Here is a 57,357-nt window from a genome sequence, read left to right as displayed (position 1 = left end):
CGTGTCCGAGGAAGACGTTCTCCGCCACGGACAGCCCTTCGATCAGGTCGAGTTCCTGATAGATGGTGGCGATGCCCAGACGCATGGCGGCGATCGGAGACCCCAGGGTCACGGGCTCGTCCCGCCAGGTGATGTCACCGCTGTCCGGCTGGTGAGCCCCGGCCAGCACTTTGATCAGGGTGGACTTTCCGGCCCCGTTCTGGCCGAGCAGACAGTGGACCTCGCCGGCCTGGACCTCGAGATCCACGCCGTCCAGGGCGCGAACGCCCGGGAACGACTTGGTGATGCCGGACATGGTGAGCAGGGGTGCTTGTGGTGCCATGAGGAATCCCCTCGGCGGATACGGGCCGTGAGTGGGCGGGACCGGGTCTGACGTGTCGGTGTTAGGGGCGGGGTGTGGGGCCCTGACTCCGCGTCGGGTGGGTGTCGTCGTACAGGCTGAGAGGGGCGGGCAGGGCAGGCTTGCTCGTCCGGCAACCCTGCGCAGAGGGACGGCCGATGGCCATGCCGGCGAGTAACGGCCGCTGACGCTTCATGTGCGGTTACGGCGGTGATGTGGCTGGTGCGGAGGCGCTACGAGTGCGACGGTGGTTCTGTTGAGGTGTCCCGGGCATCGCGGGGTTGCCGCAGTGCGCCGGGGTGCCGGACCGCGTGCCGAGTTGTGCTGCTGTGTGGAGGTGGCGCCAGGTCACAGGCGCCAGGGGTTGCGCCCGCGCACGTGTCGATCCCTGCCGACGCGATCGGCCGGCGGTCAGGCTGGTTGTCGGATCGGATGTCAGGCCAGATGTCAGGCCGGTGTTCGGCCGGTGTCAGGCCGGCGAGAAGAGGTGGTCGCTGATGAGTCGGGCCGCACCGATGGCTCCGGCGACCGGCCCCAACTCCCCCAAGACGATAGGAAGGTTGCCCGTGGCCAGCGGCAACGACTGCCGGTACACCTGAGTCCGGACACTGGCCAGCAAGGTGTGCCCGAGCCCGGTCACACCACCACCGATCACCACCAGCCCAGGGTTGAAGAAACTGACGAGCCCCGCGATGACCTGACCGAGCCGTTTCCCGCCCTCGCGGATGAGCTCGAGGGCCACGGCGTCACCGGCCGTCGCGGCGGCCGACACGTCCTCGGCGGTCAGACGTCCGGCTGCCTCCAACCGGGCGGCGAAATGCGCCGAGCGCCCCTCACGAGCAGCCTGCTCCGCGTCAGCGGCCAGCGCGGCACCGCTGAAGTGGGCTTCGAGGCAGCCCAGGTTGCCGCACACGCAAGCGCGGCCTTCCGGTTCCACCTGGATGTGCCCGATGTCGCCGGCACTGCCCGTCACCCCGCGGTGGACCTCGCCACCCGCGACGATGCCGCAGCCGATACCGGTGCCGATCTTGACGCAGAGGAAGTCGCCCACGGAGCGCGCGACGCCCGCATGCTGCTCCCCCATCGCCATCAGGTTCACGTCGTTGTCGACCATGACCGGACAGCCGAGCTCCTGACTGAGCGCCTCCCGCACGGGGAAACCGTCCCAGCCCGGCATGATCGGCGGCGCCACCGGGACACCCTCGGGAAAGCGGACCGGTCCCGGGACACCGACTCCGGCGCCGTCGAATCCCTCGGCCAGCCCGGAGGCCCTCAACTTCGCTGCCATGGACAGGACTTGCTCGAACACCGCGACCGGTCCCTCACGGACGTCCATGGGCTGGTTCACATGCCCCAGGACCTCCAACTCGGCGTTGGTCACGGCGACATCGATCGAAGTGGCTCCGATGTCCACACCGAGGAAACGCAGGCTCGGCGCGAGCCGGATGTTGTGCGAGCGGCGGCCGCCCCGGGACGGTGCGAGCCCGTCCGCGACAACCAGCCCCGTCTCCAGCAGCCGGTCGACCTCGACCGCCAGCTTCGAACGGGACAGGTCCACCAGATCCCCCAGTTGGGCGCGGGAGTTGGACCCGTTGTCACGCAGCAGACGAAGCAGGCGCGCCTGATGGGTGTTCTCAGGTCGAGCGGTCATCCGTCTCACGATCCCTCCCCTCGCCCACGGCTGGGCCCAGGACACCCGCCTCTGCCTACTGCGTCGTCGGGCTGTCGGAGAGGAACGTAACAACGATTTTCCAGAGGGGGAAGTACTTACGCACGGGTAGGGGGCTTCTTTTTCCACACTCAGGACAAAGTCGCGGCGATGATCGAGGACATCCCTCGGAGAACTCACTGAGGCATAGGCGCTGACCTGCGGCGTCGGTGCACTCGTCACCGTCCGGGAGCCCCCGGTCAGGCCATCGTCGAACTCGACGATCATCTCCGGCTCGGTTACGTCCCGTCCTCGCCATGTGTGCGGCACCCCGCAGGTGGCGTCGGTGATGATGAGCGCGCACACATGCAACCGCTGACGGCAGGGCCTCGAATGCGCGGGTCGGCAACACTGTGCACGGCGCGGCGTAGAACCTGACCGGGACCGCGGGCAAGAGCACTGCGGATCCGCCAACCTGCTTGCTGCAGGGGCGGCTTGGCCGACCGTGCGCCACCGTTGGCCCCGGCGCGCGGTGGCGGTCGCTAGTACTCCATCTGTAGATCGTGATCTTCATGCCTGGGATGCGGCTTGTCGCAGGTAATGGCTGGTCTGTGATTCTGCCTGGTGGCGGCCTCACCAGTCGGACCAGCCGAGCCGGTGTGCGGGGTCGTTGCGTGGCCGGGCGGCAAGTGCGAGGAACAGGCGCTGGATCTCGTTGCAGGTCAGCGGGATAAGGTCGTGGGGTCCTGGCCGATGTGCGGGTTCGTCTGCGCGAACGACGATGAGGAAGGCGTGGGCGAGCATCGCGAGGTTGCCCCAGCGGATCCAGGACGGGTAGAGCGGCGGACCTGGTGCTCGTCGAGCCCGGACAGCCCCTTATCTGCCTGGAAGCTCTCCTCCACCCGCGACCTGAAGCCAGCCGTCCCGCCAGGGTGCTGAGCGGCACCGGTCGCCCGGAACGGCGGCGGCAGTAGGCGAGTTCGGGCCGGTGGTGCGGTTGCGCCGGATCAGCATCTGACGGTGCCCCGACACCGCCGCGGCAAGGTCGATGACGGCCCAGTCGTAGAAGCGGTGGCCCTTCGCACCGCGCCCGGCCGACAGCTTCTGCCAGGCTCGCTTGAGCAGCTTGGCTGCCAGCGTATCGGCGCGGAACATGCCCGCCTTGGTGGCACTTCGGCCGCGCAGGCCACCGCGAGCACGTAGCCCAGGCCGCGTTCCTCCAAGGCGGATCGCAGTTTCGGGCTGCCGCCGTAGACCTCGTCGCCGGTCACCCAACCGACCGGGTGCCCGGCATCCAAGAGACCGTTCGACCATTACGCGGGCCAGCTCCGGCTTGGTGGCAAAGACGGTGTCCTCGCTGAGCCTGGCCGCCCGGCAAGGTTGGGATCGGACGTCCACGAACGCGGGACGTACAACTCCCGGTCCACCTCCGCGTGTCCGCGTTCACCCGCATAGACGAGATAGACGGCGACCTGCGAGTTCTCGATCCGGCCCGCGGCACCGGTGTTCTGGCACTGGACGCCGACGGTGTGGGTGCCTTTCTCCACGTCGCCCGTCTCGTCCACGATCAGCACCGCAGCCTCGTCATGGAGGTGCTCGACGACGTACTCACGGACATCTTCCCGCACCGCATCGGCGTCCCATGAGGCCCGGCACAGCAGATGCTGCATGCCGTACGGGGCCTTCTCCCCGGCCCACTCCGCGATCAGGCAGCAGTTCTTGCGCGGCAGGCCCGACAGCAGTCCCAGCACAACCGTCCTGCTCGCGGCCGGGGTTCAACCCTGGCGAACCGGCCCGCAATCCGGCCCATGGCCACCTCGAACGCCGCCCGCCAACGGCCGGGATCTATGCTGTGGCCCACGGCCATCGTCTCTTCGTAAGTCCACACAGGACGATGATCAACGGTGATCGTGAGTCTGCGCACTCCTGAGGCCAGTCGCCCGACCAAGAAGGCAAATGATGATCGCCACCGTCCTTGCCGTCGTCGGGACGCTCCTCGGATCCGTTGTCACCGGTACCTTCCAACACCTGGCGGCTGGCCGCGCCGAGCGTGCGGCCGCCGCCGAGCAGTTGCGCCGCGACCGGCTCGAAGCGGTGACAACCCTCGCCTCCGCCGGCTCCGACCACCGTCGAGCCTTGTGGATGCGTGGGGAAGCTCGGCTGCGCGGCGCCAGCGACGTTGAGCTGGAAGAACTGCGAGCCAGGTCTCACGTCACACGCTCCGCCATCACCCGCCCCCTGGTTGCGCTGCGGCTCCTCGTGCCCGATCTGGCTGTCCACACCACCGCACAGGCGATGGTCGTCGCCACATACGACATGGTCGACGCCGCCACAAGTCTTGAGGAGCTGACCGCAGCGCAGGACACCGCACGAGCCGCACACGACCGCTTCATTGACGCTGCCGCTGCATACTTCAGCGCCAACACCTGACAGCGCCCACGCCCCGCCGTATGGAATGACCTGCTCCACGCCGACGGACATGAAGATCACGATCCGCATCTGGCGTACTAGGTGAACCTACGGAACGCTCTTCGACTCTCGCTACCATCGACACCCGACCGAGAGATCGCACCTTGTTCTCTCACGCCTCGTCAAAGGCCTCGAGCAAGCGCTCGTACGCCGGCTTCGGCCGCAAGTCCGCGTCCCACGGCAGGGAATCGGCCGTGCGCGGAGGATAGATCTTGGTGTCGGCGGTGGAACCGTACCGGTCGGTGAATCCCCAGGTGGAGAACGACGTACAGTTCGGCTCCTCCAGGCAGACCCGCAGCTTGCCCGCCATCTCATCGGCCTGGGTCTGCCGCCCGTCCTCCTCGTCTGCACCTATGGGGACGTCCATCTCCGACACCCGCGCCTGAACCTCGAGCTCCGCCAGATCCCGCACATGGCTGCGAAAGGTCTCCGGGTCAACGCGGTCGCCGGGTGCGTACTCATGGTTCTGGAAACCCACGCCGTCGATCGGTACGCCGCGTTCTTTGAGCCGCTTGACCAGATCGTAAAGGGCGTCCCAGCGCTCTCCTTCCTCCTCGACCCCGTACTCGTTGAGGAACAGCCGTGCCTTCGGGTCGGCCCGGTGGGCGGCCCTGAACGCCTCGTCGATGTACTCCTCGCCCATGGCCTCGAACCACGGGCTCTGCTCGGAGCGCAGACCGAGGTCCCCGTTGGTGTAGCTCTTCTCGTCGTCGGACATGGGCTCGTTGACCACGTCCCATTCCGCGACCTTTCCCTTGAAGTGCCCGGCGACCCTGGCGATGTGCTGGAGCATGGTCCGGCGCACCTCCTCGGGGTCGTCGTTCTCCCGCATCCAGTGGGGCAGAGCCTCGTGCCAGACGAGCGTGTGCGCGTGCACCTTCATGTCGTTCGCGCGGGCGAAGCGTACGAGTAGGTCCGCGTCACGGAAGTCGTAGACGCCCCGGCGTGGGTGGAGGAACTGCGGCTTGAACGCGTTCTCCGGAGTGAGCATGGAGAACTGGCTTCCCGCGAGCGCCCGGTAGCGTGAGTCGGTGAGCAGCGGGTTCTCAGCGAGGGCGGCGCCGACGTCGAACGGCCGCCCCACGTCTGCGGCCCGCGCACGCAGCGAGTCGTCGGACTGCTCCTGGTGTAGCTGGGGCGCCTTGATCACGCGGAGCGAATCACCGCTCTCTGCCCGCGCGGTCAGCCGCGTCAGACGCCATCCCTCGCGGCGCTCGTTTTCGCCCGCGTCCGCTTCCAGCCCGAACCAGACAGTGCCCTCGGCGAACACCCCCGGGTCCTGCACGGTTCCCAGCCGCCGCCCGTCGGCTTTCACGCGGAAGGTGTCACCGATGCTCGACACGGCGAGCGTCACCGTCCCGGAGCAGCCGCAGTCGAAAGCCTTGGAGGTGGCCGGCTCATCACCCTCGCCGTCCCATATCTGTACCTTCACGTGTCCGTCAGCGGTCACGCCGACGCGGAGTGAGGGCCGCTCCTGCCGCCACTCGTCATATATGACCGGTACACGTCCGTACAGCCGCAGCCATGAGTCGCCGTCGTCGTCACCCACACCGGACATGCGCGTGGTGACGGTGAAGTCGCCATCAGACCTGAGATGCGGGCCGGCCAGGTTCAGCGGGGGGTTGGGCTGGCCGCCGGAGGAGTCCTGCTCCACGATGCGCCGATCCAATGCGCTGACCCGCAGGATGCCGTTCCGCGAGGTGGTACCCGGCATCTGCGACCAGTCGTGGTTCCGCAGCAGGTCTTCGTCGTTTCCGCCGCCCGCGCCTTCGCCCTGCCCCGTACACCCGGCCGCCACCGCCATGACGAGCACCACGGCGGTCAGTCGCTGCCACGTCCCCCCACCGAGGCCCACGGTCCCTCCCATTCTCTTGTTCGGGACGAGATCAACATCTCGAAACCGGGCCACAGTTCATCACACGTGAGGTACGACGGCCTTGTGTGGCACGTCCCAGCTCGTGTGGCGGAGCGGGCCCGGATCGTTGCGGCCTGCGCGGAAGGCGCATCGAACTCAGCTCCGGAAGCACGAAGCCACAGGCGCGCCCTTGGTGACCTCAGAGGCCGTCTGAAGACGGCAGTCTTCCGCACCCGATTCGCGCTGGAAAAACGAGACGGGCTCCGACTCAACTGTTGTCGGCCGACGAGTACCGACCCCACCTCAAAAAACTGAGCATGTGCGCAGGCTGTATCTGAGTACGCGCACTCAGGAGGCGACAACCGCCCGGCGACGAGAGTGAAGGCACACCGAACGACGAGAGGAACACCATGACCACGCCTCGCAGCGGAAGTCTCGCCAACCCCAGCGTGCGGTCCCAAGGGGCCCGCGTCGCCGCGGTGTTGGCAAGCGCGGCCGCGATTCTGTCGCTTACAGGCTGCGCGGGCTGGGAGTACCAGGAGAGCATCTGCAGCAGCGGTGAGTACCCCGTGCTCACCGTCGGCGGGACCGGCTCCGCATGCGTCTCGGACGAAGAGGAGCCCACCGCCGGGTACGCGAGATACCCCGAGGGCAAGGTGCCGCAGGAAGTCGGTGACAAGTGGGACGTGTACTGGGAGACCCACACGCTCGACAAGGACGGCAAAATCATCAATGTGCCGCATGCCGGTTGATGGCCGCTAATGCTTGACCGGGAAGGATCGCGACTAACGGAACCGGCTCGGCCCCGTGCGGACGGCCGGCAGATCACGGCAGGTTGGTCCTCCTGGCGGACATCTGACTCGACCGCGGATACCGGCGCTGCGGACTGCGCGCGACTGACTCCCAACGGCGACGACGTGTGCCACCTACAGAGAGCGGTCGATCCAATCTCCACGTCGATGGTCAGGCTGCCGTCGTGAGCGGCCCACGCCCTAGCGGGTCCGACCAAGGGATGCCGTGAGCCGCTCCCATCGTCGCCGGACGATCCCGGTTCGACCATCTCTCGATAGGCGGCGGCTTCGGCCCTGTCGGGCAGCGCCTTGTTGGCCAGTTCCTGCGCTTTGGTCTTGGCGGAGCCGGCTACGACCTTGTTCTTGGCAGCGAAGAAGGCCTCCAGTCCTCGCCGGGTGACCTGCGCCGGGTCGCCCTTGTCCTGTTGGCCGATCTTGCCCCGCGTCATGCCGTCACCCGAAAGTGCGTAACAGATACACGTACCGGTGGGCGGCTGGTCACGCCCGGCCGACTGCAGTCGTGCTGATCGAAGAAGACGATGAGCCGCCGATGACGCCGTCAGCGTGACATCGCCCGGCAACCGCAACCGCACACGGCGCTCCAAGGCTCTCCCCCTGCACATCCACCCGCTGCTGAAGGAGACCGACGTGAGCATCGCCCTTGACCACCACACGCCGCAGACCTTCGTCGCCCCCTACGCCGCCGACCCGACGGAGAGCGCCTGGCCTCCCGCCGCCAGCCAGGACACGGACTGCCTGCTGCCGCCCAACCCCGCCGAACGCCTCAACATCCACATCACCCCCCGCGACCAGCGCCGCCTGGCCCTGCACGCCGCACTGACCGCCGCCGGCATCCCGCCCCGGCCCGAGGACCGAGACGCCATCGACCAGCTCAGCACCCTGCCCCCCAGCACCCACACCGCCGTGCAGCGCTGGCTGCTCCACACCACATGAAGCGGGCAGACACCCCGGGGCCTTACGCATTGCAACACGTGCCGCACGATGTATGAAGCCGGCAACCTTTCTGCCTTCGCACCGCGCCTGCTCGTAGGTGTCGGCCTGGGTATCCGGCCGTCCTCCGAAACGGGCACCGTCCGAACGGCAGCCGCAGGTGGCCGCGTCCCGGGTGGCTGTGGCGGAAGTCGTCTGCGGCGGCCCGCACCTCCCGCGCGCCCTCCCGCTCCTCCAGGTACTCGGCATCTTGGCGAGTCAGCGCAGTAGGGGGCCGTGAACGGATCGCGCTCGGGTGTCAGCCATGTCTGACGCGGTCTCCCAGCGGTGCGCTTCACGACCCACTCCCCTGCCCCGATAGGGGCTGCTTCAGTGGGAATATCCCTAAAAGGATGCACTTCGGCCATGTCGGTGGCCCTGGAGGCGCAGAGATCGGCAGAGTCTGTGGAGCAACCACACCCGTCCCACTGCCTCCTGACCCAGTGAAGGAAAACCGGACATGAAGTACCGCAAGCGTCTCGCCGTCAGTCTCATCGCGGCATCGGCTGTTTTCGGCGCCGGCCTCGTGACAGCTTCCCCGGCATCGGCAGCAGCCGCCCCGGCAGCTACGGTTTCCGCGCGGGGCACGGCCCCAGCCTGCGTCACGCGGGACGTCATCAAGCACCGAAAGTACGTAAAGGTCACCAACACCTGCAACGTGGCCATGCACTTGAAGGTCGTCATCGACTGGGGCAACGACTCGCCATGCCTCACCTACCAGCCCGGTGAGCAGTGGGAGTGGAACTGGGGCCGCGGCTCCTACGGCAAGGTCGTCACCTGCTGAACCGATCAGCGCCCCGTGACCAGTCCTCGGTGATTGCGCGCCGGGCCGCAAGCACTCTCCGGACCGCCCAGTCCTTCCGTAGGACCTGCCGACCCGACCGACAGGTCCTACGGAGGGACGGTGGATGACCTCTTACAACCCGCAACTCACGAACTCGGATGGTGTCGACGGCACGATCAACTGGGCGAGTACGTCGATGCGAACGGCGTGGTCGTGGCCGCTTTCACCGCTCACATCAACGCGAAGAAGGAGGCCGACACAGCGTCCAGCGCCGGCTTCGACTTGAGTCTCCCGGTACTGGCAGAGACCGGGCAGCGAGTCACTCGCGTTCATCGACGGACTCTGCGGCGAGGTCGCTGCCGTTCGGGCTGGTCCCCCACGTTCCCATGCATGGCTTCTGACACGGCTGTCCTGAAAACGAAGGCAGGGTTCCAGGAGCCACTGACATCGGTCACGGGGCGAGGAGAACCCGCTTGCGGAGCAGTGTGAAGCCGGCGCGTCCGAACATCCGGTGCTTGAGCATCTTGATCCTGTTGCCGTGTCCTTCGACGACGCCGGAGCTCCAGGGCAGCGTCAGGCCGGCGACGACCGCGTCGCGGTCTCGGTCGATGCCGGTGGCGAGCGCTGGAATCGATCATGCCCGTCGGGCATATCAATGCGGCGCCGCTTTCGGCCGTCGAGTGTGAGTAGCCGTCCCCCGCGTCCCAGCCCGGGCTCCGGTGACGCCGCCCCAACATCAGTGCCGCAGTCTCTGTTGACAATGTTTTCCTTGGGAACCCGGGGGCCATGAGCAAGACCGCACTGATCGTCATCGACATGATCAACACGTACGACCACCAGGACGCGGACCAGCTTCTTTCCTCAGCCCGGAAGGTCGTTCCGGTCCTCTCCGGCCTGCTGGAGACGGCACGGTCGAGGGACGTGACGGTGATCTACGTCAACGACAACTTCGGCGAGTGGCGCTCTCATCACGGTGAGCTGCTCGAGCAGGCACTCGCGGGACCGCACGCCGATCTGGTGGAACCGGTGAAACCGGATCGCTCCTCACTCTTCGTGCTCAAGGCACGCCACTCGGTGTTCTTCGAGACCCCGCTGTCCTACTTGCTGGGCCAGCAGGGCATCGAGCGGTTGGTGCTGTGCGGCCAGGTGACGGAGCAGTGTGTGCTCTACTCCGCCCTCGATGCCCACATCCGCCATTTCGAGGTCATCGTCCCGCGCGACGCGGTTGCCCACATCCACTCCGATCTCGCGGATGCCGCACTGCGCATGATGGAGCGCAACATGGGGGCGCGGGTGTGTGACAGCAGTGAGCTGTGGGACTGAGCAGCGTACCGACGGCTGCCGGCGGACCGTCCGGCCTACCGTGAGCTGCGTCCGCGTTCACCTGCCTGAACGGCAGGTCCTCGGGGGCCAGGCCGCCCGTACTGTTTCGGACCTCGCCCCGGTCCGTCAGTTCTGCAGGGGCAGTGCTGGTTAGCACCGCCCGAGCAACTCCACAACTGCACTTTTCGTCCCGTTGGCGGTTCCCTGGCCGCTGGCCAGGCGCGGCACGGAGGTCGCGCCACCGTCCACCACCTGCTCCTACAGTGCCACGGTGCCGGGGAGTCTTGGGACACGTTTTACGCGATCAACGCAACTGCAACCCGCGCCGTCCTTGTCTGACAGGAAGACGGGCCCGTCAGGGCCGAAGATCGAGAAGACGGGGCAGTTCGTGGGACGGCGCAAGGGCAGCATATGGGTCGCATTCGTCACGGGTGTGATGCTGGTGGGCGCGAGCGCCTGCGGTGGGGGCGGCAGTGACAAGGCGAGCGGCGACGACGCGCAGGCATCGGAAAAGCCGAGTGCGAGCGCCTCTCCGTCGCCCACGAAGCCGGCGGGCCCGCCGATGCTGCTGGAGACCATCACCCCACAGACGGGAACCACGGTCGGCGTGGCCATGCCGATCTCGGTGATCTTCACGAACCCTGTCGCGGCCAAGGCGCGGGCCACCGTGGAAAAGCACATGAAGGTGAGCGCGTCACAGCCGGTGGCCGGCGCCTGGCACTGGATGGGCGACAAGCGCGCCGACTGGCGCCCGAAGACGTACTGGCCCTCCGGGACGACGGTGAAGATCGACGCCGACATGACGGGCGTCAGCAACGGCAACGGACGCTACGGCGTACACGGCTACACGCACACCTTCAAGATCGGTGACGACGTGCGCGCCGACGTCTCGGTGACCGGCCACACCATGAAGGTCACCCGCAACGGCGCTCCGGTACGCACCCTGTCCATCAACGCGGGCAGCGCCGAGTACCCGACATGGGACGGCACAATGGCCGTCATCGACAAGCAGGAGAAGGTCCACATGACCTCCTGCAGCGTCGGCATTAGCTGTGACAAGGGCAGCCCCAACTACTACGACCTGACACTGCCCTGGGACATCCACCTCACCCAGTCCGGCACCTACGTCCACTACTCCACCGGCGACCCCAACCCGGGCAGCGGCAGCGCCCGCGGCTCACACGGCTGCGTCCACCTGTCCCTGTCGGACGCCAAATGGTTCTACGGCCAGGTCAAGCAGGGCGACCCCATCACCATCACCGGCTCGCCCCGCGGCAAGGCCCCGGCCGACAACGGCTACGCCGACTTCAATCTGGGATGGGACCAGTGGCTCGCAGGCAGCGCCTCCGGCGAGCAGACGACGACCAGTCTTTAACGCGGTCGGTGGTCCTGGCCGGGGTGAGAGCCGGGGCATGTCACCGGCTGGGCCTGAAGGTGGACCGTGGGCGGCCGCAGCCCCAAGAGATGACGGCCCAGCCGGGCACAGGCGGATACGCTCGGTGACATTACGTCACCGAGGGGATCCGGAACTCGAATGTCGGACGGTCCCACGGCACGGCGGGCGGGTTCGCGGGCTCGGTCCCGGTCCGCACCGCACCCACTCGGTGGTAGAAGTCCTCGGCGGGAAGGTGCGAGATGACCTTGACACGGTCGAGACCCACGGCTTCGGCCTCGGCCCGCATGTGCGCGACGAGCAACCGTCCGATCCCACGTCCTTGTGCCTCGTCGGCGACGAACAACAGGTCAAGCTCCGGTGGAGCGAGGACGAGCGCGTAGAACCCCAGGACCCGACCGCCGTCTTCGTCGCCGCCCACGGCTACGAAGGTGTGGTGGGCCTCGATGTAATCGGGACCGACCCGGTAGCCCGCGACGGCGGCCGCGTACTTGCCCGCGTAGGCCCCTGAGCCACGCACGAGCCGCGTGAGCCGTTTGGCGTCCTGCGCGACCGCCCGCCGTATCGTGACCGGGGGGCTGCTCGGAAAAGTACGTGAACCCATCGGGAGAGTAAATCGCACCGAGGGATGCCTTGCCGCGGCGGGGCGTCTGTCCCCCGGCCCCGGAGCCGCTCGAAGACCGCGGTCGTGGTCACCGGTCTCGGGGAAAAGGACGTCCGCATCCGGAACGTGGCGACGGGTGCACTGACGGCACCGTCGCTGACGGGCGACACGAGCGAGGTACGTGCGGAGGGCGGCCTGCACGCCGGACTCACCCGGGTCAGGCGCCTTCCGCAGGGCGGTCTCCGGACCGGTCTCTCCCGGACAGGTCGTCCGCCGGAAGGCCTTCGGTCGTCCGGGTGACCACGAGACTGCGCACCTCGTACGACATCTCGGCGGTCTCGGGTTCGGGGGCGGGATGGTAGAGGCCCGCGCACACCGACAGGTTGACGATGAGGTAGGCACTCCAGCCGGAGCCCACGCCCCGTCTGTCGGCGAAGATCCGCTCGCCGCCGAGCGTCCACACCACACTGCGCCGGCCGAAGGTCACGCCCAGATCGAGGACGGCCCCTGGACGCACCGCGTCGTGACGGACGTAACTCTGTCCCTGCCGGACATGGTTGGTGAGCTCCAGAAGGTCGGGGTTGTCGGGGTGGTACTCGAAGACGTCGACTTCATTGCCACCGTCCCGCCAGGTCCAGACAGCGGGCCAGGCACCGAGTCCGGTGGGCAGGCGCACCGTGACCTCCAGGTGGTCCCCGGTGCGCACCATGAACCCTTCGGAGCTCCCCTCAGTGGTCAGCAGCCCGGTGTCCCACAAGCCGTCCGCCCTGCGCCGGGCCTTGAACGTCCCCCGTCGGGAGTAATCAGGGTCCGCGGTGAGGTGATCGAGTTTGTTGTCGCCCGGATTGGTCGGCCCTCCGTCCGGATAGGCCCAGGACCGGCCCGCCACCCACTGGCGTTCCGAGGAGAAATCGGCGCTGAACACGACGGCTCTCACCTGCGCCCTCCTTACTATGAGCAACCACTCCGCCCCCGTTGCTTCTCCCGACCGGACCGCCCTTATGCGCCATCCGCCGCACCCGACACGCAATTCAGCCTCCCGGGTGACGAGCCACAGGAGTTGCGACCGGTGAGGGCCGGTGTGTGCGCGTACGTGGCGGTGGAACCGCGTCCACCCCTGGTTCCGCCGGCCGACAGCGACAGCCAGTCACCCCTGAAGCCATCCGCGCCGCCGGAATCGGTCGCACCGGACGAATCCGGTGCCGGAATCAGTGCACGGCGACGCGGGGAGGCCAGGCTCAGCGCGTGTCGTGGCGCACAGCAGCGCTTTCGCCATGGAGAACAAGTCCTGGTCGGGGTGGGTGGGGGGGGAAATGCCCTGCGCTTCTCGGCTGCCTGCCACCGCGAGGTCCTGGCCGCCGAACGCGATCATCGGTACGCCATGGGCGCCGATGGCGGTCTGTGGCCAGGACCGGCCCGCAATCCCCCGGACGGAGCGACCTGTACTCACGGATGCCCGCCTGCCGACCAGGACGGCGCCGATGCGCCACAGGTGGGATGAGGCCTCCATCGAGGGGACGAGGGCGTGGCGGCAGGCTACTCGCCAGTGACGCCGTCGATGGCCTCCCGAAGGAGATCCGCATGGCCGACGTGGCGGGCGTACTCCTCGATCACGTGCTCAAGGACGAACCGCACATCGGTGTCTCCGAACTCCGGGTTCGGCGCGATCCGTGCGACATCGACGGTCACCTTCGAAAATGCCTGCCGCGACTCCTCGCACGCCTTGAGGTAGTCCTCGTAGACATTGCTGGCCGGCGTGGTGTCCAACTCGTCGTACCATTCACCGCCATCAGCGGTGGCGTAGGTCCGATAGGGGAAGAAGCGAGGCATCGTGCCGGCCAAGGTCCGCTGGAACCAGGCACGTTCAACCCCTTGCAGATGCCGCATGAGCCCCAGCAGGGTCAACGCCGACGACTGAACGGGACGTAGCCGCAGTTCTGCCTCCGAGAGCCCCTCGCACTTCCACAGGAAGGTCGCTCGGTGGTAGTCGAGATTCGAGGCGATCACCTCCAGCCAAGGTCCCGAAAGCGCGCGCTCAGGTCGGATGACTTTCTGGACCACGATGTCACTCACGCTGGAATCTCCTCAACGGTCTTCAAGCTTGGTCGCGTACGCACGGGCCCGCGATCCAAGGACCGACCAGCGCCTCCATCGGCCTCTCATGAGCACGTACGCCCAGGAAGACCTCTCTGCGTAGCGGAACTCATCGCTGGATCCCGGTCATGCGCTCCGCAGGACCGCCCGGAGAGGGTCCGAACAGCGGGCCGTGGACTGTACAGCCTCGGCACCCTGCTCATCCCTCGGCCAGGGGCAAGCAGCTCTTCCTCGGCAGTTCCGACGGCAGCCCGGCGACCAACCGCCGTATCCGGCGACTGGGTTCAGCTCGGGAGAGCCGGCCGGCGATCCGGCTCATCAGTCCTTCGAATGCCTCTTGCCAGTGGGCAGGCACCACGCCGGCGCCCGAGGCCGCCGCGTGATCATTGGCTGTCCACACAACACCCCGTGGTCACGGCGGCGTCGGACGCCATCGAAGCCAGTAGTCGGGCCCCTCGACTCGGTAGCGAACGTCGACACCGGCAACGAACCGCAGCTCGCACACGAGCCGACGGGCGCCGGCCGGCGCCAAGCGGTGCGGCGCCAACTGCAGCTCCAGCTCGTCATAGCGGGCATCGACCCCACCGTGGCCCGGATGGCTCTCCTGTCCGACCTCGCCCGCCTCACGGCGCTCATACCACCTGGCGTAGATCGCCCACTGCTGGCGCTCCAGCTCCGCCACCGCCTCGCTTGCGGGCCAGACCTGGTACTCGTGGACATCATGGCTGTGGTCGTAGACGTCCATTTCGAAGTGGTGAGGCTTCCCGTCGATGTCAGCAAGGCCGGCCAACGGTGCGCCGTACCAGTCCGACTCGGTGTACACACGCTCGAAGCCGTCAGCGATCAACTGCTCCTCGCTCCAGATCTCAGCCACGCAGGCAGGCTACCGGCGAGCAGCCTCAACGTTCATGGAGTTGCCCATCGGCCACCGAGTCGAGGGGTCCCCGTCGACGAAACGATCAAGAGGGCTGTATACGGCCGAGCCGGTTTCCGTCTACTGCGACCTGGAACCTCGCTGCCGCTTAGCTGAGTCGGTCACGGAGTCCAACCGGCAACCACCCGCTCCGCCACCGAGAAGTCCGTCCTGTAGTCCGGGCAGACGGCTCGTCCGAACAGATACGCAATGGCGTGAGCCACGCCCGCCTGCCCGTCCGCCATCGCTCGCGTGAACAATCTCCGCGGCAGCCCGTCCAAATCCTGGGTTGGCGTGGGCCGGAGGGGCAGCTTCTCCACCTCTCCCGAGTCGTAGTCGTCGGTACAGCAGAACGACTCGTCCTGTCCGATCACGATGAACATGTTGACGCCGCAGTACGGGCATTCGACCTCGTACTCCCCACTCTGCAGGCCATCCAGGCAGCGATCCCAGATCTCGACGCCCTCGAAGGAGAGCAGAGCCTGCAACAGGTTCACGTACTCCTCAGCCTCGACCGCGCGGCTCAGACGGCGATCGGTGAGACGGTGCAGAACTTCGATCGGGGCCGAGTAGACCGTCAGAGGGCTGTCGGTCTCCGAGAGCCCAGGCGAACAGGACGCTATCGCTCCGGCTGCCAGCAGCACCCAGGCGAGATCTTCGGGGCTGCAGGCGACCGCGATCTCGGCCAGCCGTTGAAGAGCTGCGTAGCTGGCGGGGAAGGCTGTGTCCAACTGCGGACACAGATGGTCCATCACCTCGGACCACACACCACTCGGATCGGCCGCGAAGCGGTCCAGGAGACCACGCACGTGCTCGGCGGAACCACACGCGTCGGTGAGCGTCGACCAATCCGTCATGCGTTCATCCAACCAGGCGGCTCAGGACGGACCGCACCGGGTGAGAACGACTCCGAGACCCTTCACCGAACTGCGGTCAGAGCTGACGCAAGACAGCCAAGAACGGCCGTCCCCGCAGGTACTGAGACATGATCGTCTTCCTGCAGCGAAGGCCGGCCTGACGGAGGGTCTCTCCGACGAAGACGAGATCGCAAACTCCCTACGCCGCCGGCCCAGACCTCACCAGCGATCCGTCGCCCCCATCGGCAGGGGCTGCCCGCAGCAACTGGCCCAGCGGCGACGCGCCTCGCTGGGGGCAGTTGAGGTGTTCGCAGCCGTGGATCGGCCAGAACTCCAGCACCTTTGCTCGCTACTCCGTGGCCGCGCGGTCCGACCGTACGACCGGCTTGATAGCCTCGGCGGGCCAGTCGAGCCACACCCGAGGCCAGGGAATCCGGTGCGAATCCGGAACTGACGCGCAGCGGTGAGGGGGACGGGCGGGGCACGACGCCACTGGGAGACCGGGAAGGCGCCCCGGCCGGACGAACCCGAGTCCGAAGACCTGCTGGCACCTCCGCGCCCCGGCGCGGGGGAAACCCGTAGGCCAGGCTCCGCGAACGAGCCCCGACCCCCGAGGCATGCCCGTGCTCCGCATACCCGCCCACCTCCGTACTCCGGCCCTGCTGCTCACCTCCGCCCTGCTGCTCTCCGCCTGCGGCTCCGCCGACGGCGACGACGCGAAGACCGAGAAGGCCACGGCCGCCGGCTACCCCGTCACCATCGACAACTGCGGTCACAAGACCACCCTGAAGTCGGCCCCGCATCGGGCTGTCTCCCTCAACCAGGGCACCACCGAGATCCTGCTCTCCCTCGGCCTCGCCGACCGCCTGGCCGGTACGGCGACCTGGACCGACCCGGTGATGAAGGGCTTGGAGAAGGCCAACGCCACCGTCCCGCGCCTGGCGGCCAACGCGCCCTCCTTCGAGAAGGTCCTGAACGCCGAACCCGACTTCGTCACCGCCTCGTTCGTCTCCACTCTCGGCGAGGGCGGCGTCGCCACCCGCCGGCAGTTCGAGAAGCTGGGCGTGCCGACCTACGTCTCTCCGTCTGACTGCTCGGCAGGCAAGGACAACGACAGCGGCGGCGACGGCTCGCGCAGCAAGCCGCTCACGCTCGAAGCCGTGTACGGCGAAATACGCGACCTGGCACGGGCGTTCGGTGTCGAGGGGCGTGGCGAGAGGCTCATTGCGGAACTGAAGGGGCGGGTGCGCACGGCCACCGCCGAACTGCACGCCTCCGACGTCTCCCTCATGTACTGGTTCGCCAACTCCCAGTCGCCCTACCTCGCCGGCTGCTGCGGCGCCCCTGGCGCCATCACCCGGGCGGTCGGCGCGAAGAACGCGTTCGCCGACACCCATGACGAGTGGCCGCAGATCGGCTGGGAGACCGTCGCCGACCGTGACCCCGACGTCATCGTCATCGGCGACCTGACCCGCAGGCAGCAGACCGCGGAGACCGCGAAGGCGAAGATGCGGTTCCTGGAGACGAACCCCGCCACCCGCAACCTGAGCGCCGTGAGGAAGAAGCGATACGTCCTGCTGAGCGGGCAGGCGATGAACCCGTCCATCCGCACGGTCGAGGGGATCGAGAAGGTCGCGGCCGGTCTGCGTGACTTCGGGCTCGCCAAGTGAACGTCCGCGCAATGGTGTTGACGGGCGGCGGACTGGTCGCGCTGCTCGCCTCGATCGCCGTCGCCGTGACCATCGGCCCCGCCGACATCTCCACCGGCGATGTGTGGGCGTCCGTGGCGGCCCATCTCGGCTTCGGTGAGCGCTCGTTGGCTCCGCTGCGGGACGGCATCGTGTGGAACCTACGCATGCCGCGGACCCTGCTCGCCGCGGTGTGCGGGGCCGGACTCGCCGTGTGCGGCGCGGTCATGCAGTCCCTGCTGCGCAACCCCCTCGCCGACCCCTTCGTGCTCGGGGTCTCCTCCGGAGCGTCCACGGGAGCGGTCGCCGTGGTGGTCCTGGGTGTGGGCGGGGGCGCGGTGTCCCTGTCGGCAGGTGCCTTCTTCGGTGCGCTGCTCTCGTTCGCCCTGGTGCTGCTGCTCAGCCACACCCTCGGCGGCAGCACCGACCGGGTCGTCCTGTCCGGGGTCGCGGCGATGCAGATGTTCTCCGCGCTGACCTCCTTCATCGTGCTGACCTCGGCGGACGCGGAGACCACCCGGGGTGTGCTGTTCTGGCTGCTGGGCTCGCTCACCGGCGCCGACTGGGGGCGGGTACTCCTCTGCGCCGTCGTCCTCGCGGTGACCCTCGTCCTGTGCCTCGGGTACGCCCGTACGCTCGACGCCTTCGCCTTCGGCGACGAGGCCGCCGCGGGCCTCGGGGTCCGTGTCGCCCGTACCCGCCTGGTCCTGCTCTGCGCGACCGCGCTGCTGACCGCCGCCCTGGTCAGCAGCGCCGGTGCGATCGGCTTCGTCGGCCTGGTCCTGCCGCACGCCACCCGCGCCCTCACCGGCTCCGGGCACGCCCGCCTGCTGCCGGTCACCGCGCTGACCGGCGCTGTTTTCCTGGTGTGGGTCGACACCGTCGCGCGTACCGTTCTGGACCCGCTGGAGGTCCCGGTGGGCGTGATGACATCCCTCATCGGCGTGCCGGCGTTCGTGGCCGTGCTGCACCGAGGACGGAGAAGGACATGACCAGCCTGCACGCGGACCGCGTCGTACGGCGCCTGGGCGACAAGGTCGTCGTCGACGGCGTCACGCTCACCCTGCGCGCCGGCGAGACCGTCGGCCTCCTCGGCCCCAACGGCTCGGGAAAATCCACGTTGTTGCGGTTGCTGGCCGGGGTTCTCGCTCCCACTTCCGGAGTCGTGAACCTGGACGGGCGCCCGCTCGCCAAGGCCGGCCGCCGTGCCACCGCCCGCCGGATCGCCACCGTCGAACAGCACGCCGACACCCAGACCGAGCTGACCGTTCGGGACGTCGTCGCCCTCGGCCGCATCCCGTACCGCCGCCCCTGGACGCCCGCAACGACGGTCGATGCGGCAGCCGTCACCGAGGCACTCGCGCGCACCGCACTGACCGATCGTGCCGGCCAGTCCTGGCACACCCTCTCCGGCGGCGAACGCCAGCGCGCCCAGATCGCACGCGCCCTTGCCCAGCAGCCCCGCGAACTCCTCCTCGACGAACCCACCAACCATCTCGACATCCAGCACCAGCTCGACCTCCTGGAGCTGATCGCCGGCTTGCCGGTGACCACGGTGATCGCCCTGCACGACCTCAACCTCGCCGCGATGTACTGCGACCGTCTGCTCGTCCTGCGCGACGGCCGCGCGGTCACGCAGGGCACTCCGGCCGAGGTTCTCACCCCTGGCCTGATCGAGCAGGTCTACGGTGTCCGCGCCGAGGTGTCCCACGAACCCGGCCACCCTGTCATCCGCTTCCTGCGCCCGGCCGCCCGAGACGGATTCCCCCTGGGGAGGACTGCGACGAGCGACCCCTCGACAACGCCCTGAAACGTCCGGCCCGGAGCGCATCTCCGCGGAACCGGCACGCGCTGGATGTCAGGCGTGTTCGGGCCGTCCGGCCCGCAATCGGGCACAGCGCGCGAATATGGGCGTCACCGGCGTGGACTTCGCCGCTGATTACGTCGCTGTCGCACGCCTGTCGGTGAGAAGCCTTCGAGGTGCGGCCTGGGAGTAGCCGCTGCCGTTGTAGCAGCGGCTACTCAGGTTCAGGTCTGCGGTCGGTGCCCGCCGTTGACCACCGCGTTTGCGGCCGTGGGTGGTCGATGACCGTGAGGTGTCTCGGGCGCGGACGGCGACGCACCTTGTCCTGTGGTGCGTCGCGTTGTGTCACGCGGCCGCGGCACCGGCCCGGACAGCGAGTTCCTTCAGGACGGCGCTGGCCGCTTCGGCGGCCGAGGCGGGGTTCTGTCCGGTCACGAGGTTGCCGTCGACGATGACGTGCGGGGCCCAGGCGGGGCCCGGCACGAAGTCGGCGCCGGCTGCCTTCAGGCGGGAGCCGATGAGCCAGGGGGCGTTGGCGGCCAGGCCTGTCTGCGTCTCTTCCTCGTCAGTGAAGGAGGTCAGCCGGCGGCCCTTGAACAGCCACTGTCCGTCGACATCCCCCGCAGGCAGCAGGGCCGCCTGTCCGTGGCACAGCGCCGCAACGACCTTGGAGGAATCAGGGAGCAGAGTCTCCAGGACCCGTGCGATGTCCTCATTGACGGCCAGGTCCTGCATCGGGCCGTGGCCTCCGGGAATGAACACGCCATCGTAGTCGGCGGGGTCTACGTCCTCGAGACGCTGCGGGGCGGCGAGCAGGTCCTTGACCCCGTCCAGGTAGGCGCGCAGCTCCGCGACCTTTGCTTCGTCCCCGTTGTTGGCCTGCGCCGTCAGGCTGAGCTCGTCCACCACCGCCGGGCGGCCGCCGGGTGTGGCCACGGTGAGCTGCACCCCTGCGGCGGTGAACGCCTTGTGGGGCTCCACGAACTCCTCGCTCCAGAAGCCGGTGGGCCGCTGGGAGCCGTCCTGCTGGGTCCACCTCGTCGCTCCGGAAAGGACCATGAGCAGTTTGGGCATGACTACCTCCAGATGATTACGAGTGCTGTAGGCCGACCCACGAGCAGTTCTCGGGGTCCAGGCACCCAGCGCAATTACCGTAACACGTTAGAACATGACGTCACCGATACACATAGCCCTCCGCGACGCCATTCGTCATTGGCTAGTCGACTTAGAAAGTGATTGAGCCTCGCGGGTGCTGTAGGCTGTGGCTTCGACGAGGGGAGAAGGGTGTGACCATGCAACAGCCCGTGGCGGACCAGTGCCCGGGTTCCGTGTGCGAGAGTTCTGATCTGCTTCTCGGGTTCGTCAACACCGGTCCCTGGGGCGGTGACCCGGAAGGCCTGGCAGACGCCAAGGACCTGTCCGCGTGGCTGGCCCGTATGGGTCTGCCCGCCGGAGACGACGTGACCGGCGCGGACGCGGCCGCGGCCCGCGAACTCCGCGACGCACTCGCGATGATCTTCCGCGCCCACTCGGGTTGCGCCGACGGACAGGAGGCGCTGCCCGCCGCCGAGCGCTACATCCAGCGCATCGCCCAGCGCTACCCCCTCGTCACGCACCTCACCGCAGAAGGCTCTCGCCTGGTACCCGCCCAGGACGGTGTCCTCGGCAGCTTCGGAGCACTCTTCGCCGCCGCGGCCGACCTGGCCGGACGAGGAGGCTGGGCCCGGCTGAAAATGTGCAAGGACCCCTCGTGCTACCGGGGTTTCTTCGACAAAACCCGTAATTCGTCCGGCCTGTACTGCAGCACCGCGTGCAGCACCCGGATGGCGGCCCGGGCCTACCGCAGCCGCTCCAAAAAGCCAGCCTGAGCAGCCGCATGGGCCGAGTCGCCGACGCGGCCATGCGGCCGACGGCACCGTCCGAGCTGCCGGTGCGAGGCCTGCCTATGCAGCCGCGTCGGTGGGGGTTCCGTCCCGCTCCGGGAGCAGCTCGGGCATCCCCTCCACGAGCACCACGACGCCGACAACCTCACCGGCCTCGGAAAGACCGACCCACACCGGGTAGGTACCGTCCCCGGCCGTCGCGAAGGACATGAGCTCGCCGCCGGAAGCCTCGTCCCGGGTGCGCTGCATGAACATGGAACCGTCGTCGATGTCCTCGTACCCGTTCAGGTCCGGCTCTCCCCGGATCAGTCCCCGCTCGAAGAGCGCGAGGAGCGGCTCCCAGGCCCCGGCGTCGGCGAAGCAGCCGGTGGCGCCGTCAGTGTCGAAGCCGACTATCTGCTGCTCGATGAACAGCCGGGGATCGTCATCCGGACCGAGGGCCATCTTCCAGGTCGCTGCGGGGGTCTCGCTGACGAGCAGGCGGACGGCCGTGGGTTGCGTGGTCGCGACCTCGGCGTCCCGCCACTCGCAGTGGTAGCTGAAGCGGACCCGCGCCTCGTCGAGTACGTACTCCCCCGGCCGGACGGGGACGGTGATGCACGGCCCGTCCCCGTGGTCGAGGTCCGGGCCGGAGACGGCCAGCAGCCCGCTGGGTATGCGCAGGGTGCCGATGCGGACCGGCTCCACGACGGTCATCTCGGGGTGGTAACCGTCGGTCACGCGCAGCCCGGGCCGGAACAACTCGTTGATCGGCCCGGGCTGAGCGGGGCGCGGCGCACGCCAGCAGGTAGCGGGCGCATCCCCGTCACCTGGCTCGACAGCCGCGACCACCTCAGCCGCCTCGAACGCCGGCGGCTCAACGAGTCCGTGCACCTGAGCCGAGAGCAGCGGCCACTCCCCGAAGGAGGGGCGGTCCATCCAGCGCTCGTCGTCCCGAAGTCCGGGCGAGGTGACGTAGGAGCCTCCACCCTGCCCCCGCCGCTCCTCCGTCCGTTGCCCCCTCCCGTCCGGGAGGAGCTCCACGGTGATGCGCGGGCACGCCTTGTCGAACTCCGCCATCTCTGGACCTGTGTAGTACCAGCCGACCGAGTACCGGCGCAGCAGCCGCGACGGGTCGTCCAGCAGCCGCATGTCCACGTCGCAGATGCGGCGGCCGTGGACGTCGTAGACCCACAGCCCCACATAGTGGTCCCGCCAGGAGACGAGCCGGACTTCCAACGGAGCCTCCCGACCCGACTCCCGGTACACCACCACATACGGAAGCCCGGCGGCATCCCGCTCCCGGGCCTTCTCAGCGGATATCGGCCGCCAGGCCGCACACGCCTCCAAGTCCCACGCCTGCGCATACCCCACCTCGACGACCATTGCCGCTCCTCTTCCTGCAACCTGCCTCGGTTCTGTGCTGAGCTGCAAGGTAGCCGCTGCCTGTGACAACGGCCCTGCTGGACGGGCGGCTGGCCAGCGCCCGGTGCCCAGACGGTCGTGCCGGTGCTCCGATCCCATCGACCCGCTCAACGAGTCACCTGCCAGTGGGTGATCGCTTGCATGTCGAAGAGGGCCTCCTCTTGTGGAGGGACCGGAGGGTCGAGGACGTCACGAATGCGGGTGATGTCGTGGCGCCACTTCGAGCCGTTCGCAGCGTCGTCCCAAAGTTCGGCAAGTTCAGACCGCTCGGAGGTCACTTGGTCCAGAGCGTCGACGGCGAACGCACGAAGGTCGGTGGGCAGGTTCGGCAGCGGCTCCGACGGACCGTAGGTCGCACAGGTCGGTTCGCCATCAGGGCACTGAGCGGCAACCAGTGCGGCTGCGGCCACTGCTCGCTCACCGTCGGAGGTGTCCAAGAAGTCCCCAGGGTCCGCGGCACGTCTGGGCGCGGCGCGGATCAGCGCTTCGGCCACCGACAGAGAGGTCAGGGTGCAAGCAGTACCCGACTGCGTAGGAACTTGAAGCGCGCGCGACTGTAGATCTGCCGCTTGAGCATCTTGATCCTGTTGACGGGTCCTTCGACGGCGCCTGAGCTGCATGGCAGGGTCAGGCCGGCCATGGCTGCGTTGCGGTCTCGGTCGATGGCCGCCCCGAGTTCAGGGCAGTTGGCCAGAATGACCTTGAGCCGGAGCTGTTCGATCTCGGTCAGCCTCTACGGTCGGCTGAGGATCCACTTCGTCACCACGCGGCGTGCCGGCGGCTGCGCGGTGACCGGCCGCGGCAAGGTGCGCTCTCTCGCGCACGGAGCGGCGAGAGACTGGAAGTGCCATCACTGCCCTTCGTCCCCATGACGATGGGCGACCCGCCACCACCCGCCCTCGCGACGGTAGACCTGCGTCACCCGCAGCGTGTAGCTCGTGGGCTTGCCGTGGACGGACACGGACGTGCGCTCGAAGCCGGCCGTCCAGGCCAGGTCGCCCATCACATCGCACGCCCGCAGATCGAACGCGTACGACGTGCAGTCCGAGAAGCTCTCCGCGAGGTGGGTGAAGAGCTCATCGACCTCGCGCAGCCCGAAGGCGTTGCGCCAGGCGCCGAGCACGCTCACCGGCTCCTTGTGGGACCACAGCGCCTTGCGCGGGTCCGCGTCGCCGTTGTGCAGGGCCAGCTCCGCCGCGTACAGGTCGGATCCGACCCAGGCCAGGAAGTCGTCGCGCTCGCTCATAGCAGCCATCGAAGCGCCGCTCCGGCCTGACCGCCTCTCAGCTCGGCAGGTGGGTGAGCTGCGATCGGATCGTCTGACGGGGTCGACGGTGGCTCAGCCGAGGGGACCGGCATGCCCGGCCATCGAGGGCTGAGCCCTTCCTGCCACGCCCCACGCCCCGACAGCAGCCGGACCGGCGGAGTGGCGGCGCGTGGCCGCGCTGATGGAGCAGGTGGGTCGGCCGGTCTACGCCCCGGAGGGTGACGTGCTGGGCGGCCGGTGGGAGCGGGAGCGGGACATCGTGCGCGACGGATCGGGCTCGCTCGTCAGGCCGCGTGGCAGAAGGAACGCCAGGACGCTCGTGACGACTGCTGTCGGTCAGGCCGGGCGATCTGGCCGGGAAGTGAACTGTCAGTACCGCCGTCTATGTTCAGCGGATGACACAGATAGGCAGTCCGGCGTTCGAGCGTGCGTGGAGTCGCTTTGCGTCATGGCTGAAGGCGAACTCGCCTGCTGATCACGCCATGCTGCGGGGGCCGGCGGACCCCGAGCGGCTCATCGAATTGGAGTCGCGGCTCGGCTTCGAGCTGCATCCGGAGCTCAGGACGCTGCTGCAGCAGCACGATGGGGCCGCTGAGCCTGGTGCCGTTCCCGGCTCCCGCACACATCTTCCTGCCGGTGCATTTCTTCCGTCGGGGCACCGACTCAGCGGTGTGGACGACATCGCGTCGATGTACGACGTGATCGTGGACGTCGGCAAAGACAACATCGATGCTGACCTGTGGGAGGACGATGCGCTGGCCGTAAATCTGCATCGCTGCGTGCCGTTCGCGCTTCCCAACGACGGCGGGGTTGCCTTTGTCGATCACCGGCCCGGCCCCTCATACGGCCACGTGTATGAGATGGGCATCGGGTCCGGCGACCTGGACGGGACCCTATGGGCAACCAGTCTCACGCAGCTCTTTGACACCTTGACCGACGCGTTGGAAACGGACGGTCCGTTCCTCTACTACTGGCCCACACCTTTCGAAGTCGCATCAGGTCATCGATGCTTGGAGTGGCAGATCCGAACCTGACTCGGTCGGCTACGACTTCCTCTCCCGTCTGTCCAGGCGGCGGGTCATCACATGGCCCGGTCCGGGACGTGCTGCTGGGGCACGGCCGAGTCATCTGCCTGGCGTGTGTCGGCCGATCTAGCATGGCTGCCGTACAGCCATTCCCGGCGCCGGGGGTGCCCTACCGCGTCACGGCACCGCCGGGGGACGCGAAAAGGGGACGTATTCCTTGCCCAGCCGCCCGCTTGTGCGCCTTCGGGACGCGTTCACCTGGGGTAAGGGCTCGCCCGTCCGTTACAGGTTCGCCTACTCCGTGGTGGTGTCGGCGGGCGTGCCGCTCTACACGCTCGCCGCCGTGGGACGGCTGGACCTTGCGCTGTACACGACTGCCGGTTCGATGCAGGCCCTGTTCGGCCACAGCCGCCCCTACGCAGCGCGGGCACGGATGCTCGCGGGGCTGACGGCGGGGCAGTGCGTGGCCGTGACCGTCGCGCTCGTGCTCGCCGCCTGGTCTCCCCCGGTGCCCGTCCTCATCGTCGCCGGTGCCGTTGTCGTGACGACTCAGAAGCTGCTGTGCGACGCCGCACGGACGGGGCCGCCCGCCCAGGCCGTGCTGTCATTCATCACCTTGGGCATTGCGTTCGGGCCCGCGACGCCGTTCGCCGACCTGCCCCGCGACGTGGGGCTCTACCTCGGCGGTGCCGCGTTCGCCTGGCTGGTGTGCATGGCGCCCGCGCTGACCGACCGGCATGGCCCGGAGGAGGCGGCGGTCGCCGTCGCGGAGCGTCTGACCGCGGCGCACGATCCGCACCGCACGGTACCCGCGTTCAACACCGCCTGGGACGCCCTGGTCGCGGCGGGCCCCGTCACCCCGCGCCTGCTCGCCCTGACCGGGCGTCTGCTGGCCGCCGAGGACACCTTCTGCGGACGGACCGCGCCGCGCCCTGCCTCACCGGCGGACCTGCGCCGCGAGCTGCTCGTGCGGCGCGCGCACCGCCCCCACCACCCCGTGCTGCACGCACTGCGCCGCTCCTCGCCACTGTGGCCCTCGGCCCTGCTGTGCCTGACCGGCACGCTCATCGCCGGCCTGATCGCCCACGGCATCGGCATCAGCCGCCCCTACTGGGCGATCGTGACCGCCTGCGCCCTCTACCGCGGCAACACCACCGTCGTCTGGCAGCGCGCGCTGCTGCGCACCGTGGGCACCTGCGGCGGGGTCCTGCTGTACGCACTGATCGCGCCTGTGGCCCGCCTCGGCCCCTTCTGGCTGGTGACCCTCACCCTGCTGGCGGCGTTCGGGATCGAGTCCTTCGTCAGCCGCAACTACGCCGTCGGCAACCTCTTCGTCGCTCCGATGGCTCTGCTCATGACCGACTTCCCCGGCAGCCAGGACACCGCGGCGCTGGTGGGCTCACGCGCGGCCGACACCGTGATCGGAGGCGTCATCGGGGTGCTCGCCGCCTTCGTCTTCACCAACCGTAGGACGATGCGGCACGTGGCAGAAACACTCGGCACCGTCCGAAGCACCTGCGCCGAGGTCCGCGAGGCCCTGGACCGCGCACCCGGCCCCGACGTGCTGATCGCCGCCCGTGACCGGCTCGGCGGCGCCTTGGCGGAACTGCGCACCGCGGCGGACGACGCCGCCGGCGAATGGCGTACACGGCGGGTGGCGCCGGAATCGATCATCGCTGCCGAACGCGAAGGCCAAGAACTCCTCGCCCGCACGGTGACCGCCCAGCTCCCTGAGGCTTAGCGGCCTGGCGGGACTCGACGAACACCAGATCCTCCGCTGATGGTTGAGCCCGGTGCCGACGCCCAGGACGCAACCGTGCAGTACGTCGTCGAAGGCGCGGGCAGGCGAGATCTGGCGACGGTCATCAGGACGCCGACGGCGCGGTTAGTGTCGGCACGCGGCCGACCGCCCCTTTGAGTCGGGCGATCTCTGCCTGCAGGCCGTCCCCGGCGCCGCGTCCCGCAACTCCCCCGCGCCGGTCGGCACCAGCCCTGGGGTTGACGCGGTGACCGGGCACGCCGGGGCCTGTACGTCGGTTGCCCGTCACGGAGCGGGGACAGGGTCGAGGTGGTCCGCGGCTTCGAAGCGCAGCAGGTCACCGGGCTGGCACTCCAGCACCTCGCACAGAGCGGCCAGGGTGGCGAAGCGGACGGCCTTGGCCCGCCCGTTCTTCAGTACCGCCAGGTTGGCCGGGGTGATCCCGATCCGTTCGGCCAGTTGTCCGACCGACATCTTGCGCCGGGCCAGCATTACATCGATGTCGACGACGATCGGCATCAGATCACCCCCGCCAGCTCTGCCTGCATCCGGCATGCCTCGGCATCCCGCGCGACCGCCTGCGCCAGCACGATGCGCAAGATAAACACCACCAGAGCGACACCGGCAACGCCCAGGCCCACCGCACCGATCAGCAGCACGACGCCCGGAGCGACAGCCTCACCCGGCGCCAGCACCACCCCCAGCGCCCACAACAACAGCGCAGCCACGCCGAACGCACCCGCCACCACATCGACGTACCGGAAGGCGGACTGGGTGAAGACCGTGCCGCGCCGCACCAGCGTGGACAACCGCCACACACACCACAGAACCGTCTGGGCACACCCGATCCCCAGCACCACCATCAGCATCACCGCTGCCGCCCGGGGCACAACCCCGCCGTCACCGGCACCGGACAGGTCACGGACCACGAGCGTCACCAGCACCCCCTGCACGACGACGCAGCCGCCGAACAGCGCCACGATCACCGCGCGCAACGCGAGAACAGCCTGCTTTCCCAACACCACTCCTCCCATCGAGATACGACACTAATCTATCGTTTCTCGATAAGCCGCGCCAGGGTCGGAACCTGTGACCCCTACGGCTTGGCTGACATGGTGTTCAGCGATCCGCTCGGGCAGCGGAGTCCGGCACCCCCGCGTAATCGGGCAACTCGACCCCGTTGATCGCGCGTCCCACCAACTCGGTGAACCATTCGCCGGCGAAATCAGGGAGCGGCTCGGCGTCCCGCCCGGGGACCTCGCGGCTGCGGGCGTTCAGTCGGCCGATCTCCTGGTTGGCCTCGACGAACGAGCGCATGCGCGCCTCATAGCGGGTGAACCCGGTGTCGGGGTCCCACCCGGCAGCGGCCAGCTCCCCGGCCAGCAGGTAGGCGCCGACCAGTGCCAGCCCGGTGCCCTGCCCGGACATCGGCGACGAGCTGAACGCCGCGTCCCCGAGCAGGCCCACCCGTCCGTTCGACCAGCGGTCCATCACCACCTGGGCCACCTGGTCGAGGTAGAAGTCCGGAGTGTCGTCCAGGTGCGCGAGGATGTCCGGGGCCAGCCAGCCCAGGCTCGCCATCCGCTCACGCAGCAGGCACTTCTGGGCCGGGACGTCACGGTAGTCGACGTCGAAGTCCGCCGAAGCGAGGTAGAACATGGCCATCGCCCGCTTGGCGTCCTGGATGGGACGCAGGAGGACCGAGCGCCCGGACTCGTTGTCCTGGTACTCGAGCAGCCAGCGGTCCAGCCCGAACTCGTTGGGCACACTGAAGAAGGCCAGCACGTGTCCGAGGTGGCGCAGGAACCGCTCATGCGGCCCGAAGACCATCGCCCGCAGCTCCGAGTGCAGTCCGTCGGCCCCAACCACCAGGTCGAAGCGCCGCCGGTCGCCGCTCGCGAAGACCACGTCGACCCCGTCAGCGTCCTGCGCAAGCTCGGCGATCCGGTCGCCGAAGAGGTACTTGACACCGTCACGGGTGTCGTCGTAGAGCACCTGGGACAGGTCCCCGCGCAGGATCTCGATGTCCGCGATGAACCCGTCGCCACCGTCGTCGTCCGCGCGGAAGGTCTCCAGTACCTGCCCGTCCGCGTCCACCGTGTGCGCGCCTGCGGTGTCGGTGCACGCCGCGCGGACCGCCGCGTCCAGCCCCATGCGCCCAATGACCTCCTTGGCGACCCCGCGTGCGTCCACCGCCTGCCCGCCGGGACGCAAGCCCGGAGCCCGCTCCACCACGGTGACCTCGGCCCCCCGCCGACGCAGCCAGTGGGCCAGCGCGGGTCCCGCGATGCTCGCCCCCGCCACCAACACCCTGGGACCACTCACGCGGGTCCCCTGCTCGCCGGTCCCGATGGTGTGCTCCTGCTCGGAGTCATCAACGCTCATCACCGTCTCCATGTGCTTGCTCCTGCACTGGAACGCTTCCAGCACAGGACCACCGCTGTCGGTGGATCCGGAGGTATCGACTGCCGATCGCCATCAAACTCATCGCTATAGCCGACATAGCGTCCTCACTCCCGGAACCCCTTGAACAGCGGTGCCGGTGCGGCCTGTGCGGGCAACGGAATGGCGGCGTGTGGCCGCGCTGATGGAGCAGGCGGGCTGACCGGTCTACACGGTTGCGGTCCCGCCATCCCCAGCGGCCATATCTGGCACGGAGGGTCGCAGGATGTGGCGCGGGCTCGGTCCGCCGTCAGGTCGCTTGCTGGATCGGGAGCACGTCGCGGAAGCGGCGCGGCGGAAGCGGATCGGGGCGATGGCGGATCGGGTCGATGGCGGTCTCTGCGGCGAGGCGGTTTTCGCGGGCGTCATCGAGGGAGAGCTGCCAGGCGACCTGGTCGACGTCGATGAGGTCCTCGCCCTTGAAGACCAGGGTGGTCAGGCGGCGCCGCGCTACAGGCCTGCGGCGTCCATCGACTGGTAGGCGAGCTGGCGTAGAACGTCCGCGTACGCGGAAAGGGCCGTCATGCGGCGGGTCTTGTCCCCGTCCGGCCGCCTGCGAACTGCAGGGTCAGGGCGCGGGCCGCTTGGTCGCGGCCCCGCAGCCGGGTCCCGAGCCGGACCACCAGCTCAAGCAGGGCAGCGCGGACGACGGCGCCGTCCAGGGCGTGCTCATCGAAGCGGTAGCGCACGCTCGCCGTGGCCGGCAGGGCTCGGGGGACGACCGGGCGGGGTCGATGCCGCGGGCCCGGGCGGCACCAGGTGGCCGACCCTTCCGCCCAGCAGGCGCCGCACCGTGGCGGCCGGCACGGCGGCCGGCAGGCCGACACAGTGCACACCGTAGGCCCGCAGTGCGGCCGCCTGACGGCGGCCGATGCCGTGCAGGGCCTCGACCAACAACGGACTCCAGCGGCACGAACGCCTGCATCTCCATCGCCTTCGCCGTGGGCAGCGGCAGATCCCCCAGTTCCGCATCCGAGATGGCGGCGGTCATACTGACTGGCGACGCGATCGGGGACATGGCCGGCTGTTCGGTGTGACCAGGCGGGTTCGACGCGGCCCCATTGGCACCTGGGGGACCATCCGGCTCGGTTCAGCGTCGGCCGCGGCATTGCCAACTGGACCGATCGAGAAGGTCGTTCAGGCGGTAGCCCGGTCACGGAGCCGGGAATCGCGCAGCGTTTCGTTCAGGCGCCGGGCTTCTTCGAGCTGGTCTTCGAGGATGACGATGCGGCAGGCAGCCTCGATGGGAGTTCCCTGGTCGACCAGTTCTCGGGCGCGGGCGGCGATGCGCAGTTGGTAACGGGAGTAGCGGCGGTGTCCGCCTGCGGAGCGCAGCGGGGTGATGAGGCCGGCTTCGCCGACGGCACGCAGGAAGCTCTGGGTGGTGCCGAGCAGATCGGCGGCCCGGCCCATGGTGTAGGCGGGGTAGTCATCGTCGTCGAGACGGCCGTAGGGATCGTCTGCTGCCATCGCACCTCTCTGCGCATCACGCTGGAGGGGCCCTGGTGCCATCTCGCACCAGGGCCCCGAAGGAACTGCTACACCATCTGCCGGCCCCAGTAATGCGCCGGCCTTCTGTTTCCGCATGCCCGGCCTGAACGCTTCCGGGGGTGCGGGGATCGCGGATGCGTGACCGGAGACCACCTCACTATCGATGTCCTGCGGTACCCGGACCCACTGCTCGTCCGGGCGATCCTGATGGCGCGGGCTCCTCCGTTCTTCCCTCTGATCTGTCACTTGCCAAACCGGTACTGCTCGTGGCCTGGAACAGCGCCACTTCGATGGCGGCCCCTGATCACTGCGGGCCACCCGGTCCGGCCGTCAGTCCCGTCGCCGTCCTGCAACAGCTCTGGCTTCGGAACTCCACCGCCGCACCGTCCTGCACACTGCAACTGCGTACTACTGCCCGGCAGTTCATGTCTGCCGGGCCCTTCTTGATCTCGGCTACAAAGAAACCATAACCGACCCACAACCCAATGTCTACTTTAGCCAGCACAGATTTTCATTGATCAGGCGTGAAGGTAGTCGCACACGAAGGAGGCAACGGAACACGCAGGTCAGCCTTGGACCACGCACACCGCACAGGGAACCTCAGGGCCCGGTTCACTCAGCGCGGACGCGCTCGCGCTCGGGCGGGCGGGCCCACCGAGGCGGCCGCGCCGCCAACCACCACCTGACGGCGGCGAGGGCCAGCTCAGCGCGCCCATGGCTTGGTAGACGAGCACCGCTTCGGCATTCACCTTCGCCTCATGGGCCCGCAGAGATACACACCATCTGCGGCACGCTGCTCGACGACGCCCGGAGCAGACCGTCCTGGCGCCACGCTCCGAAAAGCGACGACTGGACAGCGCCCCAGACCGGGGTGGACTGAGACGCAGCGGCACTGCTCCAGCTCCCGCACGGTCGGCCGCAGCGGCTCCGCCGGCCGCCGGGCGCGAGGCCGCCGCGGGCCGTGCTCGTTTCATGCGATGCGTTCGACGACTTCCCGCCGGGGCTGACCGGCAAGGCACTCGCGCTCGCCGGCAAGCTCCCGCCCGCCGCTGGAGCGGCCGCAGCCTGCTCTGCTGCATGAACGGTCCGAACACACGCTCGGGCTGGTTCATGACCGGCTTCGTCCACCGATCCGCGTCCAGAACCGCAGCCGGGCCGCTGGCCTCGGTGGCAATGCGGAGTCCACTACCAAGCCGGAGCCGGCCGCGCGCATAGTCACCCGATTCCTCGACACCGGCCATCGGGCCACCGGGGCGGTATGAAGTACCGCATTGTTTCGGCCAGTCGGGTCGCGACCGCCTTCCGCCGTTTCACGGAGTGACGCCACCCGAGGATGACAACCAGAGCTCCTGTCTGCCGACCGAGGACGCTGGGCGGCCACTCCCCTGGTGCGCCCGCCAGCCGCCGCCGATCCACAGCGCGAGGACCGCCTTGGAGAAACTGAGCCCAGTGCCCGCAGGAGCAGTGAAGAAACCAGGGAAATCGACTGTGTGTTCCTGCAATTGCCGGGCACGAGGAGCGGCGGAGGTTGATAACTATGGTTCCCCTGCTCATCGTTCTTCTGCTGGCCCTGATCCTCTTCGGCGCCGGTTTCGCGCTGAAGGCACTGTGGTGGCTCGCCGTCATCGTGCTGGTCGTCTGGCTGCTGGGCTTCGTCATGCGCTCCGCCGACTCAGGCGGTCGCAAGGGCCGTTGGTATCGCTGGTAACCAGCCGAGCAGCAACATGCCTGTGGCTCCGGACATGTCCGGAGCCACAGGCATGTCCGTATCGGACATCTCCGTCGCAAAACGGTGTAACCATCACCTTCCCGGGAACCGGGCCTAGTAGCTGGGGCCCGGTGAGCAGTGGAACCTGCGCCTCCAAACCACCGGGCCCCAGCCACCCCGATGGTGGCGGTGTCCGCCTGTCGGTGCCGGGGCCCTCGTCGGTGTGGATACGGACCGTGGATCGGCGCGTCCTGACCCGGCAGGGTCTGACCACAGCGAGTGCGGCCTCGAACTTCTCCGCGCAGCCGGCGTTCGACGGCGACCTCCCGATGGAGTCCAGGATCACCCCCCTGAACCGCTGGAACGCGGCGGCAATGGTCACCCGCGGCTCCCGCCTCCGATCGTGCTGTCCCGCCGTACACAAAGTCCTTGCGGGTGGCGTAGCGGGGACCTACGGGGGTGGGGTGGATACCGCACGCGAAGCCCGACGCCGGCTCAGCACTGCTCGTCGTCCGCTTACGCCGGGTGGTTGCCCGGACCGCGGCCGTACCCGGTCAGAGGGGTCGGGGAAAGGTCGGTGGGTTCCTCTCCGGCCTCCAGCAGGGTGTCCGCGGCGCCCACGATCAGCGGGTCGGGCTTGCCCACGGCCGCGTGGTCCTTGGTGGGATAGTCGCAGCGGTCCAGGAGGCTGCGCATCGCTTCCAGTCGGCCGCGGCGTTTGTCGTTGTTCTTCACCACGGTCCACGGGGCGTGTGGAGTGTCCGTCGCCCGGAACATGTCGACCTTGGCCGCGGTGTACTCGTCCCACAGCTCGAGCGAGGCAAGGTCCGTCGGGGAGAGCTTCCAACGGCGTACGGGGTCGACCGTGCGGATCGCGAAACGGGTCCGCTGCTCGGCCTGGGACACCGAGAACCAGAACTTCACCAGCAGGATGCCGTCCCGGGTCAGCATCTCCTCGAACAGCGGGGCCTGCTCCAGGAAGGTGCGGTACTCCGCCTCGGTGCAAAAGCCCATCACCCGCTCGACGCCGGCCCGGTTGTACCAGGACCGGTCGAAGAAGACGATCTCGCCGCGGGACGGCAGATGCGCCACATAGCGCTGGAAGTACCACTGGCCCGCTTCCCTCTCGGTCGGCTTCTCCAGCGCCACGACGCGGGCGCCTCGCGGGTTGAGCCGCTCGGTGAACCGCTTGATCGTGCCACCTTTGCCGGCCGCGTCACGGCCCTCGCAGAGCACTACCACCCGCTGGCCGGTCTCCTTCACCCAGCGCTGCATCTTCAGCAGCTCGACCTGGAGAACGCGCTTGGTCCTCTCGTACTCGGACCTCTTCACCTTCCGGTCGTACGGGTAGTTCTCCAGCCACGTGTCCACCGGACTTCCGTCGGCGTCCAGGAGGATCGGTTTCTCCGGCCGCCGTTCGTCCACACGCAGGCCGTCGAGCAGGTCCGCCTCGACCTGGCCCCCCTCGTCCTCGTCCGGCCGGGTCTTGTCGTCGTGCTCCGACATCACCAATCTCCTGATCATCCTCATGTGCCACGGCCGGTGACCGTTACGACGGCCGGCACCCCTCAGAACGCCTCAGAACGCCTCAGAACGGAAGGCGACCTCGCGCCCGGCGGCCGGCGGAGCCGCTGCGGCCGACCGCGCGGGAACTGGAGCGGAAGGGTTTGCTCAGCAGCCGCCCCAGGCCCCCGGGCGCCTTCGCCCCGGCCCGCGAGCCGGCCCCGAGACCACGCTGGGCACCGTTCTGCGGGTGCCGGGAAAGGCGCGGCAGGAGGAAGGCCAGCACGGCCAGGAGGACACATGCGGCGATGACAACGGCGATGACCATCAGGGGCTCCGGGGTCGGTGGGAATCTTCGCTCTTCTCCGCTTCTGCTGGACCGCGTGCCCCGTCCACCCGCAATCACGCCGCACCTGTTCTTCCCGGTCGGTTCACCCACCTCCGGGGAGGTCTCAGCGCGCGCTGTCCTCTCCGTGGCTGCGCACGATCTCCTTGACCTTGGCCACGGCGAAGCCCCAGCCCTGCTCCACGGTCGGCTTGGCCGGCACCGCGATCTCGTCCGGGTTGGTGAGCACGTCGAGCAGCACAGGACCCGGGGTGTCGAAGGCGCGGCGCACGGCCTTCTCCAGGTCGGCCGGGTCGGTCACTCGGATGCCGGGGATGCCCATGGCCGTGGCTACGGCGGCGAAGTCGGGGTTGTCCAGGACGGTGCCGAATTCCGGCAGGCCGACCTGTTCCTGTTCGAGTTTGACCATGCCCAGGCGGCGGTTGTCGAAGACGACGAGCTTCACGGGGAGCTGGTGCGTCTTCAGCGTCATGAGATCGCCGAGGAGCATGCTCAGCCCGCCGTCCCCGCAGAAGGCCACGACCTGCCGCTCGCGGTCCAGGCACTGGGCGCCGAGCGCCTGCGGCATCGCGTTGGCCATCGAGCCGAGGTTGTAGGACCCGATGAGCCGCCGCTCGCCCCGCATCTCCACGAATCGAGAGAGCCACACCGTCGCCATGCCCGTGTCGGAGGTGAAGACGGCGTCGTCGTCGGCGAGCCGGTCCACCACGGCCGCCAGCGCCTCCGGCCGGATGTCGTGGGTGCGGTTGTCGAGCGAGGAACGCACCCGGCCGAGCAGGCCCCTGTCGTGTGCGGGGTCGGCCAGCCGTGCCTGGCCCTCGCGCCAGTGCTCGAAGCGCTCACGTGCCTTCTCCAGGTGCGAGCGGTCCCGCGCACCGTCCGTCCCGGCGGGCGCGGTGGCGAGGTGGCCGAGGAGGTCCCGGACGGTCGCGCCCGTGTCACCGACGAGACCGACGTCGACCGGCACACGCCGCCCGATGTGGGCGGGCTCGGTGTCCACCTGGATGACGGTCTTCCCCTCCGGATACCAGTCCCGGTAGGGGAAATCGGTCCCCAGGAGCAGCAGGGTGTCCGCGTCCTGCAGGGCCGACGCGGCGGCCGGGTTGCCGATCAGCCCGGTCTGGCCGACCTGGAACGGATTGGTGTCGCCCTCGAACCCCTCCTTGGCCTTCAGGGTGAGCACCATGGGCGCAGCCAGCCGGTCAGCGAGAGCCAGCACGTCCTCGCGCGCGGCGCGTGCGCCCCGTCCGACGAGCAGCGTGACCCGCTCCGAGTGGTCCATGAGTTCGGCGGCCCGCCGTACGGCGGATTCCTCGGGTCGGCTGAGCGGAGCGTTCAGGGAGAACCGGGCCGGGCGGTCCGAGGTCAGTTCGCGCTCGCCCAGGTCGCCGGGCACGGTCAGGACGGCCACGCCCTTGCGGCCGAGGGCGTGCCGTACCGCTGTCTCGAGCATCTGCGGCAGTTGGTCGGGAGAGGTGATGGTCGCGCGGAAGACGGCGACGTCGCTGAAGAGCGCGTCGTTGTCGACTTCCTGGAAGTAGTCGGTACCGAGTTCGGCGAGCGGTACCTGCCCGGCGATCGCCAGGACGGGGGTGTGGCTCTTGGCCGCGTCGTACAGTCCGTTGAGCAGGTGGACGGAACCGGGTCCGACCGTGCCCATGCAGACACCGAGGGTGCCCGAGAGCTGCGACTGGGCGCTCGCGGCGAACGCCGCCACCTCCTCGTGCCGGCAACCCACCCACTCCAGGTTCTCTGTGGTGCGAATGGCGTCCGTCAGGGGGTTCAGTGCGTCTCCCACGACGCCGAACACTTGGTGCACGCCGAGTTCGCTCAGTGCGTCCACGATGACGCGGGCGACGGTGCGGGCCACGTGAGTCCTCCGGTTTTTCAGTATGTGGATAGGTCGGGATCGGCGGCGGTCAGACGGTGAATCGGTCGGGATCCGCGGCGGTCCAGTCGACCGCCCAGGCGGCGGGCGGCTCGGCGAGCAACTGCCCCGGTTCGAGCCACTCGTACAACTCCTCGTAGGAGCGCTCCGTGTAGGGATCGATGCGCCGGCGCAGCATGTGCGGACGCAGGTCAGCGGGATCGGTGACGCCCATGGACGCCATGAGCTGCAGGGCGCTGGCCACGGTCGCTTCCTGGAAGCGCTGGACGCGCGGCGTCTTGTCCCGCACGTCCAGGGCGCGGGCGCGTCGGGGGTCCTGGGTCGTCACCCCGGTGGGGCAGGTGTTGGTGTGGCAGCGCTGGGCCTGGATGCAGCCGACGGCGAACATCATCGCCCGCGCCGCGTTGCCGTAGTCGGCGCCCTGCACCAGGCGTTTCACCAGATCGGTACCCGTGGCGATCTTGCCGCTCGCTCCGATCCTGATCCGGTCGCGCAGGCCCGCGCCGACGAGGGCGTTGTGCACGGTGAGCAGGCCTTCGGTCAGCGGGGTCCCCACGTGGTCGGCGAACTCCAGAGGAGCGGCTCCGGTACCGCCCTCGCCTCCGTCCACGATGATGAAGTCGGGGGCCGTGCCCTCCGCCAGCATGGCCTTGCACACGGCGAGGAACTGTCGGCGCGAGCCCACGCACAGTTTGAATCCGGTCGGCTTGCCGCCGGAGAGCTCGCGCATCCGGGCGATGAAGCGGACGAGTTCGCGCGGGGTGGAGAACACCTTGTGGTACGGCGGCGAGATCACCGTCCGCCCCTCGGGCACGTCCCGTACCTTCGCTATCTCGGCGTTGACCTTCGCCCCCGGCAGGACTCCGCCGATGCCCGGCTTGGCGCCCTGCGAGAGTTTCAGGGACACACACTTGACGTGATCGTGGGCGGCCTTGTCGGCGAACTCGGCGGGGTCGAAGTCGCCGTCCTGGGTACGGCAGCCGAAGTAGCCGGTGCCGATCTCCCAGACCAGGTCCCCACCCGGCTTCAGGTGGTACTCCGACAGCCCGCCCTCCCCCGTGTCGTGGGCGAAACCGCCGGCCGCCGCGCCGCCGTTGAGGGCGAGGATCGCGTTGGACGACAGCGAGCCGAAGCTCATCGCCGAGACGTTCAGCAGTGCCATGTCGTAGGGGCGGGTGCAGTCGGGTCCGCCGATCCGCACCCGCGGAGGCGTCTCCGGCACCGGGCACGGCGCCATCGACGGCACCAGGAACTCGTAGCCGGGCAGATAGACATCCCGTTCGGTGCCGTACGGCTGCTCGGCGTCGGTGCCTTTCGCCCGCTCGTAGACGATGGTGCGGACATCCCGGTCGAAGGGTCGCCCGTCGAAGTTCCGCTCGATGAAGTACTGCTGCAGCTCCGGGCGGATCCGCTCCATAAGGAAGCGGGCGTGGCCCAGAACGGGATAGTTGCGCAGCACCGAATGCCGGCGCTGCAACAGGTCCGCCGCACCCAGCAGACCCAGCAGGGCGAGCGGTACGGCGGCCACCCACCACCAGGGTGAGAGACCTACCGCGGCAACAACCGCCACCATGCCGGCAGCCAGAGCGAGGACGACGATCGCAATGCGTTTCACTTCTCGCTCATTGCCCTGCGTCAGATGTCCAGTCCTGCCCTTTCGTCAAGAAACCTGCAAGACATGACCTACTGGTTCTCCTCTACGTCCCCTCGGCTCGTCGCGCGATCCGCCCGGAATTCCGCGGTCTCCTGTACGGCCCGCCAACGACAGGTCCACATCCACTTCCGCAGCCGCTCACCCAATGACCCCGTCGTCCCCTACCTCGCGGCGTCGTAACAGTCCGGGCCCGGGGAGCCCTGCTCCGGCCTCGGCCCATAGCCGGCTCCCAGGTATGAACGAAGGATCACCGGTAAGGCCGGTGGTACCGACGCAGTCCATGGGCACACCGGGCGCCTTGAAGTCGCGCACCATGCGGTAGACGCCCTGGGTCGTGGTGTCGCTCCAGTGCTCGATGCCTAGGGCGCGCAGGGTGAGCCGCCGCCCGGTCGCGGGGGGTGCGGTAGTGCAACCGGGCCAGGGGGCCGCGCTGGGCGATGACGGGGGTGGCGATGTAGCCGGCCTGGCGTCCAGTTGGCGGGCGACGGCCTCGTGTTCTTTGATGTCGCGGCCCCCGTACGTCGGCGTCCACGACGGCCAGGCGCTTTACACCGACGAATACCACCTGCTGACGCGCCGACCCGCGGCGGATAGCGCAACATGCAGGCCGGGTGCGGCTGGGGCCCGCCCCCTGCGTGCTCGCTACCCGGTGTGGCGGACCGCCTTCTTCACCTCAAGCTCCACGCCGGCCCGCATCGCGCCCTGATCTTTCGCGTGCACGGTGACTGCGTCCTGCACGTCTCGAACGAGGTCGCGCCATGTCTGCCATGCGGTCTCGTAAGCGGGCGGGTCGCCTTTGATACGCAGGGTTTGTACTGTCGCGTGTGCCTCATCGGCGGCGCGTTGTTTCTCCACGAGTTCTTCGAAGGTGTGTGCCACGTAGGGACCCTAAACCCTGGACGACCGGGTCCCTCCCCACGACGTGCGCAGCAGGGAGCTCGCTTCGTCTATCCCTCGGTCGGGCCCTGGTCGCTCGCGAGTACTCCGCACCGGCCCTGTCCGCGCCACCCAAATTGGGACCTATGTTCGAAGGCTTCGACCACGGCTTCGAAGGCTGATCTCGAGGGTGCAGGTGGGGTTTGCCGACGCGATCAGCGGTTGGTCAGCTCTACCGTGGCGGGGTACCACCAGAAGATTCAGTCGAGGAACGCTCGGTCATACTCGCCTCACTCGCCCGGCCCGGTGGCGACCTCTCGCTAAGAGTTGCCTGTTCCGTGCCAGTCCAGGCACATGACTGTCGCGTTGTCCTCCAGGTGGTCGTGGCGCCCCGGCCCTCGGTTGGACGGCGCACTGGTGGGCTCCCCGCCGGTGCGCCGTCCGTGCCGTCGCCGCACGCCCTCAGAGGCGAACCGGAGAATTGGCAGCGCTAAGGTCCGATAACAAGCCGAGTACCAACTCCGGGCGTCCCGGCGTCGGGATTCGACCCGTGTGAAGCGTCCTGCGGACCGGCTCATCAGGCCCTCGAACGCCTCCTGCCAGCAGGCTGGGTCTACGCTGTGATCTGCGGCCACCCGCATGATCGCTTGTCTTCACACGCCGATGGTCAACGGTGGCCGTACCCGTCTCCACACCGCGTCAGGTCGGCCAGCGTCTGCCTGCCGTCCTGTGTATCGGAGGGCTTGTGCAACGTGGCGAAGTCTGGTGGGTCCAGTTCGACGAACGAAGGTTGGTCGTACTGCTGTCGGGAGACGACGCGTCCGGGTTCCAGGTGATGCAGGTCGTCGCTCCGGCGGGCCTCGACATCAGCGGTCTGGGCATCGAAGTGCCGGTCGGAGCCGGTGAGGGGTTGCCGTTCGACGGCGTGTTGCGGCTCGCGTTCCCGCGTCCGGGCTTCACCCCGTGCACGTGGCTGACCACCGTGTCCCGGGACGACCTGATGGAGCGGGCGGCTGTCCTGTCTCCCAGGAAGCTCAGCGAGATCGACGATGCCCTTCGACTCGCTGAACAACCGCAGGAACGGACCCCCGCAACGACCGCGAAGCTCAGCGAGATGAGGGATGCCCTCCGCCGCGGCGAACTCGGTTAGCCGGAGGAGGAGTCGACGCCCGTGACGGCATGGGCGACCTCGGGCGAGGTGATCCACGCTGGACACCTGTCGCCCCAACACCCCACACCATCGAGACCACGATCTACGGCTGGAGTATGAGTCAGTTCGCAGAAACGGCGGGCAGGACGTCCGGGTGAGGGTCCGTCTCTTCATGGCTCACGACCCAAGTACGGACTGCGGGATCGGTGTCCGTAGTCCCTGCGAGCATACGGATCATGAAGCAATCCGACGATCTCTTGGCAAACTTGGACGACATCGACTGGGCAGCCCTGGGACACGCCTACGGCACCGCCGAGGACGTGCCCGGCCAGCTCCGGGCGGTGTGCGGGCCGGACGTGGACGCCCGGGAAAGCGCCGTCCGCAGCCTGTTCGGCAACATCTTCCACCAGGGCACCCGGTACTCGGCCTCTCCGTACGCCGTGCCGTTCCTCGCCCGGATCGCCGTCGCAGGCCCGGTCGGCGCCCGAGTCGACGCCCTGCATCTGCTGACCCGTCTGGCCGTCGACTGGCACGACGAGTACGACCTCCCGCTCGGCATCGACACCGCCGCGTGGCGCGCCGCGGCCATCAGCCCCGAAGAGACCATGCGCTGGTACGACGAGCAACTCGCCGCCGAGACCGACGAGGAGAGGCTGAAGAGCTTGCGCGAGGGGCGCGCGTACTGTGCGGCCGGGCACCCCGTCGACTCCCGCGAGGGCGCACTGCGCTCCTACGACGCGGTCCGCGCCCAGCTTCCCGTGCTGCTCGAACTGCTCGGCGACCCGGTCCCGGAGATCCGCACGGAGACCGCGTACCTCCTCGGCTGGTTCCCCGAGGAGGCCGACGCCACCCTGCTCCCTCTGCTGGCCTGCCTCGACAGCGAGCGGGACCCGGTGTGCATCGCTACGGTCCTTGTCGCGGTCGGGCTGCTCGCCGACCACGATCCGGGCGGCCGGCTCCGGTACCACCTCGACCACGTGCACCCGTTGCCGCGCTGGGCCGCCGCCACTGCTCTGACCCGCCTGCTGGTCGCGCACCCGGCTGCCGCGCCCGGCCTGCCGTCGGTGCAGCGCATCGCCGCCGAGCTGGCAGCCTTCGGCGCCAGACCCTCCCCCGAGCCCGCCACCGAGCACCACGACGGCGACCTGCACAGCTACACCGTCCGCAGCCTGCTCCACCTGATGGGCGCCGCCGAGGACCCGGACGATGTCCTCCTGGAGATCGTCCGCGCCCTGCCTCATATCGAGCAGACGGCATACGTGCCCCGACCGCTGGCGGTCCGCGCCGAGGAACTACTGAAAGCCCTGTTCGACCCTCGCGACGCCCCACCGGTGTTCGCCGAACTCTCCCCCGGACGCCGGGAGTTGCTGAAAGCCCTGGCCGAGCTGCTGCCCGCCGAGGACTTCCAGTCCATGCCGTTCGGCTCCGACCTCCACGAGCGGTTCACCCAGTACGGCCTTCCCGGTACCCACCCCGCCCTACGCGTCTACGTCGGACTGCCCACCGAGGGCGAGGACCCCAGCGTCCCCCTCCCCGACCCCTGGGAAGGATTCCGCGACCACTGAGCGCACTGCCCGTCACCACGACCAGCTCAAGCAGGCCGGCACGGACGACGGCGCCGTCCAGGGTGTGCTCATCAAAGCGTTAGCGCACGCTTGCCGTGGCCGACAGCACGGGGAACAACGGGGCGGGGTCCAGGCCCCGGCCCCGGTCGGCAGCCAGCCGGGCTGCCTTCCCGCCCAACAGGCGCTGCACCGTGGCGGCCGGCACGGCGGCGAGCAGGCCCGCGCAGTGGGCGCCGTATTCACGTAGTGCGGCCGCACGAAGGGAGCCGAGGCCGTGCAGGACCTCGGCGGGCAGCGGCCCGAGCCAGCCCACGAACTCCTCGGGAGCGATCGCAAGGACCCCGCCAGGCCGCGGGAGCTGACCGGAGGCAGTGGCGGCGACCGTGTTGTTGGAGGGGCCGACACCGGCGCCGACGTCGGCGCCTTGTGCTGTCACCGCATAGGTTCGCCGGCTCATCGGCCACTCCGGCTCCCATGCAACATCATCGCGCAGGCCCGGAATGTCACTCTGCGGCAGGATGGGCGGCTGGTGGGACGGGTTGGGTGAGGATTGCGGTGACGGCCTCATCGAGGGTGACGGCTGGGTGACCGAGGACATGCTGGAGATCGTCGGTCTGTCGCTCCAGTGCGCCGGCACGGACCTGGTCCTCAAGCCAGCCCTGGGCACCGGGCGCGCGGCCGTGCCGGTCTCGGTGGACGACGGTCCTGCCGGAGATTCGGCTGAGTGCGTGGGCGAGCTGGCTGTAGGTCCACAGGTTGCCGGTGAAGTCGTAGGCGCGGCCGAGGTGGCAGTCCTCCGTGAGGACGCGGGCGGCGGCCTCGGCGAGTTCGCTGCGGAAAGCGGTGTTGATGCCACGCCCGCCGGTGCCGCTGGCCAGTTCACCCGAGGTGACGGCGGCGCGCAGGCCCGCGTTGAGGAATGCCTCGCTGTAGTAGGGGTGGCGCAACAGCGTGTGGCGCAGCCCGCTTGCGCGCAGAGTGCGCTCCGTGACGTGATGAGCTGCGGTGACACCGTGGGCCTGAGTATCGGCACCCAGAAAACTGGTGTAGATGATCGCCCCGACTCCGGCGGTGCGGGCCGCGTCGATGGCTGACTGGTGCTGGCCGGCGCGGCGGGAGGGTTCCAGCTCCGGAGAGGAGATCAACAGCAGCCGGTCGGCTCCCTTGAACGCGGTGCGCAGCGTCGCCGGGTCGTCGTAGTCACCGAGGCGGACACGGACCCCGCGAGCGGCGAGATCCGCGACCCCCTCGGGATTGCGGACCGCGGCAACGATGCGATCAGCGGGGCACAGGGCCAGCAACTGGTCGATGACCAGTCGGCCGAAAGCCCCCGAAGCGGCCGACACAACAATCATCCACAACTCCCTCACCGTGGTGTAGCCGTCGCCGACACTGCGGTTCGTGACCACTCGGTCCGGACGTCCGGCTCACCATCAACGAACAGCGAACCGCGCGTCAAAGCCTTTTCCAGGCCTCAGGATCCTGAGCCTCGACAGCAACCAATCACCTGCTCGTGCTGTGACCCATTAGATTCGCCGGGTTGTGTTCAGGCCGCTGAGGCGAGGGACGTAATGTCTCAGGCTGCGGCGGCGTTCATGATCCAGCCGAGTGACCGCTCGACGCTCCAACGCCGGATCGGCACCTGCGTCAACAGGCTCGCTCGTGTGTTCAGTTGGCCTCCTGATCAGGGTGCTCCTCGACGGAGTGGGAGTCGGTGAGGCTCAGTGCACCGCCTGCCGCGATCAGTCCTACGACGATGGCGAGCAGCGCGTACGTCACGCGTTCGCCGTGGAAGAACGACGCGACGAGGCCGCTGCTCCAGGTACCGGCGGGGAGTTGGGTGGTGACCAGGGCGGCGATCAGGGTGCCGACGACCGCGGTGCCGACGCTGGAACCGACTTCCTGGGCGGTGTCGTTGAGGGCGGCGCCGATGGAGGTGCGGTTGCTCGGCATCGCGTCGACGAGGGCGACCGCGCAGATCGTCATCACGGTGCGCAGTCCTACGGTCATGAGGACCATGCAGACGGCGATGGCGGCGTACCCGTGGTCGACGGCCCAGGAAAGGCCGGCCAGGGATCCGGCCAGGCAGGCGGCGCCCACCAGGCACGCGATGCGGTGGCCGAAGCGGCGGGCGAGCCACTCGGACAGGGGCGTGGCGGCCAGCATCGTCACGATGATCGGCAGGTTGGCGAGGCCGGCCCGGACCGGGCTCCAGCCGTAGGCGTACTGGAAGTGGAGGATCAGCCCGAACATCACACTGGCCATCGCGATGGACGTACCGATCTGGGCGATGGCGGCGCCCCGGACCGTGCCGTTGGAGAACAGCTTCAGGTCGAGCATGGGGGCCTTGCTGCGGCGCTCGTGGCGGACGAACGCGACCGCCGACGCGAGGGCGCCGCCGATCGACGCGAGGGTGACGGCGGAGAGCCACCCGTGCTCGACACCGCTGGTCAGGGAGTAGCAGGCGAATCCGATGGCGGCGACGCTGAGAACGGCGCCGGGTATGTCGAGGGTGTCCTTGGTGAGGTCTTCGGGCCGGTCGGCGGGGACGCCGAGCCGGACGCCGATGCAGGCGATCACGGCGATGGGGGCGTTCACGACGAGCAGCCACTCCCAGCGGACATGGGCCAGGGCGGTGCCGCCGAGCAGGGGCCCGAGAACGAACCCGGACATGCCCACGATGATCATCACAGTCATGGCCCGCATCCGCAGGTCCTTGTCGTCGAACAGACGGAAGACCAGTGAGTTCGTGATCGGGGCCATCGCCGCGGCGGCTATGCCCAGGGCGGCTCGCAGGGCGATGAGCTGGCCTGCTGTGGTGACGAGGACGACGCACAGGCTGAGCGAGCCGAAGACGGCGAGCCCGATGAGCAGGACGCGGCGTCGCCCGAGCCGGTCGGCCATGGATCCGGCGGTGAGCAGCAGTCCGCCGAAGGTCAGGGAGTAGGCACCGGTGACCCATTGCAGCGCGGTCGTCCCGCTCCCGAGATCGCGGCCGATGGTCGGCAGGGCGATCGACAGCAGCGTGTTGTCGACCATCTCGACGAAGAAGGCCAGGCAGAGGGCGGCGAGGGGAATCCAGGCGGCGCGTAGGGACGGATAGGTGCGTGCGGGTGAATGCAAGGTCGCGGTGGTCATGACGAGCCCCGATCGAACAGCGTTTGGTTATCGAACAACGTACGATGCGGTACGATAGAACAACGTTCGATGCGATGCAAGACGCGAAGGGATCAAGCCGTGACACGCCAGCAGAGCCGCTCCGCCGGGGGACGCCGCCGGGCTTCGCACTCCATGGAGTCGGTCCTGGCCGAGGCCGTGGCCCTGCTCGACGAGGCGGGAGCCCCGGCCCTGACCTTCCGGGCGCTGGCCCAGCGTCTGGGCGGCGGCGTCGCCAGCATCTACTGGTACGTCGCCAACAAGGACGAGCTGCTCGACCGGGCCGCCGACCACGCCATGGGCCCCGTCCTGGCCGACGTCGAGAAGCTCCCCCGCAGCGACGACCCGATCGACGATCTCCGCGTCATGGCCATCACCCTGTTCGACGCGATCGTTCAACGCCCCTGGCTGAGTTCGTACTTCATGCGCAACACCAGCATCCAGACCCACACATTGGGCCTGTACGAGAAGCTCGGCCAGCAGACCCTCCGCATGAACCTCACCGCGTCCCAGCGGTTCCACGCCGTGTCCGCCATCGTCGGAGTCGTCATCGGCTCAGCCGTCGACCTCGGCCAGGAACCCACCCAGGAGATGCTCGACGGCAACGTGGACCGCGACGAATACCTCCACCACGTCGCCCAGGACTGGCGGGACCTCGACCCTCAGGAGTTCCCGTTCGTGCACGAGATCGTCGACGAGTTCGACGGCCACGACGACGTCGACCAGTTCCGCTCCGCCCTGGAACTGACCCTGACGGGGCTGCGCCTGCAAGCCGGGGCGTAAGGCTCCTGCGGTCGACATGCGCTGCTGGGCGAAAAAGCACTCGTCACCGCGACGTCCTGGCCACCCAATGCGAGGAACGCGCCCGCGTCCGAAGCGAGAAGGACATCCACAGGGCAACGCCCGTTCACGACGGCAGCCTGACGTTCCGACGGTTCAGACCACCAGCGCCGCCTGCAGCGCACGGAATGTCTCACGCAGTTCCAACCTGGCGATCGGGTCGATCTCCATCTGCAAATGGCACGCATCGTCGTTGCCGTTGGGCGTGAGGCGCACGAAAAAGGCCAAACCGTCCCCTACCGGCTCCGCCTTCAACATCAGCGGATTGTTCCGCCCAGAGGTCACCGCCGCCGAGAAGCGTCCAGTCGACGGCGTGCGCAGGTGAGAGAGCACGCGGGCCACGAAGTCCATCACCTCCGCAGTGCTGAGATCCGCGGTGAAGTCAGCGGTCAGACATGAGGACCAATCTGCGGTTATCTGCCAACTGTCTGCACCGGTCCGAGCCAGTTCCAGCCACACGTCATCGTTGCCGAGCCGTATCCGCTGCTCTTCCATCGTCGCCCTCCGACATCCATGCTTCTGGACGCAAGATCGTATGGGGCGGATCTCCAGCGTTGCACCGACCCGCGAACCCGGTGAACCCATGCGGTCAAAGCACTAGCGGCGGACGAAGCGCCCGCGATGCCCGGCGCAGTCGTTGTCGCTCAGGCGGTGACAGGTAGGTCGAGGTAGCGGGCGACCGCACTGCCGATCCGGAACACGAGGCCCCGCCGCAGTCGCGCCGCGCTGGAGGTGCCCGGCCGTGCTGGTCGCATATGCCCTGTCCAGGCCGGGGACCACCGCGAAAACCCTCGACGCCATCTGCCTCGACCACCTCGCCGAAACCACAGTCCAGAAGGGCCGAGGAGCAGGCGGAGATCGCGAGGAGCTGTTGCCGCCTCTCCGCTGAGCCTGCTCGCCCGCGTGGTGTTGCGCTCGCAGTGACCGGTGCCAGGTGGTCTCGGAGTGCGCTCTTGGCGGCGGCAGGGTTTTCGCGCACGCTTGCGTGGCGGGCCTGGGGTGGCGAGGGGCCAGCGGCTGCCTGAGCGGGGTGCAGGGAGTGATGTGCCGTGGCTGGGTCGCCGTCGGTTCACGAGTGTCACAGTGCTGTCCGGTTTGTTTCTGTCCGGCTCTCACGCTGCGCATTTAGTGATCATCGCCGTATTCATCATACTGAGCCCTGCAGGCGGCGGAACAAGGGAGTTGACCCTCATGCACAACCTGGACGAGGCCCCATCGGACGCGGGCGACGCACGGCTGGTGGCCGGCAGATACCAACTGCTGTCCGTGCTCGGCGAGGGGGGTATGGGCACCGTGTGGCGAGCCCGCGACCAAGTGCTCCACCGCGATGTCGCGGTCAAGGAGGTTCGCGCCTCCCTCGACCTGCCCGTCGAACGCAGCAAGCAATTGCACGTCCGGTTGGAACGGGAGGCGTGGGCGGCAGCACGGGTCAACGCCCCTGGCGTCGTGACCGTCCACGACGTGGTGAACTTCGACGACCGACCGTGGATCGTCATGGAACTCGTCCGCGGCCGCTCCCTCGCAGACGTCATCGCCTCTGAGGGAGCCCTGGCGCCCAAGGACGTCGCGCGCACCGGCGTGGAGGTACTCGCGGCTCTTCGTGCGGCCCACAGCGCCGGCGTGCTGCACCGCGACGTGAAGCCGGCCAACGTGCTCCTGGCCGATGACGGCCGCGTGGTCCTGACCGATTTCGGCATAGCCAGCGTGGAAGGCAGCACCGCGCTCACGATGACGGGTGAGGTCGTCGGTTCGCCCGAATATCTCGCGCCCGAGAGGGCGTTGGGACAAACACCGGGCGCCGCTTCCGATCTCTGGTCGCTCGGCGCGCTCCTCTACACGGCCGTACAGGGGCGTTCGCCGTTCCGTCGGACCAGCGCCCTGTCGACGCTGCGTGCCGTCGTCGACGACGAACTGCCGACGCCGCACCGGGCCGGACCACTCACGGCGGTCATCGAGGGACTCATGCGCAAGGATCCGGAGGAGCGCATGGGGCCTGAGGAAGCCATGCGTGCTCTCACCCATGCCACGCAGGCGTTGACGGCCTCGCCCGAGGCGGAAGCAGCCACGGCTGCGACTACTCCTTTGGCCGCGACTACGGCTTCGGCCTCGACCTCGGCCTCGGCGACGGAGGGCATCACGGCCGAGCTCACCTCGGCCGTCACTGCCGGCACCGCCGAGGAGAACACTCCGGCCGACGAAACCGTGTCGGCGACCGCCGCGACACCGCCGCCCGTGGCCCCAGCTCCGGCTCCGGCCCCGGCCCCGGCTCCGGCCCCGCTGGGCACGTTCGGCCCTCCCCCGAACACCGCAGCCTTCCGGCCCGGCTCGGCCCCACCGGCCGCACCGGTCCCCTCCGCCATCGTCCATGACACCGGTCACTCGCCCGTCCCTGCCGCGCCCGGCCGTCGCAAAGCTCCTCTGGTGTGGGCGGCCGCCGTCGTCCTGGTCGTGGCCGGGGGCGCAGGCCTCGGCTACGCGCTCATGCATCAGAACGACAACACTGCCGCCAAGGACGGCGAAACCACCAGCGCCGACAATGCGTCCCAGCCGGTATCGGTGGCCGTCACCGGCAAGGCCACCACGTTCGACGGGAGTTGCCCGGGCGGAGACGGCCAGGCGCCCTGGTTCACCGCGACGTTCAAGACGGACCGGGCGCCGGTGCAGTTCTCGTACCGATGGGTGTCGGACAACGGCGCGGTGGTGGACCGCCAGTGGCGGACCCTGTCCTTCCGTGAAGGTGACCCGACGAGCAAGACGGAGACGGTGCGGCTGTCGACGTGGGCGCAGGAGGGGACTTTGACGAGCGCGATGGCCGTGGAGATCAAGTCGCCGTTCGACACGAGGTCCAACTCCGTGCCCTTCAGCATCACCTGCCGACCCACCGGCAACTGACACGGCACCACGTATTTCATCATCGGAACAATCCATATTTTCCTAAGGAGTTGCCGTGCTGTCGGTCATCGTGGGACGCACCGGTCCATTCACCGATCAAAGCGTGGTTCTCGGAGAGACCCCGCTGACGTTCGGCCGCAACAGTGACAACGACGTCATCATCGTCAGTGTCAGTGCTTCCCGCTTCCACGCCGAGATCGTCGCCGAGAACGGCACCTACGTCCTGCACGACCGCGAGAGCAGGAACGGCACCTTCGTAAACGAACAGCGCGTCGAACGGCATGAGTTGTCGCCTGGCGACACCATACGCATCGGCGACGAGACGTTCCTGTTCGAGACGCAGGAAGCCTTGGAGACGGTCATGGACCTCTCCCAGATGGATCTGCCGCGCGCCAATGCGGTGGTGGACCCGGGAGTCCTGCGGGTAACGGTCAGCGGCGGTGGCCCGGTCGGTCTCGCCTTCGCCCTGATGCTGGAGGAGGCGCTGGCCGGACGGGTCGCGATCACTGTCTACGACGGCCGCTGGGTCCGCGCCGGCACCTCGGTCGTCTGGAAGGACGCCGCCCAGGGCAACGTCCGCCGTCAGCAGGTCGTCACCGTGCAGAGCCGGCAGTACTCGGCACTGACGCATGACATGCAGACGGCGATGTTCGGCGACAACCAGCACTTCTCCGAGATGTGGCCGCTGGGACCCGATTCCGTGGACGGACGCCCGCCTCGCAACATCCGCATCGCCTACATCGAGGACCAACTCCTCGAACTGGCCAACCGCAAGCCTGCCATCCGGCTCGTGCCCAAGCGCTTCGACGTCACGGAGCAGGAGCAGCTCATCGCGCGCGACCACGTGCTGGTCATCAGCGAAGGCGGCCGCTCCCGCACCCGTGAACACTTCGCCGACCGCTTCGGCATGCCCGACGCCTCGATCTACTCCCTGGACGGTGAGCACATCCAGGACGTCGTCCTCGGTCTCAAGGTCAAGTCCCGCCTGTCGGACCCGATGAGCGTGCTGCTGACCGTGGCGCAGAACCGGTTCCTGCTCAACTCGCTGCGCGGCGAGGGCTTCCTGAACATGCGCCTCACCCGTGAGGAGGCCCGCAACGTCATCGGAATCGACCCCGTACGGCAGGTCTTCGAGGAGTGCATCGCCGCCCGGCCGTGCCTGATGAGCCGCCACGAGGACAACGAATTCACGTGCCCGACCCACGGCACGCTGTTCCTCCCGGCTCTGCTGCGCAGTTCACCTCTGTGGAAGCGGATTCTGGAAGGGCTGCGGCTGTTCGACGTCCCCGAGGAGGACCTCAGCGCGATCACCTCGTTCCGCCTCGACATGGTCCAGCGCCCCCGGTTCACGGCCCAGCTCACCCGCCCGACCGTGGACCGGCCGGGCACCTACGGGTTCCTCCTGGGGGACGCGGCCAACGCCATCCACTTCTGGCCCGGACGCGGCCTCAACAGCGGCCTCGCCTCAGCCGTCTCACTCGCCCGCTCCCTCAGTCGAGTCTGGCGCGGTCGGCCCCTGCGCGACGCCGACTTCATCCGACACGAAGCGGCCATGTCGATGCTCCAGTACCGGCACAAGAGCCGCGCCTGGAATGCCATGGTCACGACCGACGAACGTGGCACGACCCGAGCGATCAAGGACATCATCGACGCCAGCATGGACGCCACGGCCCCATCGCCGGGAGCTGGCACCGCACAGCACAAGCCCTCCGGGCCGCTCGCGGCACCTGCCGTGGTCTCGGACTCGGCCCCCGCCGACCTGGAGATCCTGCTGGACCGCATGCGGGGCATACGCGAACGACTCGCACCCCGCATGCCTGGCCTGCCCGACGACAACGTTCTCCGGGCCCACCTGTCCACCCTCGCGCCCGCGACCCTGCGGACACTCCAGGAAAGCGGCGCATGGGACACGCTGATCGTCGGCGGCGAGGAAGCTGACATCGACATCTTCTACCAGCAGGACGCCCCGGTCTTCGTCCCCACATCTCCGCAACCGCCGCAGCCGCTCCCCGATCCGCGCACCTCGGCCCTCCTCGGCCCGGCCTGACAACCGCCTGCCTCGACCGCCCCGACTCCCAAGTCACCCGACGCGGGAGTTCGGGCGGCAGGCGAGATGACGCGGCGTCGCGCTGCACCAAGACCAGCCCTTCCCCGGAGAATGAACCCCTCTATCGGCCACTGTCCCGTCTACGCTCGCTGCGCCGCAGGGCGCGACGCTCCTTTCCCGGCAAGGTGGCGGCCAACTCGCCCACCAGGGAGACGTCGTGGCCTGTGTCGTCCCGGCTGCCCCGGCACCACCACACCACCGGGTCCGACGCGTCCGCCCCGTCCCCGCACCAGTCGTCTGCGGTCCCTGCGGGACGAACGTGCACCCCGATCTTGTGCTCCCGGCAGACGGGCCACACCTGCCAGAGCAGCTCCATGACGGTCTCCTGTGCCGCTTCCGCGACCAGCGTCAGGGCCGTCATCGCATCGTCCGGCTCCGGCAGGTCGCCTTCCTCCAGGTCGACCGCGTTCACCGCATTGCCCTGCCAACGGCCGTCCGGCATCGCCACATGAACCAGTCCCCTGTCGATCCCGCTCGCGGGCAGCGGCTGCCAGGACGGGGCGAGCATCAGAATCAGCGCGTCCTGACCGGGGAGGGTGGCCTTCACGTCGCGATTGACCACAGCGAGCGCGGCCTCGAACTTCGGCCACTCACCGGGCTCGGCCGGCCTGGGCTCCGACAGATCCGTCCGGTCACGATCAGGACCGATGTGGTCAAACGAGAAGATGTTCACCAAGGCATTCTCAGCCACGCGGAGTGCGGATCAGCCCTTGTAGCCCGGCAGGTTCTCCGTGGAGACGATCCAGCCGCCCCGGCGGAGCCGGCGCGCTGAATCCCATCGCCCGATCCCTGAGCAGCCGTGATGAGCACCTCGCCGTCTCGGCGGACACCGAGCCGTGCGCTCAGTACACGTCCCCCGCTCCGGAGACGGCGACCGCAGGACCCCGCGTCGACCGTGGCGCCGTCGGGTCTGCCCGGCCCCGACGGTCCACACGTACGACCCAGCGTACGGCCCGCCACTACCGCAAGCTCGGCATGGACGTTCGCATCGGTGCGGTGCTCCGTGTCCAGGAGCCGGAGTGCATCTTCTCCTCGTGGTGGATGGGTCTGCCCGACCCGGTCAAGGGCGCCCCCGTTCCGCCCCGTTGGGCGGCGATGATCTCCGCCGCGATGGACAGGGCCGTCTCCTCGGGTGTGCGGGCACCGAGATCGAGGCCGATCGGCGACCTCAGCCGGGCCAACTCCCCGTCGGTCAGGCCCGCTTCCCGCAGCCGCCTTTCCCGGTCGGCGTGCGTACGCCGGGAGCCCAGTGCGCCGACGAACGCGGCCGGCATCCGCAGGGCCGCTTCCAGCAGGGGCACGTCGAACTTGGCGTCGTGGGTGAGCACGCACAGCACCGTGCGCGCGTCGGTCGCGGTGCGGCGCAGATAGCGGTGCGGCCAGTCGACGACGACCGCGTCGGCCTCGGGGAAGCGGGTCGTGGTGGCGAAGACGGGGCGGGCATCGCACACGGTGACGTGGTAGCCGAGGAACTTGCCCACCCGTACGAGTGCCGCGGCGAAGTCGATCGCCCCGAAGACGATCAGGCGGGGCGGAGGCACGCTGGACTCGACGAGCAGGGTCAGTCCGCCGGGACAGCGCGAGCCGTCCGCCGACAGCTCGACCGTGCCGGTGCGGCCGGCGTCCAGCATGGCGCGGGCCTCACCGGCCGCCGTACGGTCCAGTTCCCTGTGTCCGCCGAGTCCGCCTTCGTACGAGCTCGCCCGGGACGGCCGGGACGGCTCCCCCACCGCTTCGCCCGGCCGCACCAGCAGGGCCCTGCCGAGAAGATCGGCGGGGCCGCGTACGACCCGGGCGAGGGCTGCCGGCTCGTTCCGGACGGCAGCCGACAGGGCCGACCGCAGCACCGCCCTCCCAGGCGCGTCCGTGCCGACCGGAGTGACCATGATGTCGATGATCCCGCCGCAGGTCAGACCGACCGCGAAGGCGTCCTCGTCGCTGTACCCGAACCGTTCGAGAACCGACTCGCCGTGCTCGAGCGCCTGGACGCAGAGGTCGTACACCGCTCCCTCCACGCAGCCGCCGGACACGGAGCCGATCACCGTGCCCTCGCTGTCGACGGCGAGGGCGGCGCCGGGGCCGCGCGGGGCGCTGCCGCCGACCGCCACGACGGTGGCGACGGCGAACGCGCGGCCCTCCTCCATCCAGCGGTGCAGGTCCTCGGCGAGGTCAAGCACGGACGCCTGCCGTCAGGACGCGGTCGGGGCGGATCGGCAGGTCCCGGTGGCGTACGCCGGTCGCGTGCCAGACCGCGTTGGCGATGGCCGCGGCGGCGCCCACGGTGCCGATCTCGCCGATGCCCTTGATGCCGACCGGGTCGTCGGGGTCCGGGTCGTCGATCCAGTCCGCCTCGATGGCCGGAACGTCGGCGTGGGAGGCGACGTGGTAGCCGGCGAGGTCGGCGCCGTAGTGGCTGCCCAGGGTACGGTCGCGGACCGCCTCCTCGTGCAGGGCCATGGAGATGCCCCAGGTCATGCCGCCGACGAACTGGTTGCGGGCGGTGAGCGGGTTGACGATCCGGCCGGCCGCGAAGATGCCGAGCATGCGGCGCACCCGGACCTCACCGGTGGCGGGGTCGACGGCGACCTCGGCGAACTGGGCGCCGAAGGAGTGCCGTTCCGTCCTGGCGAGGGCGCCGAGGGCCTCCGTGGTGTCGGACCGTACGGTGATCCCCTCCGGCGGGATGTCGGCGCCGAGGGCGAGCCTCTCCCGCAGCTCCTGTGCGGCGGCCATGACCGCCCATGCCCAGGAGCGGGTGCCCATGGAGCCGCCGGCGATGAACGCGGGGCCGAGGTCGCTGTCGCCGATGCGCACCCGGACGCGTTCCGTCTCGGTCTGAAGGGCGTCGGCGGCGATCAGGGTGAGTGCGGTCCGGGCGCCGGTGCCGATGTCGGCGGCGTTGACCCCCACGGTGAAGGTGCCGTCCGCCTCCGCCGTCACGGCCGCGGTGGACGGGCCGGCACCCGCCGGGAAGGATGCGGCCGCCGTGCCGGTGCCGAGCAGCCAGCGTCCCTCGCGGCGCAGGCCGGGACGCGGGTCACGGTCGGCCCAGCCGAACCTGCGGGCGCCTTCCCGGAAACAGCCGATCAGGTTGCGTCCGCTGAACGGCAGCCCGGACACCGGGCCCGCCGCGGGGTCGTTGCGGGCGCGCAGTTCGATCGGGTCGAGACCGCACTTGTCGGCGAGTTCGTCGATCGCCGACTCCAGCGCGAACGATCCCGGTGCCTCGCCCGGCGCGCGCATGTACGTCGGGGTCGGCACGTCGAGGCGGACGAGCCGGTTGGCGGTGTGATGGGCGTCGGCGCCGTACATGGTCCGGGCGGGACCGGCGGCCGATTCGATGAACTCGTGCACGGTGGAGGTGGCGCTGAGGGAACGGTGCTCCAGCGCGCGCAGCCGGCCGTCGGCATCGGCGCCGAGCCGCAGGCGCTGCCGGGTGGGGCTGCGGTAGCCGGTGAGGGAGAACATCTGACGCCGGGTCATGACCACGCGGACCGGGCGCTGCAGCTCGGTCGCGGCCATGACGGCGGCCACCTGGTGTGCGCGGATGCCCTTGCTGCCGAAGCCGCCGCCGACGTGCTCGGAGCGCACCCGGACAGCGGACGGGTCGAGCGAGAACATCTGCGCGAGTTCGCTCGCGACCCAGAAGGTGCCCTGGTTGGAGTCGACGACCTCGAGACGGCCGCCGTCCCAGCGGGCGGTCGCCGCGTGCGGTTCCATCATGGTGTGGTGCTCTTCGGGGGTGGTGTACTCGGCGTCCACGACCACTGTGGAAGCGGCGAGTTCGGCCTCCAGGTCGCCGTTCTCGATCACCGCCGGCCCATGGCTGTCGAGCGCGTACGCGTCGGGGTGATCGCCGGTGAAGTCGACGTCGTGCGGCTCCTGTTCGTAGTGCACGACCAGCGCTTCGGCGGCCTCCCGGGCCCGTTCGGAGGTGTCGGCGACGACCAGCGCCACCGGCCAGCCGGCGTGCGGCACCCGGTCGTGCTGGAAAACGGCCGCGGTCGGGTCCGGAACGCCCAGCATGCCAACGTAGCCCGTCTCGACGCGCGGGGCGTTGCCGTGGTGCAGAACGGCAAGGACGCCGGGCATGGCGAGGACGTCGGCGGTGTCGATGGAGCGGATGCGGCCGCGGGTGACCGTGGACAGCACCAGCCAGCCGTACGCGAGGTCGGCGAACGGGATCTCACCGGCGTAGCGGGCGGCCCCGGTGACCTTGTCGCGGCCCTCCACGCGGGTGTGCGCGGTGCCGACGGCGTTCTTGCGTGCCGTGGGGGTGGTGGTCATCGGGCGGCCTCCTCGGTCAGTTCGGTCAGCACGGCCACGACGAGGTTGCGCATGAGGGTCACCTTGTAGGCGTTGTGCGGCAGCGGTTTCGCCGCGGCGAGTTCGGCGTCCGCGGCGGCGGCGAAGGTCTCGGCGTCGGCAGACGCTCCGGTGAGGACGCGTTCGGCCGCCGTCGCCCGCCACGGCCGGGATGCGACCGCCCCGAAGGCGAGGCGTACGTCGTGTACGACGCCGTCCCGGACGTCGAGCGCGGCGGCGACGGAGCCGATGGCGAAGGCGTACGAGGCCCGCTCGCGCACCTTGCGGTAGCGGGATCGGGCGGCCACCGGAGCGGGCGGCAGGGTGACGCCGGTGATCAGCGCGCCTGGCGGCAGGGCGGTCTCGCGGTGCGGGGTGTCACCGACCGGGAGGTAGAAGTCGGCGAGGGGCAGTGCGCCGGGGCCGTCGGCGGTCTCGTACGACACGACCGCGTCGAAGGCGGTCAGCGCGACGCCCATGTCCGAGGGGTGGATGGCCACGCAGTGCTCGGAGGCACCGAGGATGGCGTGGTTGTGGTGCTCGCCCTCGATCGCGGGGCAACCGCTGCCGGGCACACGCTTGTTGCAGGGCTTGGTCACGTCGGTGAAGTAGCCGCAGCGGGTGCGCTGGAGCAGGTTGCCTCCGACGGTGGCCATGTTGCGGAGCTGGCCGGAGGCGCCGGCCAGTACCGCCTGTGCCAACGCCGGGTAGCGGCGGCGGACTTCGGGGTGGGCGGCGAGGTCGCTGTTGGTGACGGTGGCGCCGATGCGCAGACCGCTGTCCGCCGTCACCTCTATGCCGTCCAGGGGCAGTTCGCGGACGTCGACCAGGCGGGTGGGCCGCTCGACGCCCGACTTCATCAGGTCGACGAGGTTGGTGCCGCCGCCGAGGAAGCGGGCGTCGGGGTCGGCGTCCAGCAGGGCCAGGGCCCCGGAGACGTCGAGGGCCCGGTCGTATGCGAACTCCCTCACGCCGCCGCCTCCTTGGCTTTCGCTTCCGCCGCCTGGGCCACGGCCTGGACGATCGACACGTACGCGCCGCAGCGGCACAGGTTCCCGCTCATCCGTTCCCGGATCTCCTCGGCGCTCAGGGGTGGCGGTCCGGCCTCGGGGCGGACGTCGTCGGTGACGGCACTGGGCCAGCCGGCCGCGTGTTCCTCGATGACCGCGATCGCCGAGCAGATCTGGCCGGGGGTGCAGTAGCCGCACTGGTAGCCGTCCAGGTCGAGGAACGCCTGCTGCACCGGGTGCAGTCGGTCGCCCTCGGCCAGGCCCTCGACAGTGGTGATCTCGCGTCCGTCGGCGGCCACGGCGAGTTGCAGACAGGACACCGCCCGGCGTCCGTCGAGCAGTACCGTGCAGGCGCCGCACTGCCCCTGGTCGCAGCCCTTCTTGGTACCGGTCAGGTCGAGGCGCTCGCGCAGGGCGTCGAGCAGGGTGGTGCGGTGGTCGACGGGCAGACTGTGCTTCTCGCCGTTGATGTTCAGGGTGATGTCGCTGGACGTTGACGAGGGGGCTGGGGCCATGTTCAGCCTTCTTTCACGTGTCCCGGACACGTCGGGGCGTCAGTCCGACGCTAGAGTGAGCTCAAGCGGACAGTTGTCCGCTACCGGTCGAACGTAGTGGACACCTGTCCGGTTCTCAAGGACCGCTTTCGGACACAAGCCGGCGAGGAGGACGAGTGCGGCACAGGAACGATCCGCACCTGCGCTCGGACGCGCAACGCAACCGCGAACGCATCCTGGAAGTGGCCCTCATCGAGCTCTCCCGGGCCGCCGACACCCCGCTGAGCACGATCGCCAAGAAGGCGGGCGTCGGCCAGGGCACGTTCTACCGGAACTTCCCCAACCGCGAGACGCTCGTCCTCGAGCTCTACCGCCACGGAGTACAACAGATCGCCGACAGCGCGTCCGAGCTGCTGGAGACCATGGAACCCGACCGCGCGCTGCGGGCGTGGATGGACCACCTCGCCCGGTTCGCGATGACCAAGGCCGGCCTGGCGGAGGCGATCCGCCAGGCCCTGAGCACCTCGTCCGGAAAGGCGGCGAAACCGGGCCACACCCCGGTGACCGACGCTGCCGACCTCCTGCTCCACGCCTGCGAGGAGGCCGGCACGATCCGTCCCGGCATCACGGCCGACGACTTCATGCTGGCCATCGCCGGCCTGTGGCAACTCGCCCCACACGACAACTGGCAGCCACAGGCGACACGCCTGCTGGACATCGTCATGGACGGACTTCGTGCGGGGGCGCCGGGACGCCGGGGGCCGTCTGGCGGGTAAGGCCGACGGTGAGTGCGAGCGCGTCGTGACAGGGTGCGGCCTGGGTGGGGGCATCCCCGCCCGCGCGGGAGCAGCCGCGTCTTGCCCCTATTTTGTGCCCCTGGACCAATCCCCGCGCGCGGTTTGGCCCCATGTAGGAAAACGACAGTGCCTCTGACCTTCACTGGTCCTAGGTCGTGTCCGCAAAGTGCCCGTGTCGTTGGTCTGTTCGTGGTGCGTCGTCATGAGCTGACTGATGAGTCGTGGGCGGTGATCGAGCCGTT

At 69.0% G+C, this 57,357-nt stretch carries 50 protein-coding genes, 2 pseudogenes and 1 riboswitch (1 of these 53 only partly in view); of the genes and pseudogenes, 20 read left to right on the top strand and 32 right to left on the bottom strand.

What is annotated here, in order from left to right; translation table 11 throughout:
* The 3 genes and pseudogenes from ACZ66S_RS38370 to ACZ66S_RS38360 all read right to left on the bottom strand — a co-directional run.
* A protein-coding gene (locus tag ACZ66S_RS38370) for a sugar ABC transporter ATP-binding protein (protein WP_469906209.1) crosses the window boundary here: on the bottom strand, nt 1-322 show its start. Its footprint begins 1,202 nt before the window's first position; 322 of the gene's 1,524 nt are visible here — the first part of the coding sequence; it begins with the start codon at nt 320-322; its stop codon lies off the left edge, out of view.
* Nucleotides 323-809: 487 nt separating this feature from the next.
* Nucleotides 810-1,991 (bottom strand): ROK family transcriptional regulator, encoded by a 1,182-nt coding sequence (locus tag ACZ66S_RS38365; protein ID WP_469906240.1) that lies wholly within the window; start codon nt 1,989-1,991, stop codon nt 810-812.
* 630 nt (nt 1,992-2,621) lie between these two features.
* A pseudogene (locus ACZ66S_RS38360) lies at nt 2,622-3,798 on the bottom strand (IS701 family transposase).
* A 149-nt stretch (nt 3,799-3,947) separates the two neighbouring features.
* On the opposite strand from ACZ66S_RS38360, the gene ACZ66S_RS38355 reads away from it, so the two are divergent.
* Complete coding sequence (locus tag ACZ66S_RS38355) at nt 3,948-4,418, top strand: hypothetical protein (RefSeq protein WP_469906239.1); 471 nt, start codon at nt 3,948-3,950, stop codon at nt 4,416-4,418.
* A gap of 151 nt (nt 4,419-4,569) precedes the next feature.
* Here the strand turns inward: ACZ66S_RS38355 and ACZ66S_RS38350 are convergent, their stop codons facing one another.
* Nucleotides 4,570-6,312 carry an endo-1,4-beta-xylanase gene (locus tag ACZ66S_RS38350; protein ID WP_469906208.1) on the bottom strand — a complete coding sequence of 581 codons (1,743 nt, stop codon included), beginning with the start codon at nt 6,310-6,312 and terminating at the stop codon, nt 4,570-4,572.
* Between the two features lie 410 nt (nt 6,313-6,722).
* On the opposite strand from ACZ66S_RS38350, the gene ACZ66S_RS38345 reads away from it, so the two are divergent.
* The 5 genes from ACZ66S_RS38345 to ACZ66S_RS38325 all read left to right on the top strand — a co-directional run bounded on the left by ACZ66S_RS38345 (nt 6,723) and on the right by ACZ66S_RS38325 (nt 11,575).
* Nucleotides 6,723-7,064 carry an SCO0607 family lipoprotein gene (locus ACZ66S_RS38345; RefSeq protein WP_469906207.1) on the top strand — a complete coding sequence of 114 codons (342 nt, stop codon included), beginning with the start codon at nt 6,723-6,725 and terminating at the stop codon, nt 7,062-7,064.
* Between the two features lie 687 nt (nt 7,065-7,751).
* Nucleotides 7,752-8,057: a hypothetical protein gene (locus tag ACZ66S_RS38340; protein WP_469906206.1), complete on the top strand. Its 306-nt coding sequence runs from the start codon at nt 7,752-7,754 to the stop codon at nt 8,055-8,057.
* Nucleotides 8,058-8,553: 496 nt separating this feature from the next.
* A complete protein-coding gene (locus ACZ66S_RS38335; protein WP_469906205.1) occupies nt 8,554-8,877 on the top strand; it encodes a hypothetical protein in 324 nt (107 codons plus the stop codon).
* A 786-nt stretch (nt 8,878-9,663) separates the two neighbouring features.
* A complete protein-coding gene (locus ACZ66S_RS38330; protein ID WP_469906204.1) occupies nt 9,664-10,200 on the top strand; it encodes a cysteine hydrolase family protein in 537 nt (178 codons plus the stop codon).
* Nucleotides 10,201-10,636: 436 nt separating this feature from the next.
* Nucleotides 10,637-11,575, top strand: coding sequence for a L,D-transpeptidase (locus ACZ66S_RS38325; RefSeq protein ID WP_469906238.1), 939 nt, complete (start codon nt 10,637-10,639; stop codon nt 11,573-11,575).
* A 130-nt stretch (nt 11,576-11,705) separates the two neighbouring features.
* On the opposite strand, the gene ACZ66S_RS38320 is transcribed toward ACZ66S_RS38325, so the two are convergent.
* The 5 genes from ACZ66S_RS38320 to ACZ66S_RS38300 form a co-directional block, all read right to left on the bottom strand.
* Complete coding sequence (locus ACZ66S_RS38320; protein WP_469906203.1) at nt 11,706-12,197, bottom strand: GNAT family N-acetyltransferase; 492 nt, start codon at nt 12,195-12,197, stop codon at nt 11,706-11,708.
* A gap of 217 nt (nt 12,198-12,414) precedes the next feature.
* Nucleotides 12,415-13,134, bottom strand: a complete 720-nt coding sequence (locus ACZ66S_RS38315) for a LamG domain-containing protein (RefSeq protein WP_469906202.1) — start codon at nt 13,132-13,134, stop codon at nt 12,415-12,417.
* A 599-nt stretch (nt 13,135-13,733) separates the two neighbouring features.
* On the bottom strand, nt 13,734-14,270 hold the full coding sequence (locus ACZ66S_RS38310) for a DinB family protein (RefSeq protein ID WP_469906201.1): 537 nt from the start codon (nt 14,268-14,270) through the stop codon (nt 13,734-13,736).
* A gap of 433 nt (nt 14,271-14,703) precedes the next feature.
* Entirely contained in the window at nt 14,704-15,165 is a 462-nt protein-coding gene (locus ACZ66S_RS38305; protein ID WP_469906200.1) for a hypothetical protein, read from the bottom strand.
* Nucleotides 15,166-15,326: 161 nt separating this feature from the next.
* Nucleotides 15,327-16,061 (bottom strand): hypothetical protein, encoded by a 735-nt coding sequence (locus ACZ66S_RS38300; protein WP_469906199.1) that lies wholly within the window; start codon nt 16,059-16,061, stop codon nt 15,327-15,329.
* Nucleotides 16,062-16,448: 387 nt separating this feature from the next.
* Nucleotides 16,449-16,624, top strand: a riboswitch (cobalamin riboswitch).
* Between the two features lie 54 nt (nt 16,625-16,678).
* On the opposite strand from ACZ66S_RS38300, the gene ACZ66S_RS38295 reads away from it, so the two are divergent.
* The 3 genes from ACZ66S_RS38295 to ACZ66S_RS38285 are packed head-to-tail and all read left to right on the top strand — an operon-like array spanning nt 16,679 to nt 19,559.
* A complete protein-coding gene (locus ACZ66S_RS38295) occupies nt 16,679-17,731 on the top strand; it encodes an ABC transporter substrate-binding protein (protein ID WP_469906198.1) in 1,053 nt (350 codons plus the stop codon).
* Nucleotides 17,732-17,742: 11 nt separating this feature from the next.
* Nucleotides 17,743-18,741: a FecCD family ABC transporter permease gene (locus tag ACZ66S_RS38290; protein WP_469906197.1), complete on the top strand. Its 999-nt coding sequence runs from the start codon at nt 17,743-17,745 to the stop codon at nt 18,739-18,741.
* Nucleotides 18,738-19,559 (top strand): ABC transporter ATP-binding protein, encoded by an 822-nt coding sequence (locus ACZ66S_RS38285; RefSeq protein ID WP_469906196.1) that lies wholly within the window; start codon nt 18,738-18,740, stop codon nt 19,557-19,559. The genes ACZ66S_RS38290 and ACZ66S_RS38285 overlap by 4 nt, the downstream gene beginning before the upstream one ends.
* 339 nt (nt 19,560-19,898) lie before the next feature.
* Here the strand turns inward: ACZ66S_RS38285 and ACZ66S_RS38280 are convergent, their stop codons facing one another.
* Nucleotides 19,899-20,627, bottom strand: a complete 729-nt coding sequence (locus ACZ66S_RS38280; RefSeq protein WP_469906195.1) for a type 1 glutamine amidotransferase domain-containing protein — start codon at nt 20,625-20,627, stop codon at nt 19,899-19,901.
* 218 nt (nt 20,628-20,845) lie between these two features.
* Between ACZ66S_RS38280 and ACZ66S_RS38275 the strand changes: the two genes are divergently transcribed.
* Nucleotides 20,846-21,421, top strand: coding sequence for a CGNR zinc finger domain-containing protein (locus ACZ66S_RS38275; protein WP_469906194.1), 576 nt, complete (start codon nt 20,846-20,848; stop codon nt 21,419-21,421).
* Nucleotides 21,422-21,496: 75 nt separating this feature from the next.
* Here ACZ66S_RS38275 and ACZ66S_RS38270 read toward each other — a convergent pair whose 3' ends face one another.
* The 3 genes from ACZ66S_RS38270 to ACZ66S_RS38260 all read right to left on the bottom strand — a co-directional run bounded on the left by ACZ66S_RS38270 (nt 21,497) and on the right by ACZ66S_RS38260 (nt 24,086).
* On the bottom strand, nt 21,497-22,801 hold the full coding sequence (locus ACZ66S_RS38270; protein WP_469906193.1) for a DUF4241 domain-containing protein: 1,305 nt from the start codon (nt 22,799-22,801) through the stop codon (nt 21,497-21,499).
* Nucleotides 22,802-22,947: 146 nt separating this feature from the next.
* Nucleotides 22,948-23,334 (bottom strand): DUF4259 domain-containing protein, encoded by a 387-nt coding sequence (locus ACZ66S_RS38265; RefSeq protein ID WP_469906192.1) that lies wholly within the window; start codon nt 23,332-23,334, stop codon nt 22,948-22,950.
* 356 nt (nt 23,335-23,690) lie between these two features.
* A complete protein-coding gene (locus tag ACZ66S_RS38260; protein WP_469906191.1) occupies nt 23,691-24,086 on the bottom strand; it encodes a nuclear transport factor 2 family protein in 396 nt (131 codons plus the stop codon).
* Between the two features lie 416 nt (nt 24,087-24,502).
* Here ACZ66S_RS38260 and ACZ66S_RS38255 point away from each other — a divergent pair, with 416 nt between their 5' ends.
* Nucleotides 24,503-25,141 (top strand): SMI1/KNR4 family protein, encoded by a 639-nt coding sequence (locus ACZ66S_RS38255; protein WP_469906190.1) that lies wholly within the window; start codon nt 24,503-24,505, stop codon nt 25,139-25,141.
* 208 nt (nt 25,142-25,349) lie between these two features.
* Nucleotides 25,350-26,873, top strand: coding sequence for an FUSC family protein (locus tag ACZ66S_RS38250; RefSeq protein ID WP_469906189.1), 1,524 nt, complete (start codon nt 25,350-25,352; stop codon nt 26,871-26,873).
* Between the two features lie 303 nt (nt 26,874-27,176).
* Here the strand turns inward: ACZ66S_RS38250 and ACZ66S_RS38245 are convergent, their stop codons facing one another.
* The 3 genes from ACZ66S_RS38245 to ACZ66S_RS38235 form a co-directional block, all read right to left on the bottom strand.
* Nucleotides 27,177-27,410: a helix-turn-helix domain-containing protein gene (locus tag ACZ66S_RS38245; protein ID WP_469906188.1), complete on the bottom strand. Its 234-nt coding sequence runs from the start codon at nt 27,408-27,410 to the stop codon at nt 27,177-27,179.
* Nucleotides 27,410-27,910, bottom strand: a complete 501-nt coding sequence (locus ACZ66S_RS38240) for a DUF2975 domain-containing protein (RefSeq protein ID WP_469906187.1) — start codon at nt 27,908-27,910, stop codon at nt 27,410-27,412. The genes ACZ66S_RS38245 and ACZ66S_RS38240 overlap by 1 nt, the downstream gene beginning before the upstream one ends.
* 100 nt (nt 27,911-28,010) lie before the next feature.
* Nucleotides 28,011-29,276 carry an FAD-dependent monooxygenase gene (locus ACZ66S_RS38235; RefSeq protein WP_469906186.1) on the bottom strand — a complete coding sequence of 422 codons (1,266 nt, stop codon included), beginning with the start codon at nt 29,274-29,276 and terminating at the stop codon, nt 28,011-28,013.
* A 316-nt stretch (nt 29,277-29,592) separates the two neighbouring features.
* Between ACZ66S_RS38235 and ACZ66S_RS38230 the strand changes: the two genes are divergently transcribed.
* Nucleotides 29,593-29,814, top strand: a complete 222-nt coding sequence (locus ACZ66S_RS38230) for a hypothetical protein (protein WP_469906185.1) — start codon at nt 29,593-29,595, stop codon at nt 29,812-29,814.
* 656 nt (nt 29,815-30,470) lie between these two features.
* Here the strand turns inward: ACZ66S_RS38230 and ACZ66S_RS38225 are convergent.
* Complete coding sequence (locus ACZ66S_RS38225) at nt 30,471-30,803, bottom strand: MerR family transcriptional regulator (RefSeq protein WP_469906184.1); 333 nt, start codon at nt 30,801-30,803, stop codon at nt 30,471-30,473.
* Between the two features lie 1,558 nt (nt 30,804-32,361).
* Here ACZ66S_RS38225 and ACZ66S_RS38220 point away from each other — a divergent pair.
* Nucleotides 32,362-32,532 (top strand): hydrophobic protein, encoded by a 171-nt coding sequence (locus ACZ66S_RS38220; protein WP_469905099.1) that lies wholly within the window; start codon nt 32,362-32,364, stop codon nt 32,530-32,532.
* 516 nt (nt 32,533-33,048) lie between these two features.
* Here the strand turns inward: ACZ66S_RS38220 and ppk2 are convergent.
* From ppk2 to ACZ66S_RS38190, 6 genes and pseudogenes are all read right to left on the bottom strand, one after another.
* Nucleotides 33,049-34,038: a polyphosphate kinase 2 gene (gene ppk2 / locus ACZ66S_RS38215; protein WP_469906183.1), complete on the bottom strand. Its 990-nt coding sequence runs from the start codon at nt 34,036-34,038 to the stop codon at nt 33,049-33,051.
* A gap of 82 nt (nt 34,039-34,120) precedes the next feature.
* Entirely contained in the window at nt 34,121-34,363 is a 243-nt protein-coding gene (locus ACZ66S_RS38210) for a DUF6411 family protein (protein ID WP_469906182.1), read from the bottom strand.
* 124 nt (nt 34,364-34,487) lie between these two features.
* On the bottom strand, nt 34,488-36,251 hold the full coding sequence (locus tag ACZ66S_RS38205) for a thiamine pyrophosphate-dependent enzyme (RefSeq protein ID WP_469906181.1): 1,764 nt from the start codon (nt 36,249-36,251) through the stop codon (nt 34,488-34,490).
* Between the two features lie 49 nt (nt 36,252-36,300).
* Nucleotides 36,301-37,884 carry an FMN-binding glutamate synthase family protein gene (locus tag ACZ66S_RS38200; RefSeq protein WP_469906180.1) on the bottom strand — a complete coding sequence of 528 codons (1,584 nt, stop codon included), beginning with the start codon at nt 37,882-37,884 and terminating at the stop codon, nt 36,301-36,303.
* Between the two features lie 681 nt (nt 37,885-38,565).
* Complete coding sequence (locus ACZ66S_RS38195) at nt 38,566-38,802, bottom strand: hypothetical protein (RefSeq protein ID WP_469906179.1); 237 nt, start codon at nt 38,800-38,802, stop codon at nt 38,566-38,568.
* Nucleotides 38,803-39,279: 477 nt separating this feature from the next.
* Nucleotides 39,280-39,434: pseudogene (locus ACZ66S_RS38190) on the bottom strand (IS701 family transposase); the annotation flags it as partial.
* Between the two features lie 110 nt (nt 39,435-39,544).
* Here ACZ66S_RS38190 and ACZ66S_RS38185 point away from each other — a divergent pair.
* Together ACZ66S_RS38185 and ACZ66S_RS38180 are read left to right on the top strand one after the other, a co-directional pair.
* On the top strand, nt 39,545-39,949 hold the full coding sequence (locus ACZ66S_RS38185) for a type II toxin-antitoxin system PemK/MazF family toxin (protein WP_469906237.1): 405 nt from the start codon (nt 39,545-39,547) through the stop codon (nt 39,947-39,949).
* A gap of 236 nt (nt 39,950-40,185) precedes the next feature.
* Entirely contained in the window at nt 40,186-41,514 is a 1,329-nt protein-coding gene (locus ACZ66S_RS38180) for a HEAT repeat domain-containing protein (RefSeq protein WP_469906178.1), read from the top strand.
* A gap of 79 nt (nt 41,515-41,593) precedes the next feature.
* On the opposite strand, the gene ACZ66S_RS38175 is transcribed toward ACZ66S_RS38180, so the two are convergent.
* From ACZ66S_RS38175 to ACZ66S_RS38165, 3 genes are all read right to left on the bottom strand, one after another.
* On the bottom strand, nt 41,594-41,971 hold the full coding sequence (locus ACZ66S_RS38175; RefSeq protein WP_469906177.1) for a hypothetical protein: 378 nt from the start codon (nt 41,969-41,971) through the stop codon (nt 41,594-41,596).
* A gap of 46 nt (nt 41,972-42,017) precedes the next feature.
* Entirely contained in the window at nt 42,018-42,869 is an 852-nt protein-coding gene (locus ACZ66S_RS38170) for an NAD(P)H-binding protein (RefSeq protein ID WP_469906176.1), read from the bottom strand.
* A 313-nt stretch (nt 42,870-43,182) separates the two neighbouring features.
* On the bottom strand, nt 43,183-44,652 hold the full coding sequence (locus tag ACZ66S_RS38165) for an MFS transporter (protein ID WP_469906175.1): 1,470 nt from the start codon (nt 44,650-44,652) through the stop codon (nt 43,183-43,185).
* A 153-nt stretch (nt 44,653-44,805) separates the two neighbouring features.
* Here ACZ66S_RS38165 and ACZ66S_RS38160 point away from each other — a divergent pair, with 153 nt between their 5' ends.
* Entirely contained in the window at nt 44,806-45,453 is a 648-nt protein-coding gene (locus ACZ66S_RS38160) for a TetR/AcrR family transcriptional regulator (protein ID WP_469906236.1), read from the top strand.
* A gap of 153 nt (nt 45,454-45,606) precedes the next feature.
* On the opposite strand, the gene ACZ66S_RS38155 is transcribed toward ACZ66S_RS38160, so the two are convergent.
* Entirely contained in the window at nt 45,607-46,005 is a 399-nt protein-coding gene (locus ACZ66S_RS38155) for a hypothetical protein (RefSeq protein WP_469906174.1), read from the bottom strand.
* 633 nt (nt 46,006-46,638) lie between these two features.
* Here ACZ66S_RS38155 and ACZ66S_RS38150 point away from each other — a divergent pair.
* Together ACZ66S_RS38150 and ACZ66S_RS38145 are read left to right on the top strand one after the other, a co-directional pair.
* Complete coding sequence (locus ACZ66S_RS38150; RefSeq protein WP_469906173.1) at nt 46,639-48,402, top strand: serine/threonine-protein kinase; 1,764 nt, start codon at nt 46,639-46,641, stop codon at nt 48,400-48,402.
* A gap of 55 nt (nt 48,403-48,457) precedes the next feature.
* Complete coding sequence (locus tag ACZ66S_RS38145) at nt 48,458-50,449, top strand: FHA domain-containing protein (protein WP_469906172.1); 1,992 nt, start codon at nt 48,458-48,460, stop codon at nt 50,447-50,449.
* Nucleotides 50,450-50,570: 121 nt separating this feature from the next.
* Here ACZ66S_RS38145 and ACZ66S_RS38140 read toward each other — a convergent pair whose 3' ends face one another.
* The 5 genes from ACZ66S_RS38140 to ACZ66S_RS38120 all read right to left on the bottom strand — a co-directional run bounded on the left by ACZ66S_RS38140 (nt 50,571) and on the right by ACZ66S_RS38120 (nt 56,339).
* Nucleotides 50,571-51,200 carry a hypothetical protein gene (locus ACZ66S_RS38140; protein WP_469906171.1) on the bottom strand — a complete coding sequence of 210 codons (630 nt, stop codon included), beginning with the start codon at nt 51,198-51,200 and terminating at the stop codon, nt 50,571-50,573.
* Between the two features lie 268 nt (nt 51,201-51,468).
* A complete protein-coding gene (locus tag ACZ66S_RS38135; RefSeq protein ID WP_469906170.1) occupies nt 51,469-52,686 on the bottom strand; it encodes an XdhC family protein in 1,218 nt (405 codons plus the stop codon).
* Nucleotides 52,679-54,796, bottom strand: a complete 2,118-nt coding sequence (locus ACZ66S_RS38130) for a xanthine dehydrogenase family protein molybdopterin-binding subunit (RefSeq protein WP_469906169.1) — start codon at nt 54,794-54,796, stop codon at nt 52,679-52,681. Before ACZ66S_RS38130 ends, ACZ66S_RS38135 begins: the two co-directional genes overlap by 8 nt.
* A complete protein-coding gene (locus ACZ66S_RS38125; protein ID WP_469906168.1) occupies nt 54,793-55,785 on the bottom strand; it encodes an FAD binding domain-containing protein in 993 nt (330 codons plus the stop codon). Before ACZ66S_RS38125 ends, ACZ66S_RS38130 begins: the two co-directional genes overlap by 4 nt.
* Complete coding sequence (locus ACZ66S_RS38120; protein ID WP_469906167.1) at nt 55,782-56,339, bottom strand: (2Fe-2S)-binding protein; 558 nt, start codon at nt 56,337-56,339, stop codon at nt 55,782-55,784. The genes ACZ66S_RS38125 and ACZ66S_RS38120 overlap by 4 nt, the downstream gene beginning before the upstream one ends.
* Before the next feature lie 155 nt (nt 56,340-56,494).
* Between ACZ66S_RS38120 and ACZ66S_RS38115 the strand changes: the two genes are divergently transcribed.
* Entirely contained in the window at nt 56,495-57,094 is a 600-nt protein-coding gene (locus ACZ66S_RS38115; protein WP_469906166.1) for a TetR/AcrR family transcriptional regulator, read from the top strand.
* Nucleotides 57,095-57,357: the final 263 nt, after the last annotated feature.

Source organism: Streptomyces sp. NPDC107471, assembly GCF_055582845.1.
Note: the sequence above shows the minus strand (reverse complement) of the source record. Positions and strands in the feature narration are given on the sequence as shown.

Bases quoted from the DNA above. Each gene is read 5' to 3' on its own strand.
- ACZ66S_RS38365 (WP_469906240.1), bottom strand. From the start codon at position 1,991: ATGACCGCTCGACCTGAGAACACCCATCAGGCGCGCCTGCTTCGTCTG.
- ACZ66S_RS38355 (WP_469906239.1), top strand. From the start codon at position 3,948: ATGATCGCCACCGTCCTTGCCGTCGTCGGGACGCTCCTCGGATCCGTT.
- ACZ66S_RS38345 (WP_469906207.1), top strand. From the start codon at position 6,723: ATGACCACGCCTCGCAGCGGAAGTCTCGCCAACCCCAGCGTGCGGTCC.
- ACZ66S_RS38335 (WP_469906205.1), top strand. From the start codon at position 8,554: ATGAAGTACCGCAAGCGTCTCGCCGTCAGTCTCATCGCGGCATCGGCT.
- ACZ66S_RS38330 (WP_469906204.1), top strand. From the start codon at position 9,664: ATGAGCAAGACCGCACTGATCGTCATCGACATGATCAACACGTACGAC.
- ACZ66S_RS38325 (WP_469906238.1), top strand. From the start codon at position 10,637: ATGCTGGTGGGCGCGAGCGCCTGCGGTGGGGGCGGCAGTGACAAGGCG.
- ACZ66S_RS38320 (WP_469906203.1), bottom strand. From the start codon at position 12,197: ATGGGTTCACGTACTTTTCCGAGCAGCCCCCCGGTCACGATACGGCGG.
- ACZ66S_RS38300 (WP_469906199.1), bottom strand. From the start codon at position 16,061: ATGACGGATTGGTCGACGCTCACCGACGCGTGTGGTTCCGCCGAGCAC.
- ACZ66S_RS38295 (WP_469906198.1), top strand. From the start codon at position 16,679: ATGCCCGTGCTCCGCATACCCGCCCACCTCCGTACTCCGGCCCTGCTG.
- ACZ66S_RS38290 (WP_469906197.1), top strand. From the start codon at position 17,743: ATGGTGTTGACGGGCGGCGGACTGGTCGCGCTGCTCGCCTCGATCGCC.
- ACZ66S_RS38285 (WP_469906196.1), top strand. From the start codon at position 18,738: ATGACCAGCCTGCACGCGGACCGCGTCGTACGGCGCCTGGGCGACAAG.
- ACZ66S_RS38280 (WP_469906195.1), bottom strand. From the start codon at position 20,627: ATGCCCAAACTGCTCATGGTCCTTTCCGGAGCGACGAGGTGGACCCAG.
- ACZ66S_RS38275 (WP_469906194.1), top strand. From the start codon at position 20,846: ATGCAACAGCCCGTGGCGGACCAGTGCCCGGGTTCCGTGTGCGAGAGT.
- ACZ66S_RS38270 (WP_469906193.1), bottom strand. From the start codon at position 22,801: ATGGTCGTCGAGGTGGGGTATGCGCAGGCGTGGGACTTGGAGGCGTGT.
- ACZ66S_RS38260 (WP_469906191.1), bottom strand. From the start codon at position 24,086: ATGAGCGAGCGCGACGACTTCCTGGCCTGGGTCGGATCCGACCTGTAC.
- ACZ66S_RS38255 (WP_469906190.1), top strand. From the start codon at position 24,503: ATGACACAGATAGGCAGTCCGGCGTTCGAGCGTGCGTGGAGTCGCTTT.
- ACZ66S_RS38245 (WP_469906188.1), bottom strand. From the start codon at position 27,410: ATGCCGATCGTCGTCGACATCGATGTAATGCTGGCCCGGCGCAAGATG.
- ACZ66S_RS38235 (WP_469906186.1), bottom strand. From the start codon at position 29,276: ATGAGCGTTGATGACTCCGAGCAGGAGCACACCATCGGGACCGGCGAG.
- ACZ66S_RS38225 (WP_469906184.1), bottom strand. From the start codon at position 30,803: ATGGCAGCAGACGATCCCTACGGCCGTCTCGACGACGATGACTACCCC.
- ACZ66S_RS38220 (WP_469905099.1), top strand. From the start codon at position 32,362: ATGGTTCCCCTGCTCATCGTTCTTCTGCTGGCCCTGATCCTCTTCGGC.
- ppk2 (WP_469906183.1), bottom strand. From the start codon at position 34,038: ATGTCGGAGCACGACGACAAGACCCGGCCGGACGAGGACGAGGGGGGC.
- ACZ66S_RS38210 (WP_469906182.1), bottom strand. From the start codon at position 34,363: ATGGTCATCGCCGTTGTCATCGCCGCATGTGTCCTCCTGGCCGTGCTG.
- ACZ66S_RS38180 (WP_469906178.1), top strand. From the start codon at position 40,186: ATGAAGCAATCCGACGATCTCTTGGCAAACTTGGACGACATCGACTGG.
- ACZ66S_RS38175 (WP_469906177.1), bottom strand. From the start codon at position 41,971: ATGAGCCGGCGAACCTATGCGGTGACAGCACAAGGCGCCGACGTCGGC.
- ACZ66S_RS38170 (WP_469906176.1), bottom strand. From the start codon at position 42,869: ATGATTGTTGTGTCGGCCGCTTCGGGGGCTTTCGGCCGACTGGTCATC.
- ACZ66S_RS38165 (WP_469906175.1), bottom strand. From the start codon at position 44,652: ATGACCACCGCGACCTTGCATTCACCCGCACGCACCTATCCGTCCCTA.
- ACZ66S_RS38160 (WP_469906236.1), top strand. From the start codon at position 44,806: ATGGAGTCGGTCCTGGCCGAGGCCGTGGCCCTGCTCGACGAGGCGGGA.
- ACZ66S_RS38155 (WP_469906174.1), bottom strand. From the start codon at position 46,005: ATGGAAGAGCAGCGGATACGGCTCGGCAACGATGACGTGTGGCTGGAA.
- ACZ66S_RS38130 (WP_469906169.1), bottom strand. From the start codon at position 54,796: ATGACCACCACCCCCACGGCACGCAAGAACGCCGTCGGCACCGCGCAC.
- ACZ66S_RS38120 (WP_469906167.1), bottom strand. From the start codon at position 56,339: ATGGCCCCAGCCCCCTCGTCAACGTCCAGCGACATCACCCTGAACATC.